The sequence below is a fragment of the Microcoleus sp. PH2017_24_DOB_U_A genome, from assembly GCF_020738205.1.
Taxonomy (GTDB): Bacteria; Cyanobacteriota; Cyanobacteriia; order Cyanobacteriales; family Microcoleaceae; genus Microcoleus.
In genome coordinates this window covers 1-57347 of the sequence record NZ_JAEQCT010000078.1, presented here as the reverse complement: position 1 = coordinate 57347, position 57347 = coordinate 1, and the positions used below count along the sequence as shown (strand labels likewise).

General features: G+C 45.4%; 58 protein-coding genes and 1 pseudogene (1 of these 59 running past the window's edge). 38 read left to right on the top strand and 21 right to left on the bottom strand.

From position 1 onward, the window contains the following. The 5 genes from JGK07_RS21965 to JGK07_RS21945 form a co-directional block, all read left to right on the top strand. On the top strand, nt 1–1325 hold the 3' portion of the coding sequence (locus JGK07_RS21965; protein ID WP_293178133.1) for an NACHT domain-containing protein. 1015 nt of this gene lie to the left of the window's left edge; only the last 1325 of its 2340 coding nucleotides appear in the window; its start codon lies off the left edge, out of view; its stop codon occupies nt 1323–1325. A 168-nt stretch (nt 1326–1493) separates the two neighbouring features. Continuing rightward, nucleotides 1494–1913 carry a XisH family protein gene (locus JGK07_RS21960; protein WP_293178136.1) on the top strand — a complete coding sequence of 140 codons (420 nt, stop codon included), beginning with the start codon at nt 1494–1496 and terminating at the stop codon, nt 1911–1913. Further along, nucleotides 1898–2233, top strand: a complete 336-nt coding sequence (locus tag JGK07_RS21955) for an element excision factor XisI family protein (protein WP_293178139.1) — start codon at nt 1898–1900, stop codon at nt 2231–2233. The genes JGK07_RS21960 and JGK07_RS21955 overlap by 16 nt, the downstream gene beginning before the upstream one ends. 156 nt (nt 2234–2389) lie before the next feature. After that, nucleotides 2390–3268 carry a glycine--tRNA ligase subunit alpha gene (glyQ, locus tag JGK07_RS21950; protein WP_293196692.1) on the top strand — a complete coding sequence of 293 codons (879 nt, stop codon included), beginning with the start codon at nt 2390–2392 and terminating at the stop codon, nt 3266–3268. Nucleotides 3269–3425: 157 nt separating this feature from the next. Then, nucleotides 3426–4193 carry an ATP-binding cassette domain-containing protein gene (locus tag JGK07_RS21945; RefSeq protein WP_293242663.1) on the top strand — a complete coding sequence of 256 codons (768 nt, stop codon included), beginning with the start codon at nt 3426–3428 and terminating at the stop codon, nt 4191–4193. A 90-nt stretch (nt 4194–4283) separates the two neighbouring features. Here JGK07_RS21945 and JGK07_RS21940 read toward each other — a convergent pair whose 3' ends face one another. The 3 genes from JGK07_RS21940 to JGK07_RS21930 all read right to left on the bottom strand — a co-directional run bounded on the left by JGK07_RS21940 (nt 4284) and on the right by JGK07_RS21930 (nt 8124). Then, nucleotides 4284–5864, bottom strand: a complete 1581-nt coding sequence (locus tag JGK07_RS21940; RefSeq protein ID WP_293242660.1) for a DHA2 family efflux MFS transporter permease subunit — start codon at nt 5862–5864, stop codon at nt 4284–4286. A gap of 105 nt (nt 5865–5969) precedes the next feature. Further along, a complete protein-coding gene (locus tag JGK07_RS21935; RefSeq protein ID WP_293178151.1) occupies nt 5970–7238 on the bottom strand; it encodes an MFS transporter in 1269 nt (422 codons plus the stop codon). A 373-nt stretch (nt 7239–7611) separates the two neighbouring features. Continuing rightward, a complete protein-coding gene (locus JGK07_RS21930) occupies nt 7612–8124 on the bottom strand; it encodes a DUF2808 domain-containing protein (protein WP_293178156.1) in 513 nt (170 codons plus the stop codon). Nucleotides 8125–8608: 484 nt separating this feature from the next. On the opposite strand from JGK07_RS21930, the gene JGK07_RS21925 reads away from it, so the two are divergent. The 3 genes from JGK07_RS21925 (at nt 8609) to JGK07_RS21915 (ending at nt 11899) form a co-directional block, all read left to right on the top strand. Continuing rightward, on the top strand, nt 8609–9757 hold the full coding sequence (locus JGK07_RS21925) for a Re/Si-specific NAD(P)(+) transhydrogenase subunit alpha (protein ID WP_293196695.1): 1149 nt from the start codon (nt 8609–8611) through the stop codon (nt 9755–9757). A 442-nt stretch (nt 9758–10199) separates the two neighbouring features. Further along, nucleotides 10200–10493, top strand: a complete 294-nt coding sequence (locus JGK07_RS21920) for an NAD(P) transhydrogenase subunit alpha (protein WP_106150865.1) — start codon at nt 10200–10202, stop codon at nt 10491–10493. Beyond that, nucleotides 10490–11899, top strand: coding sequence for an NAD(P)(+) transhydrogenase (Re/Si-specific) subunit beta (locus tag JGK07_RS21915; protein ID WP_293242657.1), 1410 nt, complete (start codon nt 10490–10492; stop codon nt 11897–11899). Before JGK07_RS21920 ends, JGK07_RS21915 begins: the two co-directional genes overlap by 4 nt. 382 nt (nt 11900–12281) lie before the next feature. Here the strand turns inward: JGK07_RS21915 and JGK07_RS21910 are convergent, their stop codons facing one another. From JGK07_RS21910 to JGK07_RS21900, 3 genes are all read right to left on the bottom strand, one after another. Further along, on the bottom strand, nt 12282–12644 hold the full coding sequence (locus JGK07_RS21910; RefSeq protein WP_293178168.1) for a DUF5615 family PIN-like protein: 363 nt from the start codon (nt 12642–12644) through the stop codon (nt 12282–12284). Then, nucleotides 12644–12838: a hypothetical protein gene (locus tag JGK07_RS21905; protein ID WP_293291043.1), complete on the bottom strand. Its 195-nt coding sequence runs from the start codon at nt 12836–12838 to the stop codon at nt 12644–12646. Before JGK07_RS21905 ends, JGK07_RS21910 begins: the two co-directional genes overlap by 1 nt. Before the next feature lie 146 nt (nt 12839–12984). Then, nucleotides 12985–13371: a tetratricopeptide repeat protein gene (locus JGK07_RS21900; protein WP_293178174.1), complete on the bottom strand. Its 387-nt coding sequence runs from the start codon at nt 13369–13371 to the stop codon at nt 12985–12987. A gap of 295 nt (nt 13372–13666) precedes the next feature. On the opposite strand from JGK07_RS21900, the gene JGK07_RS21895 reads away from it, so the two are divergent. The 11 genes and pseudogenes from JGK07_RS21895 (at nt 13667) to JGK07_RS21850 (ending at nt 26868) form a co-directional block, all read left to right on the top strand. Continuing rightward, nucleotides 13667–14272 carry a COP23 domain-containing protein gene (locus tag JGK07_RS21895; RefSeq protein ID WP_293178177.1) on the top strand — a complete coding sequence of 202 codons (606 nt, stop codon included), beginning with the start codon at nt 13667–13669 and terminating at the stop codon, nt 14270–14272. 30 nt (nt 14273–14302) lie between these two features. Beyond that, nucleotides 14303–14572 (top strand): annotated as a pseudogene (locus JGK07_RS21890) (DUF5615 family PIN-like protein); the annotation flags it as partial. 38 nt (nt 14573–14610) lie between these two features. Continuing rightward, nucleotides 14611–14937, top strand: a complete 327-nt coding sequence (locus JGK07_RS21885) for a DUF433 domain-containing protein (RefSeq protein ID WP_293178179.1) — start codon at nt 14611–14613, stop codon at nt 14935–14937. Between the two features lie 123 nt (nt 14938–15060). After that, complete coding sequence (locus tag JGK07_RS21880; RefSeq protein ID WP_293178182.1) at nt 15061–15756, top strand: hypothetical protein; 696 nt, start codon at nt 15061–15063, stop codon at nt 15754–15756. 62 nt (nt 15757–15818) lie between these two features. After that, on the top strand, nt 15819–16142 hold the full coding sequence (locus JGK07_RS21875) for a DUF433 domain-containing protein (RefSeq protein WP_293178245.1): 324 nt from the start codon (nt 15819–15821) through the stop codon (nt 16140–16142). A 195-nt stretch (nt 16143–16337) separates the two neighbouring features. Beyond that, on the top strand, nt 16338–18884 hold the full coding sequence (locus JGK07_RS21870) for a protein-arginine deiminase family protein (protein ID WP_293225269.1): 2547 nt from the start codon (nt 16338–16340) through the stop codon (nt 18882–18884). A gap of 388 nt (nt 18885–19272) precedes the next feature. Beyond that, nucleotides 19273–19440 (top strand): DUF5615 family PIN-like protein, encoded by a 168-nt coding sequence (locus JGK07_RS33260; RefSeq protein ID WP_363319731.1) that lies wholly within the window; start codon nt 19273–19275, stop codon nt 19438–19440. Nucleotides 19441–19634: 194 nt separating this feature from the next. Beyond that, a complete protein-coding gene (locus JGK07_RS21865; RefSeq protein WP_293196696.1) occupies nt 19635–20726 on the top strand; it encodes a hypothetical protein in 1092 nt (363 codons plus the stop codon). Nucleotides 20727–20941: 215 nt separating this feature from the next. After that, nucleotides 20942–23917, top strand: coding sequence for an L-glutamate gamma-semialdehyde dehydrogenase (pruA, locus tag JGK07_RS21860; RefSeq protein ID WP_293196697.1), 2976 nt, complete (start codon nt 20942–20944; stop codon nt 23915–23917). A gap of 517 nt (nt 23918–24434) precedes the next feature. Next, nucleotides 24435–26108: a glycosyltransferase family 39 protein gene (locus tag JGK07_RS21855; protein WP_293225265.1), complete on the top strand. Its 1674-nt coding sequence runs from the start codon at nt 24435–24437 to the stop codon at nt 26106–26108. A 280-nt stretch (nt 26109–26388) separates the two neighbouring features. Then, nucleotides 26389–26868 carry a hypothetical protein gene (locus JGK07_RS21850; protein ID WP_293178197.1) on the top strand — a complete coding sequence of 160 codons (480 nt, stop codon included), beginning with the start codon at nt 26389–26391 and terminating at the stop codon, nt 26866–26868. 263 nt (nt 26869–27131) lie between these two features. On the opposite strand, the gene JGK07_RS21845 is transcribed toward JGK07_RS21850, so the two are convergent. Further along, a complete protein-coding gene (locus JGK07_RS21845) occupies nt 27132–29168 on the bottom strand; it encodes a S8 family serine peptidase (RefSeq protein WP_293225263.1) in 2037 nt (678 codons plus the stop codon). A gap of 104 nt (nt 29169–29272) precedes the next feature. Here JGK07_RS21845 and JGK07_RS21840 point away from each other — a divergent pair, with 104 nt between their 5' ends. The 5 genes from JGK07_RS21840 (at nt 29273) to JGK07_RS21820 (ending at nt 31997) form a co-directional block, all read left to right on the top strand. Next, nucleotides 29273–30319 carry a UPF0104 family protein gene (locus JGK07_RS21840; RefSeq protein WP_293178203.1) on the top strand — a complete coding sequence of 349 codons (1047 nt, stop codon included), beginning with the start codon at nt 29273–29275 and terminating at the stop codon, nt 30317–30319. A gap of 202 nt (nt 30320–30521) precedes the next feature. Beyond that, entirely contained in the window at nt 30522–30833 is a 312-nt protein-coding gene (locus JGK07_RS21835; RefSeq protein ID WP_293196702.1) for a DUF433 domain-containing protein, read from the top strand. A 70-nt stretch (nt 30834–30903) separates the two neighbouring features. Next, nucleotides 30904–31323: an element excision factor XisH family protein gene (locus JGK07_RS21830; RefSeq protein WP_293196703.1), complete on the top strand. Its 420-nt coding sequence runs from the start codon at nt 30904–30906 to the stop codon at nt 31321–31323. After that, nucleotides 31311–31646: a XisI protein gene (locus tag JGK07_RS21825; protein WP_293147098.1), complete on the top strand. Its 336-nt coding sequence runs from the start codon at nt 31311–31313 to the stop codon at nt 31644–31646. Before JGK07_RS21830 ends, JGK07_RS21825 begins: the two co-directional genes overlap by 13 nt. A gap of 120 nt (nt 31647–31766) precedes the next feature. Beyond that, entirely contained in the window at nt 31767–31997 is a 231-nt protein-coding gene (locus JGK07_RS21820; RefSeq protein ID WP_293192906.1) for an addiction module protein, read from the top strand. Between the two features lie 30 nt (nt 31998–32027). Here the strand turns inward: JGK07_RS21820 and JGK07_RS21815 are convergent, their stop codons facing one another. Continuing rightward, nucleotides 32028–32543 carry a LuxR C-terminal-related transcriptional regulator gene (locus JGK07_RS21815; protein ID WP_293192904.1) on the bottom strand — a complete coding sequence of 172 codons (516 nt, stop codon included), beginning with the start codon at nt 32541–32543 and terminating at the stop codon, nt 32028–32030. Nucleotides 32544–32912: 369 nt separating this feature from the next. Here JGK07_RS21815 and JGK07_RS21810 point away from each other — a divergent pair, with 369 nt between their 5' ends. From JGK07_RS21810 to JGK07_RS21795, 4 genes are all read left to right on the top strand, one after another. Further along, nucleotides 32913–33137, top strand: a complete 225-nt coding sequence (locus JGK07_RS21810; RefSeq protein WP_293192902.1) for a hypothetical protein — start codon at nt 32913–32915, stop codon at nt 33135–33137. A 40-nt stretch (nt 33138–33177) separates the two neighbouring features. Further along, the gene (locus tag JGK07_RS21805) at nt 33178–33603 is read left to right on the top strand and encodes a ubiquitin-conjugating enzyme E2 (RefSeq protein ID WP_293192899.1); all 426 of its coding nucleotides are present in this window, start codon (nt 33178–33180) and stop codon (nt 33601–33603) included. A gap of 178 nt (nt 33604–33781) precedes the next feature. After that, the gene (locus JGK07_RS21800; RefSeq protein WP_293196704.1) at nt 33782–34633 is read left to right on the top strand and encodes a ThiF family adenylyltransferase; all 852 of its coding nucleotides are present in this window, start codon (nt 33782–33784) and stop codon (nt 34631–34633) included. Nucleotide 34634: 1 nt separating this feature from the next. Further along, entirely contained in the window at nt 34635–35615 is a 981-nt protein-coding gene (locus tag JGK07_RS21795) for a hypothetical protein (RefSeq protein WP_293192895.1), read from the top strand. 105 nt (nt 35616–35720) lie between these two features. On the opposite strand, the gene JGK07_RS21790 is transcribed toward JGK07_RS21795, so the two are convergent. From JGK07_RS21790 to purM, 4 genes are all read right to left on the bottom strand, one after another. Further along, on the bottom strand, nt 35721–36056 hold the full coding sequence (locus tag JGK07_RS21790; RefSeq protein WP_293196705.1) for a DUF5615 family PIN-like protein: 336 nt from the start codon (nt 36054–36056) through the stop codon (nt 35721–35723). Continuing rightward, nucleotides 36049–36369, bottom strand: a complete 321-nt coding sequence (locus JGK07_RS21785; protein WP_293196706.1) for a DUF433 domain-containing protein — start codon at nt 36367–36369, stop codon at nt 36049–36051. The genes JGK07_RS21790 and JGK07_RS21785 overlap by 8 nt, the downstream gene beginning before the upstream one ends. A gap of 138 nt (nt 36370–36507) precedes the next feature. Further along, nucleotides 36508–37149, bottom strand: a complete 642-nt coding sequence (locus tag JGK07_RS21780) for a Uma2 family endonuclease (RefSeq protein ID WP_293242654.1) — start codon at nt 37147–37149, stop codon at nt 36508–36510. A 259-nt stretch (nt 37150–37408) separates the two neighbouring features. Further along, nucleotides 37409–38437 carry a phosphoribosylformylglycinamidine cyclo-ligase gene (gene purM, locus JGK07_RS21775; protein ID WP_293225253.1) on the bottom strand — a complete coding sequence of 343 codons (1029 nt, stop codon included), beginning with the start codon at nt 38435–38437 and terminating at the stop codon, nt 37409–37411. Between the two features lie 54 nt (nt 38438–38491). Between purM and JGK07_RS21770 the strand changes: the two genes are divergently transcribed. The 5 genes from JGK07_RS21770 (at nt 38492) to JGK07_RS21750 (ending at nt 43664) form a co-directional block, all read left to right on the top strand. Continuing rightward, nucleotides 38492–38758, top strand: a complete 267-nt coding sequence (locus JGK07_RS21770) for a hypothetical protein (protein ID WP_293185425.1) — start codon at nt 38492–38494, stop codon at nt 38756–38758. A 535-nt stretch (nt 38759–39293) separates the two neighbouring features. Then, on the top strand, nt 39294–40361 hold the full coding sequence (locus tag JGK07_RS21765) for a septal ring lytic transglycosylase RlpA family protein (protein WP_293242652.1): 1068 nt from the start codon (nt 39294–39296) through the stop codon (nt 40359–40361). 493 nt (nt 40362–40854) lie between these two features. Beyond that, nucleotides 40855–42441 carry a bifunctional pantoate--beta-alanine ligase/(d)CMP kinase gene (locus JGK07_RS21760; protein ID WP_293242650.1) on the top strand — a complete coding sequence of 529 codons (1587 nt, stop codon included), beginning with the start codon at nt 40855–40857 and terminating at the stop codon, nt 42439–42441. Nucleotides 42442–42772: 331 nt separating this feature from the next. Continuing rightward, entirely contained in the window at nt 42773–43021 is a 249-nt protein-coding gene (locus JGK07_RS21755) for a hypothetical protein (protein ID WP_293291041.1), read from the top strand. 7 nt (nt 43022–43028) lie between these two features. Continuing rightward, on the top strand, nt 43029–43664 hold the full coding sequence (locus JGK07_RS21750) for a polysaccharide deacetylase family protein (RefSeq protein WP_293291039.1): 636 nt from the start codon (nt 43029–43031) through the stop codon (nt 43662–43664). A gap of 199 nt (nt 43665–43863) precedes the next feature. Here JGK07_RS21750 and JGK07_RS21745 read toward each other — a convergent pair whose 3' ends face one another. Next, on the bottom strand, nt 43864–44049 hold the full coding sequence (locus JGK07_RS21745; protein ID WP_293185421.1) for a hypothetical protein: 186 nt from the start codon (nt 44047–44049) through the stop codon (nt 43864–43866). On the opposite strand from JGK07_RS21745, the gene JGK07_RS21740 reads away from it, so the two are divergent. Further along, the gene (locus tag JGK07_RS21740; RefSeq protein ID WP_293242648.1) at nt 44041–44967 is read left to right on the top strand and encodes a Uma2 family endonuclease; all 927 of its coding nucleotides are present in this window, start codon (nt 44041–44043) and stop codon (nt 44965–44967) included. The two genes, JGK07_RS21745 and JGK07_RS21740, sit on opposite strands and share 9 nt — an antisense overlap. Nucleotides 44968–44988: 21 nt before the next feature. On the opposite strand, the gene JGK07_RS21735 is transcribed toward JGK07_RS21740, so the two are convergent. Next, on the bottom strand, nt 44989–46056 hold the full coding sequence (locus JGK07_RS21735) for an FAD-dependent oxidoreductase (RefSeq protein WP_293242666.1): 1068 nt from the start codon (nt 46054–46056) through the stop codon (nt 44989–44991). A gap of 256 nt (nt 46057–46312) precedes the next feature. Here JGK07_RS21735 and JGK07_RS21730 point away from each other — a divergent pair, with 256 nt between their 5' ends. Then, nucleotides 46313–47158, top strand: a complete 846-nt coding sequence (locus JGK07_RS21730; protein WP_293185418.1) for a YaaW family protein — start codon at nt 46313–46315, stop codon at nt 47156–47158. Between the two features lie 52 nt (nt 47159–47210). Beyond that, nucleotides 47211–48800, top strand: a complete 1590-nt coding sequence (locus JGK07_RS21725; protein WP_293242646.1) for an O-antigen ligase — start codon at nt 47211–47213, stop codon at nt 48798–48800. Nucleotides 48801–48920: 120 nt separating this feature from the next. On the opposite strand, the gene glmS is transcribed toward JGK07_RS21725, so the two are convergent. The 7 genes from glmS to JGK07_RS21690 all read right to left on the bottom strand — a co-directional run bounded on the left by glmS (nt 48921) and on the right by JGK07_RS21690 (nt 55284). Further along, nucleotides 48921–50864 carry a glutamine--fructose-6-phosphate transaminase (isomerizing) gene (gene glmS / locus JGK07_RS21720; RefSeq protein WP_293192880.1) on the bottom strand — a complete coding sequence of 648 codons (1944 nt, stop codon included), beginning with the start codon at nt 50862–50864 and terminating at the stop codon, nt 48921–48923. Between the two features lie 518 nt (nt 50865–51382). Further along, nucleotides 51383–51628 carry a photosystem I iron-sulfur center protein PsaC gene (gene psaC / locus JGK07_RS21715; RefSeq protein WP_015175986.1) on the bottom strand — a complete coding sequence of 82 codons (246 nt, stop codon included), beginning with the start codon at nt 51626–51628 and terminating at the stop codon, nt 51383–51385. A gap of 239 nt (nt 51629–51867) precedes the next feature. Continuing rightward, the gene (locus tag JGK07_RS21710; protein ID WP_293205760.1) at nt 51868–52773 is read right to left on the bottom strand and encodes a CoB--CoM heterodisulfide reductase iron-sulfur subunit B family protein; all 906 of its coding nucleotides are present in this window, start codon (nt 52771–52773) and stop codon (nt 51868–51870) included. A gap of 161 nt (nt 52774–52934) precedes the next feature. Beyond that, on the bottom strand, nt 52935–53846 hold the full coding sequence (locus JGK07_RS21705; RefSeq protein ID WP_293192878.1) for a metallophosphoesterase: 912 nt from the start codon (nt 53844–53846) through the stop codon (nt 52935–52937). A 34-nt stretch (nt 53847–53880) separates the two neighbouring features. Beyond that, nucleotides 53881–54198: a cupredoxin family copper-binding protein gene (locus JGK07_RS21700; protein WP_293192876.1), complete on the bottom strand. Its 318-nt coding sequence runs from the start codon at nt 54196–54198 to the stop codon at nt 53881–53883. A 107-nt stretch (nt 54199–54305) separates the two neighbouring features. Further along, nucleotides 54306–54599: a peptidase gene (locus JGK07_RS21695; RefSeq protein WP_293192874.1), complete on the bottom strand. Its 294-nt coding sequence runs from the start codon at nt 54597–54599 to the stop codon at nt 54306–54308. A 316-nt stretch (nt 54600–54915) separates the two neighbouring features. Then, entirely contained in the window at nt 54916–55284 is a 369-nt protein-coding gene (locus JGK07_RS21690) for a hypothetical protein (RefSeq protein ID WP_293225241.1), read from the bottom strand. 369 nt (nt 55285–55653) lie between these two features. Between JGK07_RS21690 and JGK07_RS21685 the strand changes: the two genes are divergently transcribed. Together JGK07_RS21685 and JGK07_RS21680 are read left to right on the top strand one after the other, a co-directional pair. Continuing rightward, nucleotides 55654–56247 carry a sigma-70 family RNA polymerase sigma factor gene (locus tag JGK07_RS21685; RefSeq protein WP_293192869.1) on the top strand — a complete coding sequence of 198 codons (594 nt, stop codon included), beginning with the start codon at nt 55654–55656 and terminating at the stop codon, nt 56245–56247. A gap of 136 nt (nt 56248–56383) precedes the next feature. Further along, complete coding sequence (locus tag JGK07_RS21680) at nt 56384–57118, top strand: anti-sigma factor (protein WP_293192866.1); 735 nt, start codon at nt 56384–56386, stop codon at nt 57116–57118. The last annotated feature ends 229 nt before the right edge of the window (nt 57119–57347 follow it).

The following is a 57347-nucleotide window of genomic DNA, read 5'->3' as shown; positions in this document are numbered from 1 at the left end:
CGGTGATGGGGGATGAGTCAGGAGGATTGGCGAAAGCGCGAGAGTTTTTAGAACAACTATTTTTAGAGGCAAATAAGCCGATTCGGGAGTTAGCGATTACGCCGATTTTGCTAAGTTTGACTTGTGCGGTGTTTCACCAGACGGGGAAGTTTTACTCAAAGCGTTCTAAGCTGTATGAAGAAGGGTTGGAGTTGCTGCTGGAACAGTGGGACAAGTCGCGGGAGATTGAGCGAGATGAGATTTATCGAGATTTGTCGGTGGAGCGAAAGCTAGAATTATTGAGCTTTCTGGCAGTGAAGAAGTTTGAGCAAGAGCAATATGTGTTGTTTGAGCAGGCGGAGATTGAGGGTTATATTGCTGAGTTTTTGGGGATTGGGCAGCGGGATAGTCGGACAGTATTGAGGGCAATGGAAGCACAGCATGGGTTGTTAATTGAGCGAAGTCAGAAGGTTTGGTCATTTTCACATCTGACGTTTCAAGAGTATTTGGTGGCGAAGTGGTTTTGCAGGTATACCCCTTGGGATAAATTAGTCAAATATCTTCCAGACAAACCTTGGCAGCAAGTTTTTCTGTTAATAGCAGATATAACTCAAGATGCTGACAGTTTACTGCTACAAATGAAGCAAGCTATTGACAAAAATTTAATTGATATGGAAGGTGAATTGTATGAATTATTTAAGTGGCTTAATACAATTGCTTATTCTCATAAATATTTTATTCATATGGATGATAAAATTACAAGTCCCGTTATCCCGAAAGTAAGTGCAATCCGGATATTTTACTTCGAGCTTTTCTTTTCCATACCAGGCGATAAATATCAGTTTTTACCCAGAAATTCTTATCCTATTGCGATTTGTATAGATCGACATTTGATGTCATTTTCTACATTTGCAATTAATGATTTATTAGCAACTTGTATCTATATAGCACGTGGACTCATGGAAAAATACCACAGGACAAATGCGATGGCTCTCCTTTCAAATTTATCAAGATTTAGGGGTGGCAATATTGAAAGATTAAGAGACTTAATACCTGAATCTGAAAAAGGAAGAATTCTTTGTGACCTGCCGCCCAATCCTTGGTGGAAAAAGAACGGAGATGAATGGATTAGACAGTTAAAATCTGTTATGAATATTAGTGACTTATGGGAATTCAATAAAGAACAAAAAGATTTCTTACAAAGTTACTATTACTGTAATACTGTTTTGATAAAATGTTTGATAGAAAGTGTAGTGGTCAGTAATGATGTAAAGAAAGAAATAGAAGATATACTTTTGTTACCGATCGCCGAAATCGAAAAACGCAAACGTGAAAAAGCCGAGTAGGGCGATTCTACTCAAGATATGGAGCGCTCGGATATTTTTTATTGAGTTATTCAATCCGCGACAGCCAAAGGAGTGAAATGATTCTCTAAATTTTTGTCCCTTATCAAGCTATGGCAAATTCTGTCAAATTGTGCTAAAATATAACGAGATATCAAGCTTTGATAACTAATGTCTAGACGCGATAATTTACATCTATCCCTGCGCCACACTCTCGAAAAAGATGGGTGGACAATTACGGATGACCCCTTAATCTTAGTGTTAGAACAAACGCTCTTGAAACCTGATTTAGGAGCAGAAAAGATTTTCGCAGCAGAAAAAGAAGAACGGAAAATAGCTGTGGAAATCAAAGACTTCGACTCTCCTTCCGTAATTAATGAATTGGAAAAAACGATGGGACAGCTTCAGCTTTACCAATGGGCCTTGGAGGAGCAAGAGCAGAAACGGCAGTTGTTCCTAGCTATCAGTCAAACCATCTATATTCGACATTTCCAAAAACCAATTTTTCAGCTAGCCGTTCAACGGAATAGAATTAACTTATTAGTTTACGAACCAGACCAGGAGGCTATTGTTCAATGGATCGCTCACTAAATTATGCAGATATCCTGAAACAAACGCTACAAGAAGCAACTCGATCGCAACCTCGCTTACAAGCGATTCAGCTTTATCCTGTCTGCGATACCGATTCAGGTCATTTCCTGATTCTCGCTACAGGTTGGGATAAGCAACGCTGGATGGACACGATTCTGTTTCACGCTCGCTTGGTCGATCGCCATGTCATCATTGAAGAAGATAACTTTGAGGAAGGGTTAACCCCTGCACTGATTGTCGCAGGTATCCAACCAGAGCATATTATGACTGGTCTTGATTATCAAAATAGTGCTAGCCCAGTGGTGTTTCAGGCGGTTTAGCGATCGCCTCCCAGAAGCCATCGATCGCAATAACTCGATCGATACAATATACCTGAAAAAGAACTTAAATAGCCAGCGATACAGGGTTTATTTCAATAAACCCTGCCTTGAGTATGCTTAAATAAGTTTAGACACTCCCTAACCCTATTTAAACCAGTGAACTTTCAATCAGTCATTGCCACCTTAAACAAATTCTGGAGCGATCGAGGCTGCCTGATCGCCCAATCCTACGACACAGAAAAAGGTGCAGGAACCATGAATCCCCACACCTTTCTCAGAGCGATCGGCCCCGAACCTTGGTCTGTCGCCTACGTCGAACCCTGTCGCCGCCCCACCGACGGACGCTACGGCGAAAATCCCAATCGCTTCCAACATTACTATCAATATCAAGTTTTAATTAAGCCATCTCCTCCTAATATCCAAGAAATCTATTTAGACTCACTGAGAGCATTAGGAATTAAACCAGAAGACCACGATATTCGCTTCGTAGAAGATAACTGGGAATCTCCGACTTTGGGAGCTTGGGGTGTTGGTTGGGAAGTCTGGCTTGATGGGATGGAAATTACCCAATTTACCTATTTTCAACAGTGCGGCAGCATTGATTGTCGCCCGGTTTCGATTGAGATTACCTACGGGCTAGAACGCCTCGCGATGTATCTCCAAGAAGTTGATGCGATGACTAAAATTCAGTGGAAAGATGGCATTACTTACGGCGATGTTCACTTGCAAGGGGAAATAGAACAGTGTACTTATAATTTTGAAGCTTCTAATCCTGAATTGCTGTTTACTTTGTTTGGGCTGTACGAACAAGAAGCAGAACAATTGACTAAGAAAGGATTGGTTTTGCCTAGTCTTGATTATGTGTTAAAATGTTCGCATACTTTCAATTTGCTCGATGCTAGAGGTGTGATTTCGGTAACGGAGAGAACTCGGTACATTACCAAAATTCGCAACTTGGCGCGGCGGGTGGCTCAGCTTTATTTGGAACAGCGGGAACAGTTGGGTTTCCCATTGGAGAAAGCTGTGAAGGTTTGAGAAGTAAGTAATGTGAAATTCGGGTGCATCTGGGTTTTGAAGAGGGCGAAGCATTACCGCATATAAGTTATTAGTTATAATCTTATGCTGATTGCGGTAATGCTTCGCCCCTACACACATATTTGCTTGCAGAAATATCATATTTTAAATTAATTTAATGCCTAATTATTCTGAAAATTATCCAGAAACTACTCCTCAATTGCGGGTTGATGGTGTAAGTTTTAAAACACCGATCGCCTCTAGCTACTTATTGGACAATATTTCGTTTCAGGTACAAAAGGGATCTCGCGTGGCAATTGTCGGCCCTTCGGGGGCTGGGAAAACCACGCTGTTGCGGTTGCTGAACCGACTCAGCAGCCCCACGACTGGCTCGATTTATCTGGAAAATACAGATTATCGGCAAATTCCGCCGATCGAACTTCGGCGCCAAATTACCCTGATTCTACAGGAATCGAAGCTGTTGGGGATGTCGGTGCGGGAAGCTTTGGCTTATCCTTTGAAGCTGCGGGGCGTGGCTGCATCAAACATTGCTGAGAGAATTAGCGGGGCGATCGCACAACTGCGGATACCCCAAGAATTACTCGATCGCACGGAATTGCAGCTTTCCACGGGCCAAAAGCAGTTAGTGGCGATCGCCCGCGGCATCATTCTACAACCAAAAATCTTGCTTTTAGACGAACCAACATCCGCCCTCGATGTAGGAAAAGCCGCCAACCTTTTGGAAGTATTGACACAGCTAACTAACAATCAAACCACAATTTTAATGGTCAATCACCAATTAGAATTATCCGAACAATTTAGCACCAGAATTCTGCATTTACAGCGCGGAAAACTCATCGAAGATTTGCCATCCGATCGAATAGATTGGGTGCAACTACGACAAAATTTAATCCAAGCAGAAGCAGAAGCCCAACAAGAATGGTGAATAAACTAAAAAACATTTCTTGAGGTACGTTGTTGCGCTTCAGCGCTTTCTTCTATATAAAAAAGCGCTGAAGCGCAACAACGTACCTTCTCAATGAGCACCCCCACCACCAGCACCCGGTTTCACCTTTTGAAAACCCAAAATAGCAATCCCGCTTAACAACAAAGCAATTCCCACAAAGTAAAAACAATCATTAAAAGCCATCACATAAGCTTCCCGACGAACCAAACCATCAATCGCCTTAATTGCCTGTTCTTTCGCCACACTCAAATCAGCACCGCGACTCACAAAATACTGAGTCATTTGATTGAGTCTTTCCTGCGTTGCTGGATTGTACAAAGAAACAGATTCTCCCAAGCGATTCGAGTGAAATTGCTCGCGCTGCGTCACCAAAGTTGCTAGCGCCGCAATCCCCATCGAACCTCCCATATTTCGCATCATATTAAACAAACCCGAAGCAGAACCAGCCTCGTGTTTCTCCATACCAGCAGTGGCAATAGTTGACAGTGGCACCATAATTAATGGTTGTCCTAATGCTCGCACTAATTGCGACCAACGCAACTGATCGATACCCGTTTCGTGAGTCATGCTGGCATTCATAAAACAACTCACCGCAAACAAACTCACACCTATACCGATTAGCAACCGCATATCGATGCGCTGCATCAATTTCGGCACCACCGGCACGATGAATAACTGCGGTACGCCAGCCCACATAATTACCTCGCCAATTTGCATGGCATTGTACTGCTGGATCTGACCTAAATACAGGGGCAGAATGAACACCGAACCGTACAATCCTACACCTAACGAAACATTGACAATAGTTGCTAAGGCGAAATTGCGGCGAGTTAGCAGTCGTAGATTAATAAACGGTTTTTTTCGAGTTAGTTCAATCCAGAAAAAAGCGCCGAGAAATATAGCAGCAACTATGCTTAAACGCACAATAAAATCAGAACTAAACCAGTCTTTCCGGCTGCCTTCTTCTAACACAACTTGCAGGGAACCCAAGCCGATCGCCATTGAGATAATTCCCCACCAGTCGCCACCTTTTAGCAATGATAATTGCATCGGCTTAGGGTCAACTGCATACCACACAGCAGCTAGCAGCAACATCCCCGGAATCAAGTTCAAATAAAAGACATATTCCCACCCGTAATTCTCCGTCAGCCAACCTCCCAATGTCGGGCCAATCGATGGTGCAAAAGTCGCTGTCAGTGCAAACATCGCCATGCCAATCGGCTGCTTTTTGGGCGGCAAATTGGTCAGCAAAAACGTAAAAGCCATCGGAATTAAAATTCCGCCACTCAATCCCTGCAAAGCCCTAAATACAATCATTGAAGTCAAATTCCACGCCCAAGCGCAGCACATGGAAAAGAAGACAAAGAAAGCGGCATTTACCAAGATGTAGCGGCGCACTGAGAACACCTGCGACAGCCAACCCGTAATCGGAATGACGACTATTTCTGCGACTAGATAGGCGGTGGAAATCCAAGAACCTTCTTCTAATGTTGCGCCTAAAGCTGCTTGAATATCTCGGAGAGAAGCGTTGGTGATTTGGATGTCCAAAACTGCCATGAATGCGCCGAGGATTGTTCCCATGACGCCGATCCAGGTTTTTAATGGTACGCGATCGCTCTGTTGTTGTAGAATTGCACTGGGGTTTGCCATTGGTTTTGCATCTTGTGTAATTAATTTGGATGTTTTAACCGCAGAGGGCGCAGAGGGCGCAGAGTAAGAGAGGGGAATCAAGAAGGAGAGAAGTTTACCAATTTTTTAGGAAATTAAACCCATTTTTTGATAAAGTGGTCTGACTAAGTTTTTTAAAGCTGGCAACTGTCTGGTAAAAATTATTGAACCTAAAATACAAATTATACCACCAAGTATGACTGTATTGGGAGAGCCGATATAATTTGCCATTCCACCTGCTACTAAATTACCAAACGGTGTCACTCCAAAAAATGCCATCGTGTAGATGCTCATTACTCTGCCACGTTTGTCGTCTTCTACTATTGTTTGCAAAAATGTGTTTCCTCCGGCAAATTGGATGATGAAACCAAATCCTACAAACAACATCATGATTAATGACAGCCACAAAATGCGGGACAAGCCAAAACCAATCAATCCAAATCCCATGATTGCTGGCGAAATTGCAATCAGTTTGCCGATGCCTACGATACTTTTTCGTCCGATTAAATAAATCGCGCCTGCAAATGCTCCGACTCCGGAAGCTGCCATCAAAAATCCGAGGGTTTGCGGGCCGCCGTTGAGAATTTTGGTGGCAAAAATTGGGACTAATACTGTGTGGGACATTCCGGCGAAGCTGACTAATGCTAATAGCAGTAAGATGGCTCGAATCGGGGGAAATCCGAAGGCGTAATCGAATCCTTCTTTTAATCTTTGTAAGGGTTTGGTATTGCTTGCTGCTATTTTACGGGGTTTGATCTTCATTGCTAATAAGCCTGCAATGACGGCGATGTAGCTGATTCCGTCCAGCAGAAAACAATAACTCGGGCCGACTGTACCTATCACTAATCCGGCAATTGCTGGGCCGATGAGTCGCGCTCCGTTGAACATGGAAGCGTTGAGGGCGATCGCATTTGCTAAGTCTTCTTTTTTTTCTACGAGCTCGGACACAAAAGCTTGCCGTGCGGGCGCGTCAAAGGCGTTGATTGCTCCTTGACAGAAACTCAGTATCAGGATTTGCCAAATGTTGATGACTCCTGTTAGCGCTAAAAATGCTAGGGCTAAGGATTGAACCATCGCTAAGATTTGAGTGGCAATTATCACTCGGTGCCGATTCGTGCGATCGATTAAAACTCCTGCAAAAGGCAGTAAAATTAATGTGGGGATTTGACTGGTAAATCCTACTACGCCGAGCATCCAAGGTGAATCGCTCAAGTTGTAGACAAGCCACACTGTAGCGACTTGCGTCATCCAACTGCCAATCAGCGAGATGCCTTGTCCTGCAAAAAATAGGCGGTAGTTTTGCGATCGCAGTGCTGGCGGAAGTTTGATTTTTTTGATTTTTGCTAGAAGATTCATGTATCAGTTTCGTCAATATTTTGTATGGTAGCGCCCCGGAGCATACGTCTAATTAGTTAGGGCAACCATCGGGGAATTACCATAGACTTATTTTACGAATCAAATACAATTGCGGTATGAGCCTCTGGTTCTATTTTAGGATTTCGGAAAATTAGGATTTGAGTATTCAGGGTTTATGCACTCCTTGCAAAGAAACCGGGTTTTTTGCGTATCTGCGGGCTGCAATCTAGTATTTTTGAGAAAAAACCCGGTTTCTGGCCATCGGTGCGATCGCGAATTATCTTGTTAATTTCTTCCCTACAGCAAAACGATCGCCACAGTTGAGTTTTTCTGTCGCGATCGCCTGTTTAGCTAAAATTTGCTTCCGGGAACCTCAATCAATGCTCAACAGCCAAGTCCCTAAATAACGCATCAATGGAACGTCCCCAGGAGTGCGAATGCGGACGTTGAAATGGTACATTCCGCCCGGACTTGGGTTTCTGACGTTGGAGAGGACAACTTCAACGTTGTTACCGGCAGGAATTGGCTCTGCGGGATAAATTTCTATGAATCGATTTTCTTTGTCCCAGATTACTTCTTGCAATGCTATTGTTTTGTCTTTGACGCGCACTTTAATGTCTTTTTGGTCGAATTCGCCTTTGTAATAGTCTGGATAAGTAATGTTGAGTTGGGCGATCGCCAAACTTACTTTTTTGGAAGGAATTCGCAGCCGGTATCTGTCGCCAACCATTCCGGCTTTGCCGTAATCCAAGCGATAGTTTAACTGGTTGGCGCGTTCTGGGCCGCCGAAAATCGTGAATCCGGGCATCGACTGGGCTAAACTGATGGCCGGTAAGCCTGTCAGCAAGCAACCTGTAACTGCTAGTGCTGAAAATAATCGTTTCATAATCACTCCTCTAATCAAACTGCTGGTGAAGCTTAAATATCGATCGCCCGAAATTTGCGATCGAGCCTACAATATACCGAATTTCTCAATAATTCTCTCAGCCGAAACGCCCGCGCTCGCTCAATTTTTTTTTGCGTAATAATACTGACAACAGACATTCAAACTACCGAATTAGGCAGCATTGTATCATATCACCCTGGGCTGCAAGGTTAACAGTTTAGTGAATTTGAATCTATAAGACAAGTTAAAGAAGCGAGTGTAATTTTGGGGATCGGCTTTAGTATCAACGTGAGAAGCCAGCGATTGAAGTCGCACGCCAAACAAACGAAGACAGCCAGCGATTGAAATCGCGCCTACACAAACGATGTCCGCCGGACGCCGACTGGGAAATTTGAATTTCAACCTGCTCCCGTCAGGTTTTGTCTGTGTAGACGCGGTTTCAACCGCCCTGTCTATGTCTGTGTCTAGAGTATAAGGAGAGTCCATGAAATTAGCGATCGCCAAAGAAGTCGAAGCAGAGGAACGCCGGGTAGCCTTAGTACCCGACGTTGTAGCCCGATTAGTCAAACAAGGCGTCGAAGTTTGGGTTGAGGCGGGTGCGGGTGCAAAATCCTTTTTCTCGGATCTTGCTTACGAAGAAGCCGGAGCTCGTGTTGTCGCCGATACCGCTACGCTGTGGGGCGAAGCCGATGTCGTCGTCAAAATCGGGGAGCTCAAAGAATCAGAAGTTCACCAACTTCGCGAAGGAGGAGTTTTCATCGGATTTTTGAATCCCTTGGGAAATCCGGCGTTAGTACAGCGGTTGGCCGATCGCAAAATAACTGCATTCAGCATGGAAATGATTCCGCGCACCAGCCGCGCCCAAAGCATGGATGCACTATCATCCCAGGCCAACGTCGCCGGCTACAAAGCCGTACTGATTGCAGCCTGTGCATTACCGAAATATTTCCCGATGTTGACAACAGCGGCGGGTACAATTCGCCCCGCGAAAATATTGGTGATGGGTGTGGGCGTTGCGGGCTTACAGGCGATCGCCACAGCACGTCGTTTGGGCGCAGTCGTCGAAGCATTTGACATCCGCCCGGAAACAAAAGAACAAGTGCAAAGTTTGGGCGCTAAATTTATTGATGTCGAACTCAAAGAAGAAACTGTAGCAGCAGGCGGCTATGCTAAAGAATTATCAGAAGCAGCTAAAGAACACACCCGCCAAGTGCTCACCCAGCACGTCGGCGCTTCTGATGCAGTAATTACAACCGCTCAAGTTCCTGGTAGAAAAGCCCCGATTTTAGTTACCAGAGAAATGGTTTCTCAAATGAAACCGGGAGCAATAATTGTTGACTTGGCAGCAGAACAAGGTGGGAATTGCGAGTGCACGGAAGCAGGCAAAGATGTTGAATGGAACGGAGTTAATGTCATCGGTCCGATTAATTTACCGTCGTCGATGCCAGTACACGCTAGTGAAACTTACTCGAAGAATGTCTCGGCTTTGCTTCAGTTGATGCTGAAAGATAAGGAACTCAATTTAAATTTTGAAGATGATATCATTGCTGGTTCCTGTGTGGCTCGTGATGGCGAAATTAGCAACCAGCGAGTGCGGGATGCTTTGGCGGCTCAGGCTTCAGTCGTTAGTTAGATGATTGTTTGCAAGAATACCCGGCGATTGAAATCGCGGCTACACAAACAATGTCCGCCTCCGCGGACTAATGAAGCCCCGGCGATTGAAATCGCGGCTACAGCGGCTACACAAACAATGTCCGCCTCCGCGGACTAATGAAGCCCCGGCGATTGAAATCGCGGCTACACAAACAATGTCCGCCTCCGCGGACTAATGAAGTTCTATAGTTACAGGGCTCTGCCTATCAGTGATACCAAATCTGGCTAGAATACCCCTTTTATTTCTTAGTCTGCGGAGGCAGACTTCGTTTGTGTAGTAGCGGTTTCAACCGCCGAATCATCTTTTATTTCTTAGTCTGCGGAGGCAGACTTCGTTTGTGTAGTAGCGGTTTCAACCGCCGAATGTTAATGCAAAACGCAACCGAGAACGAGTTATTTCCAATTACCAATTACCAATTGTCATGGCAGAAGGATTGATTGCAGGTTTAGTGGTGTTTACCCTAGCATCGTTTGTGGGATTTGAAGTTATTAACAAAGTCCCACCGACGCTACATACACCTTTGATGTCGGGTTCCAATGCGATTTCAGGAATTGCTGTTTTAGGCGCAATTCTAATTTCAGGGCAAGGTAATGTAACTGTTACTTCGATTTTGGGGACGATCGCGATCGCCCTTGCCACAATTAACGTTGTTGCGGGTTTCTTAGTCACCGATCGAATGCTACAAATGTTCAAGAAAAAAGAGGTTAAAGCGTGAGTGATTTTCTGCCAAGTGCCATTCAACTAGGTTATTTAGTTGCCGCATCTTTGTTTATTGTCGGTTTGAAACAGTTGGGATCGCCCGCAACTGCGCGTCAAGGAAATGTGTTAGCTGCGATCGGGATGTTCATCGCGATCGTTGGTACATTGCTAGAAAAGCAAGTCATCAGCTACGAATTGATTGCTGTCGGCATCATCATCGGTTCCATTTTGGGAACAATCATGGCGAAAACCGTGGCGATGACGGATATGCCGCAGATGGTAGGTTTGCTTAACGGCTTTGGGGGCGCGGCTTCTGCCCTCGTTGCTGTGGGGGAATTCTGGCGCTATCTCAGCATCCCGGAATCGCCGGCACCTGACGCGACAATCACGATCCTTTTGGGCGTGTTGATTGGCGGAATCACTTTCACTGGTAGCCTTGTAGCGTTTGCGAAGCTGCAAGAATTGCTGCCGGGTGCGCCGATGACGTTTCCGCTACAACAGCCGTTTAATGCCATGCTGGCGATCGCGCTTTTAGCCGGCAGTGGCTATATGCTGACGAATCCCGAAAATGTGCCGGTATTCCTCGGTTTGGTGGCGATTTCCAATATTCTGGGAATCATGTTTGTGCTACCCATTGGGGGCGGCGATATGCCCGTGGTGGTGTCGCTGCTAAACTCTTATTCGGGGATTGCGGCGAGTGTGGCTGGGTTCATTTTGATGAACAATATGCTGATTATCGCTGGTGCATTGGTGGGCGCGTCGGGGATTATTTTGACGCAAATCATGTGTAAGGCGATGAATCGATCGTTGGGTAGCGTGCTGTTTAGCGCCTTTGGTAGCGGTGGCGGAAGTGCTGCGGCTGCTGGGGTTGCTGGTGGTGCGATCGACAAAACTGTTCGCAGTATCAATCTCGAAGAAAGTGCGATGATGTTAGGCTATGCGCGATCGGTTGTGATCATTCCGGGCTACGGGATGGCTGTAGCGCAAGCACAGCACGCCGTGCGCGAGTTAGCCGACGGTTTGGAAAAAATGGGAGTTGACGTGAAATACGCGATTCACCCGGTGGCTGGGCGGATGCCTGGGCACATGAATGTGTTGCTGGCGGAAGCAAATGTGCCCTATCCGCAGTTGTACGACATGGATGATATCAATCCGCAGTTTGAAGAGACGGATGTGGCGTTGGTGATTGGTGCGAATGATGTGGTGAATCCGGCGGCGCGTCACGATACGGCGAGCCCGATTTATGGGATGCCGATTTTGGAGGTTGATAAGGCTAAACATACGATCGTAATTAAGCGCGGGATGAGTGCTGGTTTTTCGGGTGTTGATAACGAGTTGTTTTACAAGGATAAGACGATGATGTTGTTTGGTAGCGCGAAGGATGTGGTTGCGAAGTTGGTTGCTGAGGTGAAGCAGTTGTAGGATTGCGAGGCCTAGAAACCGGGTTTTTTACGAAAAGACGCGCTGTAGTCGATATATTTGATGAAAAACCCGGTTTCTTTGGAGTTAGCAACCATCTTGATTACTCGGCGGTTGAAACCGCGTCTACACAAACAAAGTCCGCCTGCGCGGACTAAGAAAATAAGCGGGTATTTAAGTCTAGTTTGATATCAATATTCTTCAGTCGGCGGAGGCCGACTTCGTTTATGTAGAAGCGATTTCAATCGCCGAATCTTATCTCAGAAAATAAGCGGGTATTTAAGTCTAGTTTGATATCAATATTCTTCAGTCGGCGGAGGCCGACTTCGTTTATGTAGAAGCGATTTCAATCGCCGATTCTTATCTATATTGTCCGCCAGATAAATTAATTTAACGGGATAAATTCAATCCGATCTTGATATTCATTTTCAAAAGATGCTCCCGCAATTTCTATTAATTCGTCAATCACTTTGCCCATATCTGCATTCAAGCGAATTGTGAGAATTCCTAGAACGTGACGACCTTCGGCTGTATGATCTGACAAATGAACTGGCATTGAGCGTCGGTTATTAGTAACAAGGATAAAATTATTATCCTCGCACCAACACAAGATTTCTGGGTCTTTCGTTCCTTTCGGCGGAACACCTTCATCACCAACCATCAAAACAACCAGATCGGATTGATGATACAAAAGCTGCACCCGATATTCAGGATCGATATTTTCGTCTAACAGATATTTGACACTCATTAATAAACTCGATCTAGTTGTTGAGATTTCTGATTTTGCTCTTTAATCTGACGCATTTTCAAGACAAAAGGTGATGGATTGCGATCGTATTCAGCTTCAGCTTTGAGGCAATATTCTAACCAATCTCCTACATATTTACCGACAGTCTTTGTATTTTCCAGATAGTAGAGAATCGTAGCATAAACTTGAGCCATAGTCACTGTCCGAAATTTTTGAGCTATGGCTTCTGGAGTTTGGCAGCGGTGGATGTATTCGTACGGATATCTTCTGGTGTTAAAAATTCAAAGTAATCTTCTAATTGCATGATTGTTGATTATTTATATTTTTACTTGAGATTATATCACATCTTTCGCTGTTCGGTGGAGACGGGCGATCGGGTTTGGTTCCAATAGTCACTGGAAATAGGTATATGCAAAAATCCTTGTTCTCTGGCTGTTTGAAACCATTTTTCTGCTTCAGTGCGATCGGCTGCTACACCATCAGCACCGCACAGATAAATTCCTGCTAAGTTGTTTGAGGCAACACCATAGCCTTGCTCGGCGGATTTGATGTACCATTTAATTGCTTCTAATATTATCCTTTCTCGACCTAATCCTAAATGGTACATACTGGCAATAATGCACTGGGATTCGGCATTTCCTTGTTCTGCTAGTGGTTTTAACAAGCTAAATGCTTGGGTATAATCTTGGTTATTAAAGGCGGCTAGACCTTTTTCTAAGTCAGACATTAACGACGATTAATAAATTTTAAGTAAGTGAACATAAACATCATCATGCCATTGCGAGGAACGAAGCAATCGCCTAGTCTCTGCGATTGCTTCGTTCCTCGCAATGACAGACAATATATTATATGTTTACCTACTTATATACTATAATAGCATTAAACCAATTCAGGAAACATTTTCATGAACAGGGAATTAATTCCCCGGCGGTTTTCGGGAATTCGTTACTTGGCTGATGTAGAAATTCTCAACTTATTATCGCTGTTGTTGTCTATCAAAATTTTATCGAGGATTCAGTACCGTGAGTAATAATGGAAATTTCTTTAACGTCGCAAACCTGACTGTCGGTGTACTAGGTTTGTTTGCGGCTGTTGGCGGTGTCGCCATTGCTTATGCTCAAGGTTGGTCGCCCCTGGTGTTTGGAAAAGATGCTCGTTTTTCCTGCCAAAATCAGCCAGATACTCAGCGGGGAGGTGAAGTTTGGACTGTCATGTACCGTCAGGATAAAGGTCAACAACCTTGGCTAAAAATGGTGACAACTTTAGGCGGTGATTATACGCCTCTAAGACGCTGCGAAATAATTGCTGAACGATTGAACGGTTATCGCAAAGATGGTTTGACTAAGTTAAGTTATCGAGGCGATCCTAATACGCCAAAGCAATACGTGATTTGTGCTAAAACTAAGTTGAGTGGCGATAGTTGTCCGCTGTTGGTGACGTTGAAACCGGGTAGCGATACAGAGGCTTATAACGCAATGCGAGATATGACTGAAAGTTTGCAGAAAGGTACTCCGGTTTATCGGAGCGGGGGCGGGGTTCGCCTATCTTCTCGGTCTTCGCCAGAAATTGATTTAACTCCTTTTTTGGCAGAGGAGGATCGCCTTGCTGGAGCTAATTCTGCTAAGTGATATCATACTTGATAGCCAGCGAATGTCATTGTTTTAACAGTTCAAGAAGCCGGAAACGCAGGATTAGGAATTCCTGATGAGGATGTATTGGCTTTTGCAGTGAGTAATGAACGAGAAGTTTTGACTCTCAATCGAGGTGATTTTATTCGACTGCATCGCTCACAACCAGACCATGCTGGTATTATCATTTGTACTCAAGATAGCAACTGGGAAAGACAGGCGACCCGAATTAATGACGCTATTTCTGCTGAAGAAACATTGAGTGGCAAATTGATTCGAGTTAATCGTCCTTCAATGTAAAGAAAGCCAACCATATAAAATGATTGAGATTGTAAAAAATGGCACTGAAAGAATTAAAAAAACAACTCCTTGCCTTAACTCCCATTGAAAAAACTCAAGCAATACAGCTATTAGTTCAAAGTTTAAGCAATACTTGGCAAGGAATTGAAAAAACTCCGGGCGTATGTGGTGGCGATGCTAGAATTACCAAGACTCGCATACCTATTTGGTCGATCGCAAATTATCGCCTTCTGGGTGCAAATGATGTGCGGATTTTGCAAGACTTTCCTCATTTGAGTGCAGCGGATTTGGCGAATGCTAGGGCTTACACTGAGGCACACCCAGAAGAGATTGAAGCTGCGATCAGAGAAAATGAGGAAGCCTAAAACATGGCACAAATTTCTGCGATCGAAGATTTTAAATATAATAAAATCCTAAAGAATTAATCGAACTGCCAAAGTTGTACTAACCTTAGATCTAAAGTCAATTAAATTCAAAAAAAATCAACTATGTCAGATAAACCTTTTAACATCCGCCAACTAGACGGCCTAGACTATGACGAAGCAGAACCCCTCCTGGAAGATTATCAGGAAACTCTAATCGAGTTATTTGTCAATTCTCCCGAAGGAGAAGAATACGGTAAAACTTATCCAGACGTTGGATCTTGGATATCGCAGTTCATTTATTACGCTTTCAGCTATGAAGGTTTTACACTACCTTGCATGAAAGTGGCAGATGTGGAAACTGTAATCGAAGACTTATTTCCCAGGAAAGTGACTTTGCTTTCGCCGGAAGACGGTGAAAATGCTATCCCGGAATTATTGGCGTTATGGCAATTTTTGAAACGAGAATTTAAACTGCAAAATGCCACTTCAATTATCAAATACCTGCGGGATATTGAGCCGGAATTTCAGGAGATTATGGAAGATTCTTCTAAATTCGGATTTGCCAAATCCTTTGTAACGCTCGGTCATCAAGCAGGGTTTGATATGAGTACGGAGGAAGGTCTAAAACAATTTCAGCAGATATATAATGCTAAAATTGCCCCTACGCTTGCATCTGAAAACTCCGATCTATTTGGATGGTCAAGCAAACCGATCGGTGGTAGTCCTGTCAATGGCTCTAAGGCAAGTAAAGCAAAGCAAAAAAAAGCAAAAAATATGGCGGCTGAATCGAGAAAACGCAACCGCACTAAGAAAAAATAAGGGTTTAGCAAGTATCTATCCTCACTTCACTCTTCTTCTGATTCTTCTCGCCATCTTGCTCGCTGCTTCCCGCCCGCGAAACTTCCAAACTAACAAAAAATCCGGTTGATAAAGCTAAACTCATCAGCATCCTAACTCAAACTTTAACCAACGGTTCTCTAGGCGTTAAAAAAACTCCCGGCGTGTGTGGCGGCGATGCCTGTGTTGGCAATACTCGCATACAAGTTTGGGTACTTGTCGGGTATCGCCGTCTCGGATGCAGCGATGCTGAACTTTTGAAGTGCTATCCCCATTTGACTGCGGCTGATTTAGTCAATGCTTGGGCTTATGCTGATGCTTACCCAGACGAAATTGAAGCAGCAATAGTTAGAAATGAAGCAGCATAAAACATGGCGCAATTACCCATAACAGAAATTACCGACTCCGACAAAGAAACCGGGTTTTTTACAACAATACTTCGTTACTACCGACAGATTAGGTAAAAAACCCGGTTTCTGAACCCCATCCAAAAATCTTACAACTAAATCCCCCATTGAACCCAATATTAGGTAAAATCATCTGGGTGTCTGAGGATTAACTATATGCGCTGGGTTCGATATGTGGCGATCGCGATCGTCAATGCTTTCGGTGTCGTCATCGGTATAATTTGGGTTGCCATCCCTACGACAGTGGCTCAACCTACTCTAAACTACAAACTCGCACTCTCGGCGCGACAACCCGACGGCGACACTCCGCAATCCCTCCCGGAACTCTACAAATTGCGCGATCGCCTCAAGGTACGATTAGATAAACTTGCCCAAACTCCCGACAGCAGTCTGTTTTCTCCCGAATATTGGCAACCAGAAAGCCCCCGCCACCAATCCCAAACTCTTACGCAGCAACTCCAAAACCTTCAAAATCAGATTGAAATAGAAAAACAAGCCAAAAATAACTGGGACGAAGCTGCTAGAATAGCTTCCCAAGCCGTCGTCATTGGACGCACTTCTAAAGCCGATCCCGCTACTTGGGAACAGTCGCAACGCTTTTGGCAATTGGCTATCAATACCCTCCGACTCATTCCCCACGGTTCTTTGTTGGCTGAACGCGCGATCGACAAAACCATCGAATATCAAGGAAACCTCACTCTCGCTACCTACGAATGGCAAGTAGCACGTTCTGCACAGAAAATTAGAGCCGAGGAAGAACAGGTAAGAGAAATTGCCAGAAAAGAACAAGAGAAGATAGAATTTGCTCGCCGCGAAATAGAGAGACAAGAACAAGAGAAAAAAGAACTCGCCCGCAGAGAACTAGAACAACAAGAATTTGCAAGGCAAGAATTAGTCCGCAAAGAACAAGAAAAACAAGAACTTGCCCGCCAAGCAAAAGAAAGGGAAGAATTAGCACTAAAAGAACTCACAAGACAAGAATTAGAAAAGCAAGAACTCGCCCTAAAAGAACAACAAAGACAACAATTAGAACTCAATCAACAACCAACTCCTCAACCAACTCCCGAGTCAACCGCAACACCAACTCCCGAATCAACCGCAACCGCAACTCCCACCCCAGTTACGCCCGCAACCTCAGCGACCAACTTCTTCTTTGCCGGAGATACTAACAGAGACGGCAAAATTAATCAGGTAGACGAAGCCGGAAAAGAACAATGGTCATTGTCCAGCGGCGCGCTGATTGTGTATAACGATCGCAATAACGATCGCCGCAGCAAAATACCGACTTGGCAAGAAACCAAGGTTAGCGTTCCTCGCCGCGCAGCAATGCTTTCTCAAGTTAATTTAATCCTGTCGGAAAACTTCAAAGATTCTCAATTATTTATCACCGCTGACAGCATTGGCAGCTCTCACATCAGCGTTTTTCAGAAAACTGCCGACGGCTGGCTACCTGTAGATATATCCGGTACTAAACCCCTAATTTTCAACACGAATATTGTTTTAGGAGTGGAAGCAAAACAATTTGCCGATCGCAATTGGAACGGCCAGGTTAATCTCAAAGCAACTGCCGAAAACAACGGTCAACAAATCGCCACCACCACAATCCAAATGGGCGTTAGTCCTTGGATGATAGCACCAAATACAGCACCCGTAACAGAACTTCAGGTCAGCGACCGAGGCTCGGCTAACAGTGAATTTATCTCCCAACTCAAACAAGCTGTAGAACCCACGGGCGCTCAAGTAAAAATCATCCAGGGCGATAATGCTTGGATGCAAGACAGTCAGAAAAATGGCTACGTTCAAGTTCCAGAAAAATCCGATATGCGTCAAGTTAATGTCGCGATTAAAAGCCCTAGCAATCCAGCACTCGACAAGCCGGCTAAGTCAAATCAAGAGCGGGATTTGAGAGTATTTAAAATTGGCAAACCTCGCTCTTTAGACCCTGTGAATCAGTGGTCTGATGGCTACGGCAATTTGCAAGTGACGCCACCGATTCCCGGACATCCAATGGGTCGAGTTTATTACGGAAATTCGGGGAATGCTGGTTTTAATCCTGAGGTACTTGATTTTATTCAAGCTCAAAGAATTCAAGGCCCAGCGGTGGATATTGATACTTCTTGGCTTTTGACTCGTCAAGTCGATGAAATTATCAATTTTATTCCCAGTCAAACTCCCGGAAAATATATAATGGCGATCGCCAGTCCAGAAGCCGGAGTTAGGCTGTTGGAAGAATTGGCGGGAAAAGGTTATGGTGATGTTACAATCAATCGCGGCTTGAGCACCGAAACTACAGTCAGGGCTGCATTGAATAATCCTGCTTTAATTCAACACAATCTCAATCTGCAAAAGCAGAAAATCTATCCGATTTTAGAGAAGTTGAAAAGAGAGTTTTCCCTCGCAGACGACCAAATCGTTCAGGTTCCAGCGATGTTTGGCTACAGCGGTTATGCTTGGTGGCCGAATATGGTCAATTCGGTGCCTGTTAACGGTAAGTTGTTAGTCTCAAATCCGCGCGGCCCGATAATTGATGGTCTAGATTACACTCAAGAAAGATTGCGCCAATTGCTGCTTCCTGCTGGTGTTAGCATGAGTTTTCTGGACGATAGATATTATCAAGAATTGAAAGGAAATGTACAGTCGGCGACGAATACTGTGAGGAAGCCTGAACCCCGGCCTTTTTGGCAATCTTTGCCTAATAATTGAGTATCTTGTAGGGGCGGGTTCGCCAAAAATTCCCGCCAAAAACCCACAATCTCAAAAACCCGCCCCCACCCAACGATAAATTCAAATGTACCAATTTTGTAGTCAAAGTAGGGTACGTCGCTGCGATAATCTAGGTAATTTACGACAATATATGAGCGACGCACCCGCGCCGCGAGTGATATCGTTTCCGGTTGTATGGAAATGATTTAACCGCAGAGGGCGCAGAGGACACAGAGAGAGAATAGAGAGATTAATAATTCCTATGCAACGGGATTTGATATGAAAGTAGGGTGTGTCGCTGCGATAATCTCGGTAATTGACGACAATATATGAGCGACGCACCCGCGCCGCTGTTACAAATGAACGGGTAGTTTTAACACTCAATTGAATCGATTTTATCCGACTGCACGCTTCACAGCCTAACCATGCTGGTATCATTGTCTGTAAAGACGACCAACAGGACAGACAGAGGATGGCTGCACGAATTTCGGAGGCTATTTCTAATGTGGAAACATTGACAGGGAGGCTTTTTAGAGTCAATCATCCATCTCGATAAATATCAGAGGTTTTAAAAGTTGCTAAATTTGCGATCGCCCCAACCGACAAATTTCTCATAAAATTGGCTTGTAGTGAGGACTTCAGTCCTAAGTGCGATCGTCCCGCCCGCGCCCTCAGCATCATTGGGCTATCACCAGATTTAATATAACGTAAAATGTCTAAAAGCAGTATTTGTACAAAAAATTTAGTCCCATGAGTAACGAACAGGAAAAAAATCAAATTTTGACTCAGCAACCGGAAACAATTGCTACTGACAGCGATGAGTTCGCGAATACTGTCATTACCAATCCCCATACAACCTCCGAACCCGCAGAAACTCTCGCTGAAATCCCCCCAATTGAAGATGCTTTAGCAGCAACTTCCGAACCCCCAGAAACTCCTACAGAAAATCTCCCCAGTGAAAATGTTTTAGCAGCAACTTCCGAACCCCCAGAAACTCCTACAGAAAATCTCCCCAGTGAAAATGTTTTAACAGCAACTTCCCAACCCCCAGAAACTTCCGATGAAATTGCCGCACCCGAAAATATTTTAACGGCAATAGACGAAACAGAAACAATTCCAATTTCCGCCGAAAATGCCCCGGAAACCAGTCAAAATATCGGTGATTTACCTGTTACAAATTACACCGCAAATCCCGATCGCAAACCAAGTCGAATCTGGCAAATATTGGCAATTTTTCTGAGCGGAATGTTAGTCGGTTCCACGATAAGTCTCGGCAGTTTGCTCGCGTGGAGAATGTATCAAGAAAGAGCGAACCTTCAAATCAGATTGCCTTCCGACGTACCCCTGCCTGAAAGCCCTCCCCCTGTTCCAACAGCGCGCGCCTACCGCCAGCCCGGAGTGCCCCCAGCACCCCAGCAGACACTGCCCGCCAACAGCGCACCATCGCCGAATCCGACTCAAGTACCATCGCTCTCAGGCGTTCCGCAACTTGCTTCCCCGTCACCGTTACCTTCTCCGGCGGCGTCTCCCGCTGCGGTGGAAACCCCTGTAACTGAGCGAGTTAGCTTTCCAGCAGGTGCTACCGGAACTACTCTCAGCAATAGTTTGCCAGCCAACAAATCGAAGCGCTACTTGCTAGAATGCAATAGCGGCCAAAGCATGACAGTAAAGGTTCAAGAAGGTCAAGTTAGTGCAGATATTATTGCTCCTAACGGTGAAAAAGTAGGTACTGTTGATAGCACAGGTCAGTGGCAAGGTCAACTAGCCAGCAGCGGCGATTATACTATTGAAATTTCGGGCGATCGCCAAGCAAACTACGGAGTGAAAATTGAAGTCAAATAGCCAGTATAATTGTATCAGGGGGTAGTTGCACAATAGATCGACCCGCCCTGGTTGCCAATGGGAGCATCTCAGTTTTGTAAAAAGCATTTTTTTTATTGTAGTGCGAGCGTCCCCGCTCGCGTATTGTACAATACGCGAGCGGGGACGCTCGCACTGTAAATGCAAAAGTGAGATGCTCCCGTTGCCAATTACCCATTACCAATTACTAATTACCAATGGTCGCACAAGTATCTCCAAGCATCTACGAAGCAAAGACTCAGGAAATTGCTAAAGAAATCCTTAAGGCAACTCAAGACAAAAAGCGATCGTTTTTCGGTCAATTGCAAGACCAAATGCGCTGGGACGACAAACTGATGGATTGGGCAATGGCCAGCCCCGGACTGCGGGTGCAATTGTTTCGATTTATTGACTGTTTGCCCGCCCTCCGCAGCAAGCCGGAAATTGCCCGCCACTTGCAAGAATACCTGACTGTGGAAGAGGTAGAATTGCCGGAAGCTTTGAAAAAATTGCTAAGTTTTACTAACGCTGATTCGATTCCTGGACAATTGGCGGCGACGACGGTTGCACCTGCTGTAGAAACTTTGGCGCACAAGTATATTTCTGGGGAAAATATCAAGCAGGTAATTAAAACCTTAGAACGACTTCGCAAAGATAAAATGGGTTTTACAGTTGACCTTTTGGGCGAAGCTGTGATTACTGAAACTGAGGCGGAAGTTTATCTGAATCGCTATTTGGAATTGATGACCGAATTGAGCAGTGCAGCTAAGAATTGGTCGCAGGTAGATGCGATTGATAAGGCTGACGGCGAAACTCTGCCGCGAGTGCAAGTATCTGTCAAGTTAACGGCTTTTTATTCTCAGTTCGATCCGCTGGATGCGAAAGGCAGCGAGGAAAAAGTTAGCGAGAGAATTCGCCTGTTATTGCGGCGCGCTAAAGAGTTGGGTGCGGCTGTTCACTTCGACATGGAACAGTACGAATATAAGAGTTTAACTCTCAGCATTCTCAAAGACTTATTGTTAGAGGAAGAGTTCCGCAGTCGCACAGATGTCGGAATTACAATGCAGGCATATTTACGCGATAGCAAACAAGATTTGCAAGGCATTATTGCTTGGGCGAAAAAACGCGGCAATCCGGTAACGGTGCGTGTGGTGAAAGGCGCTTACTGGGATCAGGAAACTATCAAGGCGATGCAGAAGGATTGGCCGCAGCCTGTCTATAATGACAAGGTTGCTACGGATGCAAATTTTGAGCAGATGACTCAGTTACTGCTGGAAAATCACGAATATTTGTATGCTGCGATCGCAAGTCACAACGTCCGATCGCAAGCCAGGGCGATCGCGATTGCCGAGACTCTCAATATACCGCGCCGCCGCTTTGAGATGCAAGTGCTGTACGGCATGGGCGACAAACTGGCCAAGCTTTTGGTCGATCGCGGTTATCGCGTCCGAGTATACTGTCCCTACGGCGATTTGCTCCCAGGAATGGCTTATTTGATCCGCCGATTGCTGGAAAATACCGCCAACAGTTCGTTTATTCGGCAAAGTTCCGAAGAAATGCCGATCGAACAATTATTAGCCGCACCAGTCGCTAATGGCAACGACCAGATAGCTTACAGCAAAGTATTTCCCAACGTCGCCGATACCGACTACGCCAATACCAAATTGCGGCAACAAGCAGAAGCAGCCATCAAATCAGTGCGCGCCAACCTAGGTAAAACATATTTGCCACTAATCGATGGCGAGTACCAAAACACCGAAACAACAGTTAATTCCCTCAACCCTTCCAATCCCGCAGAAGTAGTCGGAAAAATCGGATTACTGTCTGAAGAACAAGCCAAACAAGCCCTAGAAGCAGCCAAAGCAGCCTCCACAAGTTGGCGCAAAACCCCCGTTCGCCAGCGCGCCGGAGTCCTCCGCAAAGCAGCCGAATTGATGGAACAGCGGCGCCACGAACTGTCAGCTTGGATGGTGTTTGAAGTCGGCAAACCAGTCAGAGAATGCGATGCCGAAGTTTCCGAAGCCATTGATTTTTGTCGCTACTACGCCGACGAAATGGAACGGTTGGAACAAGGACAAAATTACGACATTCCCGGAGAAAACAACCGCTATACCTATCAACCGCGCGGCATTTCTCTGATTATTTCACCTTGGAATTTTCCCCTGGCAATTCCCGTCGGGATGACAGTTGCATCGCTAGTTGCAGGTAACTGTACCTTACTCAAGCCTGCGGAATTTTCCACAGTAATTGCTGCAAAGATAGCTGAAATTTTGCTAGAAGCTGGCATCCCCAAAGGCGTATTTCAATACGTACCTTGCAAAGGTTCAACCGTCGGCGCTTACATGGTGAAACATCCCGACGTTCACATGATTACCTTCACAGGTTCTCAGGAAGTTGGCTGTCAGATTTATGCCCAAGCTGCGATTTTGCAACCGGGACAAAAACACCTGAAGCGAGTAATTGCGGAAATGGGTGGCAAGAATGGAATTATTGTCGATGAAAGTGCGGATTTAGACCAAGCAGTTGCTGGCGTAGTTTATTCTGCCTTTGGATATAGCGGTCAAAAATGTTCCGCTTGTTCGCGAGTAATTGTGGTCGAGTCGGTGTACGATGCTTTTGTGGAAAGATTGGTAGAAGCAGCGCGATCGCTCAATGTCGGCCCTGCTGAAAATCCCGGCACTCAAGTCGGGCCTGTCATCGATGCTACGGCGCAGTCGCGCATCCGCGAATACATCGAAAAAGGTCGCGCTGAAGCTAAGATAGCCTTAGAAATGGCCGCGCCCCAAACCGGTTATTTTGTCGGCCCAGTGATTGTGACGGAAGTCGCGCCGACTGCAACTCTCGCCCAAGAAGAAATTTTCGGCCCAGTTTTGTCGGTGATTCGGGCTCATAATTTCGATGAGGCGATCGCAATTGCTAACGATACAAATTTTGCTTTAACTGGCGGATTGTATTCTCGCACACCTTCGCATATCGATCGCGCCAAAGCCGATTTTGAAGTCGGAAATCTGTACATCAATCGCGGAACCACTGGCGCCGTGGTATCGCGCCAACCCTTCGGAGGATTCAAACTTTCGGGAGTTGGTTCCAAAGCGGGCGGCCCGGATTATTTGCTGCAATTCCTCGAACCTCGTACTATAACTGAAAATATTCAGCGCCAAGGTTTTGCACCGATTGAAGGAGTAGACGATTAATCAGTTGACAGTTGACAGTTGACAGTTGACAGTTGACGATTTGTAGGGGCGAAGCATTTCGGCAGTAAATCTCTGATTCTCACTCATAAGTTATGTGCCGAAATGCTTCGCCCTCTGCAAAAACCAGATGCACCTGTCCTCACTACAAACCATGTTGTCTGTAAGGACTTCAGTCCTCTCTCTGGCTATTAAGAAAGAAAGAAGCACTAATACCATTTTTTTAAAGTTATGACAGACTTTAGAAAACAGGGAAAGGGGATCATCCCGATTGTACAAACATATCCGCAAGGGCGAAGCATTCGCGCCTGTATCCTATCGACTATAGGAGAGATTGTCAGCGCGAATGCTTCGCCCCTACAAAAACGGGATGCTCTGAGCGTGAAAGTGGATTAATTACAATGTCTTGTCGTCCTCGATCTCTATCGGATCTTTAGACAGAAGGACTAAAGTCCTCACTACGAACCGTGTTGTCTGTGGGTGACATCAAAAAAGTTCTGCGAGATTAGCTAGTTAAAAAATGGAATATACTAAAAATCGCGATCGACTAAATTCTCACAACCCTCCACTTGAGAAGTGGTTGCGATTTTTAATTATAGCCGTATTGGCGATCGGCATTTTATTTCGATTTGTCAATCTCGATCGCAAATTCTACTGGATCGACGAAAACTATACTTCCTTAAGAGTTTCCGGCTACACCGAAGCCGAAATTATCAAACAAATTTCATACCAGAAAATAACTTCGCCCTCGGATTTACAAAAATACCAGCAGATCAACTCCCAAAAAACTTTAAGCAATACCCTCAATTCCTTAACAACCGAAGACCCCCAACACCCGCCACTCTATTACATACTAGCGCGATTTTGGGCGCAATGGTTCGGCAGTTCCGTGGCAACAATGAGAAGTTTGGCCGCCGTCATTAGCTTGCTAGTATTTCCCGCCATTTATTGGCTGGCTTGGGAGTTATTTGAATCCTCTGCTGTGGCTTGGATGGCGATCGCAATTCTCGCCATTTCTCCCTACCACATCCTGTTTGCCCAAGAAGCCAGACAGTACAGTTTGTGGACATTAACTACCATTTTATCCAGTGCAGCCTTATTGCGAGCAATGCGCCCGGATGTCAATCAAAATCCAATGTTGCTGATTTATCACTGGACACTATACGCAGTCACAGCAGCAATGGGATTGTACACCCACTTATTATTTATCTGCGTAGCCGCAGCCCACGCAATCTACGTCGCAGTTATTGCCAACTGGCGCGATGTTAAAACATTTATTGCCTATTATGCAGCAGCAATGGTCGCCTTAATTGGCTTCATGCCTTCCCTCGTAAATATTGTCGAAAACTTCAATCAAGTTAGAAGTACCACAGTATGGGCAGAACAAACAAATCTCTTCAGATTAGTCAGCAGGTGGGTGGGCGCAGTCAGCATAGGATTTTTTGATATTGGCACTGATGGGACTGCCAACGCCGCACAACTAGCCTTGGTAATTCCCGTTGGCATCCTGATTCTAGCTTTAGTCGGCTATTCCCTTTATTTTCTATGCCGGCAAACACCAAAACGGGTTTGGTTATTGATATTATTGTTAATTGCCACAACTGCCTTATTTTTGGCAGTGCCCGATATACTTAAAGGCGGGAGGCGATCGGCAAATCCGCGATATTTAGTTCCTTGTTATGTGGGAATTCAGCTAGCAGTTGCTTACCTGCTGTCTGTGAAAATTAGCAACAATTTTGATAACTCAAAACTGCAAAGACTGTGGAAAATAGTTATAGTTGCACTGTTTTGTGCAGGCATCATCTCCGGTGGAGTTAGTTCTCAAGCCGATAGTTGGTGGAATAAAGGCAGCGGTTGGTTGCGTGCGGAATTAGAAGTCGCAGCGACTGTCAATTCTGCAAGCAATCCCTTAATTATCAGCGATGCGAATATCGCATACATCATGCCTTTAAGTTATCGCCTGCAACCAAAAGTCAAACTGCTAATCCAACCCCGCTGTTACACTTCTTGTTACACAAATCGAGAGTTGGCACGAAAAAAACCAGAACCTCCGAAAATTCCCAGCGGTTTGGGCGAGTTGTTTTTATACAGGCCTTCCTCAGATTTGCGATCGGCAATTGAACAGCAAAACTATCAAATAGATCCGGTTGGTGGTAATGTCGAACTCAATCTGTGGAAACTCACCAAAAAATAATTTATAGCGGTTCTCAAAAAAGTGAGGTACGTTGTTGGGATGGGAGCCCTCTTATATTTATTATATAGTAAGCGAGGTCGCATAAAAAACTCCATTTATAGTCACACCTCATCTTTCTGAGAAAGGCTATAAAAACATTAACTAATCAAAATCTGGTTTGCCGGGAAATACTGCCCAGAAACCTGGTTTTTGGAACTATGTCGCAAGTATAATAGAACATAATTACTTTTTGCGGTAAGCTATGATTTAAGAATCACAAACATAACATCAAAAATCTAAAATGACAGTAACTGAAACCTCCAATATTCGCAGACTGCTGTGCGATCCAGATTTAGGGCTAATCCCTCATCTAGAAAAGTGCCTGCAAGATTTGCACTCTTCCTCGATCGCCAATGGAGAGAAATTTAAGCTAGAACCTTACGATATCGAACTCAACAACTGCCACACTCAGAAGCATCCCAACGACCAAAAACCCCTTGTCACTCAGTCAGTGTTAATGAAAATTCCCCTGACTGGGAAAGTTCAAGACAAGATGCACCTGTATCTGATCGCAAGTGAGTTGCAGAACCAAATCGATATCAAAATTATCGACTGGAGTGCCTTAGAACGCCGCCAATACGACATTCACGGCATCCCCTTAAAGCAGCCGATTACCAAAATAGATGGCGAGATGAATTACGAGTTAGTATTCGATCGACCAGGCTACTGCTGCATCACCCTGTGCCGTCAATTTGACTTGACTTACGCCGCCAATTATTAAGTTTTTAGGTACGTTGTTGCGCTTGAGCGCTCTTATAGCGGTTATCAGAAAGATGAGGTATGTTGTTGGGCTTCAGCCCTCTTGGTTTAAGGGTTATATAAGCTGTCAGTTATACCTCATCTTTTTGAGAAAGGGTATATATATTTAGGCGCTCTGATATATATATTGAAAGAGCGCTGAAGCGCAACTACGTACCTTTGAAAGAGCGCTTAAGCGCAACTACGTACCTTTGAAAGAGCGCTTAAGCGCAACAACGTACCTTTTTAAACCGATCGACTCGCCGTTTCCGCCAGAATCTGCTTAATTTGAGCAGGAGTCAGACTGGGATTGGCTTGCAACATCAAAGCTATCACCCCGGATACGTGCGGCACTCCCATGGAAGTACCCGCAAAATATCGATAGGGAACCCCCGGTTGAGAAAGCGACACCGTTGAATAAACGTCCCCAGCATCAGCCCTGCCGCCGTCGCCACCCGGAGCGACAAAATAACTAATTGTGTTAGATCCCGCCCGGTTAGAATAATCGGTAAACAAGCCATTCCGGTTAACTCCACCGACAGTAATGCCTACCTCAGTTGCAAACCTACCCGGATAATCTACATCCGGGCGAGCATCATTTCCTGCCGCCGAAATCACCACCACGCCCTTAGCTTCCGCCGCTTGAATCGCGCTCAATTCTTGATCGTTGAACTGTTGACCGCCAAAACTTACATTAATTATCTTTGCCCCATTTGCCACCGCATAATTAATCGCATTAATTTCATCCCTAATTTTGCCTACTCCTGTGCTGTTGAGTATTTTCAAAGGCATAATCTTGGCAGTCGGAGCCGTTCCAGTTATTCCCACCCCATCCTTTTTCGCCGCAACTAAACCCGAGATATGAGTGCCATGATTGTTATCATCCATTGGATCGTTATCGTTGTTGGCAAAATCCCATCCCCGGAAATCATCTACAAAGCCATTGCCATCATCATCTACGCCGTTGCTAGCTTTATTTCTACCTGTGGCATCAACGCCATTTTCCCCCCCATTGCTCCAAACATTCCCTGTTAAATCCGGGTGATTGTAGTCAATGCCGCTGTCGATAACTGCTACGATAATGCCATCTCCAGTCAAACCCTTCGCCCAAACTTCTGGAGCTTTAATTAAGTCTCTGCCCCACTCATCGCCGCCCAAGTCGGGAACATCAGGAAAAGTTGGCACACCTTGAGCTTTAGCAACTGCCGCCGCTGCATTCACCAAACCGAACCCAAAACGAGAGTCAAAACCCGGTGAGTTGCTGGGATTGTCAGGAACAATAGTTGCAGGAGTTGCAGATAAATTTAGGGTAAAATTTGTATTACCTTGGTTTTGATAAACTCGGACAAAGTATGTTCCGGCTGCCAAATTTTTGAGATCGATAGACTCTGGCGATAAACCGGGTTCTTTAGCAGAAGCAATAATATCGGTAAAGTCAATAGAATTGTCGCCGTTAATATCTTTAATCACAGCCACGTCAACATCGGCACTAAAACCGCTGACAGTTAATTTAAAGTCGTTATTTGCAGGCAAAGTAAAGCGATAAAGGTTGTCTGGGCGGGCGTTGCTAACCGAGTCAGCGATGGTTTGAGTGCTGCTCAAAACACCTAAATCTCGGGCTTGGCTGAGTTGGTTGCCCAATACGGTATTTGCAGAGATGAACTTACCGCTGAGGTTTTGTGGTGATGTGTTGGCGACTAAGCCTAAAATGGCACCGGATTGGCGAATTTTAATTACTGTATTGGGAGTGCCGGAAACTGTTTCTAAAGTGAGGTCTGCTTCGGTAAGATTGTCAGTTAGTCCGATCGCATCCTCAAAACTGTTAAAGTCAGCGATCGCGTCTGCAACAGCCGGATCTGAGACTGGGGAGTTGCTGCGAAGGACAAAGGTATCTGCGCCCAAACCCCCTGTCAGCGTATCTTTGCCTCCATCGCCCATTAAAACGTCGCTACCGTTGCCGCCGTTGAGGCTATCATCTCCCCTACCTCCTTGCAAGGTATCGCTGCCCTTACCGCCAAATAGGAAGTCATTGCCGGCACCGCCGTTAAGCAAGTCATTCCCGACACCACCGAAGAGAGTATCGGAATTGCCACCGCCGAGGAGTCTGTCGTTACCATTATCACCGCTGAGGCGATCGGCATCCGAGGCACCGACAATAAAATCATTACCTCCGAGGGCAAAAAGTCCGTTACGATAAGGAGTCAAAAAGCCCGGAGTTAATGCGAAACTATTGGCGCTATCATCTAAAAGATAGGAAAATCCGTCGGGGCTCGGGCCGGCCATAAAAATTTACTCCTTAAATTGCGATCGATCTAAATTTTAGATTTCAAACATGAAATTGTCCTTAATAAATCTACCATCCCAAATTCATTAATCAGGATCGGAAAATGGGAAAACAACACTTGCATCGAATTCAGAATTTTTTCAACCTCGCCAAATCACGTTTAAAGCCTTATTTGCGCTATGTGATTTTGGGCGGCACGTTTTTATTTATTGCCAAAGCTTTTGTAAGTCATTGGCAAGAAGTCGCTAATATCCGAATTCGAGCCGAAAGTTTTCCGTTATTGGCGATCGCGGTTGGTATCACGTTACTGTCTCTAATTTTTGTCGGCTGGGTGTGGATGTTGATTTTGCGCGAATTCCGCCAACCTGTCAATGCCGCCTGGGCGATTCAAGTTTTTCTCAAGACTAATATTGCCAAGTATTTACCGGGGAATATTTGGCATTTTTGGGGTCGCATCTTGGAGGCCAAAAAGGCAGGCATTGCGCCCAAAGCTGCTACTCTCAGCGTCTTGCTGGAACCGTTGCTGATGGCTTCTGCGGGCGTGCTGATTGGGTTGATTTGTTTTGAGGGCGCCGATGGCTATTTGCGAATTGTCGGCTGTGCTGCTATTTTAATAGCCATTCATCCCCGAATTTTAAATCCGATCGTCCTATTTGTAGAGCGGTTGAAGTTATCCAAGAACAAGGGGGAAAATTCAGAGGTTGGGGATGCTGGGGGCGATCGACTAATTTCGCCTTTAGAGTCTAGCTCCAATCTAGCTAAAAAAATATCTAATGTCAAGTCCGAGCGCCAAAATAATTTGCCAATTAAACGCTATCCTTTAGTGCCGTTAATCGGACAAATCTGTTTTATCGGATTGCGGGGCAGCGGTTTTTTGCTAACGGTAATGGCTTTAAATCCGGTAAATTTTATCGATATTCCCAACTTGTTCGGTGCTTTTGCTTTGGCGTTTGTTGTGGGTTTGGTTGTACCGGGTGCGCCTGGAGGGATGGGAGTATTTGAAGCAACGGCGATCGCCCTTTTGGACGATCGCTTTTCTACGGGTATAATTTTGAGTGCGGTGGCTTTGTATCGGATTATCAGTATTCTGGCGGATGTTTCCGGTGCTGTTTTGGCGAAAATTGATCGGAGGCGCGATCGGTTTATGTAGGGCGGTGGATGGTGAATGATATCAGTTCAGGTTGCACCGTCAGGATACAGGACACGGCAATGCCGTCTCCTGTATCCAAAATAATATTGTAGGGACACGGCAATGCCGTCTCCTAATTTCTTAGGCTATAATCAAACAAGATTGTACAATGTGGTTTCTGTTTCAACTTAACTATTGAGCGATTTTAGTTTGGGATATCATTATGCTATCAATAATTTATCCTCATATCGAGAAAGTAGCGGGTCAACCCGCACGGTTGCAGCGGATACCCCGCGTGCGGGTTGTTCATATTGTGATGGATTATCTAGCTTATGGTTGGTCAGTGGAAGAAATGTGCCGCCAGCATCCTTATTTGATGCAGTCGGAGGCTCATGCAGCGATGGCTTATTACTTCGACTTTCAAGCTGAAATTGAGCAGGAGATTCGTGCAGAATGGGAGCAGGTACAACAGGAAAAATCTCTGCTTTCGCCTTTACCATTTTTCGTGAAAATGCGAGCTAAGGGGTTGCTGTAAGTGGCATCGCATTTTGGTATCAGAAGATTGGGTTGGGATAGAATAGAAATAAGGTCTTTGAGTAAAGTCTATGTCGGCTAGGGATGTTTTCCATGAGTCTGTCAAATCCGCTCTTCTGAAGGATAATTGGGTGATTACCCACGATCCGCTGAAGCTAAAGTTTAGCAAAGACGATCGACTCAGGATTGACTTGGGGGCGGAAAAGCTTCTAGTTGCAGAGCGAGGTTTACAGAAGATTGCAGTCGAGGTTAAAAGCTTTCTGAGTGAATCAGCCATGTTTGATTTCCACTTAGCCCTCGGTCAATTTCTGAATTATCGACTAGCACTCAGGAGTCTGGAGCCAGATCGATCGCTCTATTTGGCAGTTCCGATCGCAGCCTATAATTCATTTTTCTGTCGTGCTTTGCCACAAGCGGCTATCGCTGAGTACGATCTGAAGTTGTTGGTATACGACCCTACTAATGAGGTGATTTTGGAATGGATCGATTAGCTAAATATCGGCAGATTGTTCGCACTTTCCTGATGGAATATAGTAAGACTAAACCCATCAATGGCGACATTGAAGTTCAGGTATTATTTGACACCGAACATGACCATTATCAGATATTAGATTTAGGTTGGGACGGTCATAATCGGATTTATAGTTGCCCGATTCACTTAGACATCCGCAATGAAAAAGTCTGGATTCAACGCAATCAAACTGATGAACTGATTGCTGAGGAGTTAGTGCTGATGGGTGTGGCGCGGGAGGATATTGTTTTGGGGCTTCAGCCTCCCTATGCAAGACCATTTACGAGCTATGGAGTTGCTTAGGCTGTTTGGAAAATGCTGTTTTACTCTCGATCGCGCGATCGGCTATAATCAAACAAGATTGCACAATGTGCTTCCTTTTTTCAACTTAACTATTTAGGGATTTTAGTTTGGGATGTAATTATGCTATCGATCGAGCAACTGATGAAAGAAGCTTTATCTTTGCCAAATGCGTTGAGAGCGCAGTTAGCAGAGAGGCTAGTTGAGAGTCTTGAATTTGATATAGACGGAACAGTTCAAAAGTTGTGGACTGCGGAAGCTAAGCAGCGTCGCGATGAAATCCGAAGCGGTATGGTTGAGCCAATTCCAGGAGAAGAAGCGTTAGCTCAGATTAGGCAGATTATAGCACAATGATAGAATTAATCAGATCGCCCTTCAATTAGATTAGTTTGTATAGGGGCGATCGTCTGAATCTATATCTTCTGTTCTTTGGTATTCTGAAAATGATGGAAGTGATACCCGAATGTTGATATCAATTGTTCCTGTATTAGTATCAAAACATATATTTCCGATCTTTACTAATAGCTCATTCGGCAAATAATTCCTTGAGTCAGATTGAACAGATGACTTAGTTTTATATCCTTCTTCCTCTAGCCAGTTAGGAATATTTCTCCAGTTGCCTACTGTTTCATTAGGCACATCTTTAATTTTTTTAAAGTATTGATATAAAGTTTTAGAGACATAGACCTCAACACCCTTGCGACTTTGATGTACTTGGTTAGCTATTTCAGCCGGACTGTAGCCACACAGCAAACCGCGCAAAAAAAGCTTTTCCCGTTCTGTGAGTCCCTTTCTGGCACGAGGAGATACTTGCCACTTGGCTTCTGCCATAGCTTTGTAGAGCCTTTCCAAGTCCCAGTTATTCGCGGCATCGGCAAAAATATCGTCGTTAGATGTCATCGCAGGGCATTGTGGTAAGTTGATAGCTAGAGCCTAACCAAAATTTATAGCTATGGCTAGTTGCTAGCTGGGTATAGCTAGTTTATCATCGTATTAGCTACTCAGATTTAGCTTATTTGGACTAACAAGGCATTATACCCACCCAAAGCTTTGCTAAATCATGCTTTCAGGCTATGTACGGTTAAAAAAATTCAGGGTAAAAGAGGAATTGAGAAATCGTTAGCTTGACAGAGTAAGCTTTTAGAGTTCTTGCTAATTTGCAATAACTTCAGAATTTGTTACTTAAGTAAGTAAGTCAAGATTAATTGCTCCCTTTGCCCGAATGACTAAGTTAGGAGTAGCTAAAGCTGTTTTTCACGGGTTAATCAAATGCCAAATGATTTTGACGATATAGTCGATGGAATTACGGAAGGAGTAATTAGTGCTGCTGCTAGAGGCGTTGGCAGATCAATTGCAAATATGGCAGAAAGAGCCTTTAACGCTCAAGAAGAAGATGAGTTTGTAGAAATCGATTCAGATGGTGTAGTTCGTCCACTCGAACCCAATCAATCTCCAAAAGGAGTGGCACTGCGCGATCCAAAAGGTGAGTATTAGTTGCCTAACCTCAAAAGTAGTTATTAAACAATAATAAATAATGACAAATATTGCGATTAATCGTGGACTTATATTTCTCGAAAATGATTTATCTAGAGATAGGATGGCTGTTGAGAGTGAGAAAATTAAGCGCTACTATCCACAGTTTAATTTTAAAGCATCTAAAGGCTCTATCAAGGCTGTAGAGGGGTATTTAAAGACAGCGGACGAAAACTATTACCGAGTTAGAATAGAAATTCCTTCAAACTATCCTTACAATATGCCATTGATTAAGTTGCTTGAAAGAACCATTGAACCTGATTGTCCTCACAGGTATTCGAGTGGCAATTTATGTGTGATGAAGCCAGAGCAATGGACTTCAAACTATTCATTGGCATATATGGTATCTAAGGCTGCAATCTGGGTTAACAAATATGATGTTTGGCAACGTACTAAAAATTGGCCAGGAAAAGAGCAAGCACATTAATCAATACTTCGGACAGTTTTTCTATGGCCCAATGACTTATCCTCTATGACTTTGAGCCACTGTGGATAATTAAATCAAAGTCATGTCCACCCCTGACTTGCATTTAATTCGACTTTTTCATGATCCTTAGCCTGTAAAGCTTGTAGTATCGTTCCAAGAACTGTCCGGAGTATTGTTAATGAAAGATCAAAATTATTCACTTGAGTTTGATAGAATTAGCTATCTACTTAATCCAGAGATTTTTTCAGATAAGCGGATCACTGTTGTTGGTTTAGGTAGCGGTGGTACACCAGCTTGCGATCACCTTGTAATGAATGGTATTCGGATTTGGGAACTTTACGATCCAGATACTCTAGAACCTGAAAATCTTGTCAAGCATCGTAGAATGCGTAAAGATTTAGGACGACTCAAAGTAGACATACAAAAGGAGTGGATAGAAGACAGAAATCCTGATGTAGAAGTTAAAAATTTTGCAGAGGATGTGATGCAATCTCCGAACTTTATTGAGTCGGTTCGTCGCTCCGATCTGGTTCTTTCTTGTTCAGATAAAAAGAGTGTCAGAGAGTTTGTCAGTGACCAATGTGTGGCAGCAAAAGTTCCTTTTGTAACAGCATCCGTGTTTCGGACAGGCATAGGAGGTGAAGTTTTTGGCTACATTCCAACTCTGACTGGTTGTTACAAGTGTTTACAACTTTTCTCCGAACTCAATCAACTTGACTTATCAGACGAGGTTTTGGGACTTACGGAAGATGAAGAAAGTAGAATTTATGGTCTTGATGAAAAAGAATTTCGTGCATCAGGACTCTCAATTGATATCCAAATGATTGCATTGATTCAAGTTAGGATGGCTCTCTCTATTTTGCTTAGAGAGTCAACTCAGTCCATGCCTACATTAAAAAGTAACTGGATTGTGTATGGAAATAGACCAGCCCCAGGAATATTCCGCAGTCATTTTGAAGCAAAGCAAATGCTTTTAAAACCTCAAAAAGTATGCTACTGCACTAATGTCAATCATCAAATGGAGGATTAATATGTCGGGAGTTTTATCTTGGTTTGGAATAGGTAGATCAGATTATAGGCCTTCTAATCTAGACGTATCAGTTGAAATTTTTGAGACTGTCATTGCCAGAATAAGTCATGCAGTATCAGTTTCTAACCGTGAGGAAGGTGGAAAGTTTATTGGAAAAATTAGTCAAAATGGCAATCATATAAAAATCCGAGTAGAAACTTATATAGACTCTGGGCCTCGTGTCAATAACTCAGTAGGTCACTTGATGCCAGATGGTGAGTATCAAGAAGCAATGTTTCGCGTGTTGGAGACATTTGACCAAGATATTAATTACCTGGGTTCTTGGCATACTCATCACTGCAATGGACTAGCAGAATTGAGTCAAGGTGACATTAGGGGTTATACAGAAACTGTGAATAGCCGTCAATATGATTTGGACTATTTCTTTGCTCTATTGATTACAGATTTGTGTGGCTCGGAACTTCGGAAGCGTTACTACTTATTTGTCAGAAGTCAAGGCTCTGCGGAAATCCCTGATTCTGCCGTACATATTATTAAAGGATCATCACCTTTAGAGCAAATTTTGAAAAGTGCCGAAGAAGCTGCATTTGCTCATCGTAGAAGTCAAGCAAATTTCTATAGAGGTGCTTCTGAACATAGACCTCAGATGGAGGTAGCCACAGATTTTATGCAAAAAATACGGAGTGAAGATAGAGGATGGATTTTGAATAACTTTCCTGCGGCACAGACACTCGAAGCCAAAAGGGATGGAGCTATATATTGGAGGTGGTTAATACCTTTAGATAATGGTGAACTTAACGTTCGTTATCAATATCCTATCTATTCTTCTTCTAAGCCAGCACATTTAGAAATTATCTATGACAGCGAGGAAGTTATCTCAGAAAATATACTATTAAATTCTTCTCGGTTTGAGCAAATTGATAAATATTTAGCTCTGGCAATGAAGAATGCGAAGTCAATAGCATCAAGAAACACAAAATGAAAAAAATAGGGTAGAAGATGAGTTATCTGTTATGTCCCAAATTGTCAAAAGTGCGATCGCCCTTTTCCCCCAAATAACCCAAAGGGCGATCGCCTTACAATCATGTCAAATATATTCAATCCTCCCGATCATTTCTTCAGGCGCATACACTTCATAAATTAAAATCAAACTACGGATAATCTCGCCCACAGAACGAGAATTAGGAGGACAATAGACAATCCCCGGATAATCTGTGGTATCGCTTGCCATAATTAAAAAATCGTCATCGTGAGTTACTATCACGCGCCGCTGTTCGCGAATAAATTCCAGGTGTGACTCGTCGCTTTTAGTCCGCAATCCTGCATCAACTGTTGTTGTAACATCTATGCCGTAACGACGCAAACCGCGCGCAATATTAGAGTCAATATGTTCGTCTAAATGAAAACGAATTTGCTCACTCACCTCTAATTGCCCTCAATTTTTCTTGTAACGGAGATGGTGGACTATTGCGCTTTAATTCTTCCACAATAGCTCGACTTTCAGCAGTGCGACGATCGATTTCTTCTCTCCGATCGTAATAATAGGTCATTGCTGCATGAACCGAGGCAAGTTGCAAATCATACTTGCCCGCGATTTCTTCTATAGACATCCCCATTTTCAGATACATTTCGGCGATGTGTGCTACAGCAATTCGATGGCCCGCAATGCGTGGCTTACCACCAAGTACCCCAGGCGTAATTTCGATATGTTCTGTGATGACTGATTCCTTAGACATCTTAGTTAAAGGCTCTTAATCAGTAATGTTTAAGCTCTTTAATCTTAGCACAAAAGGTTTTTGCAGTAATTTGAGTATGCCGTCAAGCTTATGCTGATCGAGAGTCATAGCTACCTTCGATCGGCATCTATTCTGGTTTTAACCAGAAATCACTCGTTGTCGAAATTCCTTAACTGCTGCGAGGGAATTCGGATATCGGACATATTCCGCCAATAATTCTATATCTAAATTAGGAAGAATTTCGCTGCGATCGATTTGCTCATAACCGCAGGTTTGGACAAATTGAACTGGAATTTCTTCTCTCAGGTAGTAGAGGCTAAAACGTTCATTTTGCCAAAACCAAACCTCTTTAACATTTAACCTTCTGTAAACTTCCAGTTTATTCAGACCACCACTGGTAACAACAACCTCAATTGCCAAATCGGGAAATTCTTTGTCTGTACCAATGCAGTAAGCTTCATCGGGTTCCGTCCCACCTCTTTTTTCCTCTTGCCGCAGGGTTGTAGAACCAAAGGGAAAATAGTCGATATCTGCTTCTAAAAAGTAGATTTCTAAAAGATCTCCAATCCGCGTTTTTCTGTTTTCATGGCGACGGGAAGGTGAGATAATTTCTAAGACTCCATCTAAATATGTGACTCGATATGCCAAACTATCCCCATTTCTGGTGAGTAAGGTTTCGTATTGTTCCCAGTTAATGCGATCGGTAATATAGCGGCATTCGGAATCTTGGCGTTGGAGTGCTTGTTGGTCAAGTAGAGCATTGAGATCGCTTGTCAACATAGTATTACCTCCTTTAGGTTGTCTTGATTATAATGAGAGTTAATGCGATAAATCTTGTTAAAAAAATTTGCCTTAAAAAAGAAGTATTACCTATTGACTAGGCTAGAATTACTGTGGTATATTTTAAATAATGGGAGTGGTAACTTTAATTTTAAAATTGCCACTATTTCCATTATTCAATTGTACTTTCTTTGCGGCCAGAAGTCAAGCATTTAACCCGAAAAAAAAGGGCGATTTTTTTTAATTCACGCAACTAAAATTAATCGACGCCCATTACCAATTCCCCGTTACCGTCAATAACTTCGCCGATCGCAAACGCACCAATTCCCTGAGACTCAAACCACTTCACAGCCTGCTCAACTTCCCGGCGATCGAGCAACAGCACAAAGCCAATACCCATATTAAAAGTATTGAACATATCGGCAGTCGCCACAGAGCCAGCCTCAGCAATCCAGTCAAAAATTGGCAAACTCGGCCAGCTATTGCAGTCAATTTTCACAGATTGATTGGCTCCCAAACAGCGGGGCAAATTTTCCGGCAAACCGCCGCCTGTAATGTGAGCCATACCGTGAATTTCTAAACCGCTCTTAAGGGCTTCGAGGACTGGTTTCACATAAATTGTAGTCGGAGTCAGCAGCACTTCTCCTAAACTTTGGCCGCCCAATTTTTCCGGTTGGGAATTCCAATCAAAACCTAGATCGCCCGCAATTTTTCTCACCAAACTAAAACCGTTGCTGTGCACGCCGGAACTAGCCAGCCCGACAGCCACATCTCCCACCCGTACCTGGGAAGCGTCGAGCAATTTGCTCTTTTCGACAATTCCCACGCAAAAACCAGCCAAATCGTACTCGCCGGCTTGGTAAAAACCAGGCATTTCTGCGGTTTCCCCTCCGAGCAAAGCACAGCCCGCTTGTTTGCAACCGTCAGCAATTCCTGTCACCACCCCAGCTAATTGTTCGGAGTTTAACTTTCCTGTCGCTAAATAATCTAGAAAAAAGAGGGGCTCGGCGCCGGATGTCAGCACGTCGTTGACGCACATCGCCACCAAGTCGATACCTACCGTGTCGTGCCGATCGAGATCGTGGGCCAATTTCAACTTAGTTCCCACGCCGTCAGTGCCCGAAACCATCACTGGCTCTTTTAAACCCTCCGGAACGCTGAAAAACCCGCTAAATCCGCCGAATCCGCCCAAAACTCCCGATCGGTGGGTGCTTTTGACTGTATTTTTGATGCGATCGACAAAAGCTCTGCCCGCCTCAACATCCACACCTGCTGCTCGATAATCCATAAGTCCCCCAAATCCATTTGTAAGTTTTAGTTTATTCCCAAGAGTCAGCCGATTTTGGATTTTGGATTTTGGATTTTGGATTGGGGATTGGGGATTGAGAATTGGGCATTGGGCATTGGGCATTGGGCATTGGGCATTGGGCATTGGGCATTGGGCATTGCGGATTTTGGATTGAGGATTGGGGATTTTGGATTGAGGATTGGGGATTTTGGATTGAGGATTGGGGATTGCCGATTGCGGATTGAGGATTGCCGATTGCGGATTGGGGATTGGGGATTGCCGATTGCGGATTTTAGGCTTCCAGGTAAGCGCCAAGGTTGAACGAGCTCTGGAGCTGGGATCTCGAACAGAAGTATAAAATTTTGCGATCGCAGCAAGTATCCATTTGGGGGCGAACTCAACATTTAATACTTGACAAACAGATTTTTTCAGGCTAATCCTTCGGCAGCCATAAAATACACGAATTTTTTGTAAATTTTTGTAAAAATTTCTGGAATTCTGAAAATGGCTGTAACCACTGCAATTAAAGGACTTTATTAGACAGAGTTCTGAGAAAATTTGAGCAATATTGCTCAAATGTATCGAAACAGCGATCCCCAAGCGCAAAAGTTTGTGGTAGTCTGTTGCAGTTCGTTACCAAAACACAAATTGCAGATCGAGTATTGAGTTGTCAAAGATCGGGGAAGTTTCAGCCAAAATTTTTTTTCGCTGAAGCATTACAGCAAAAACGCACCCGGATACTTTGCTTTGACTCACGGGGGAATAGCGAAGGGATCGAGAAAAATCCTTGACGCCTGCCGCCAAATGGCCAATCCTCCAATCTCGGTTGGCAATGGCTCTTCACAAAAATGGACGTATGAAGGAAAAATTTGTTGGTGGTTTACTCGCTGTCCTGTTAGTTCCTGTGGTAGGAACGGCCTCTTCTTGTCACGCACAAGCGACAGACGCTCTGAAGCCAGACTCTCAGGGCTCCAAGCAGCAAGTAATTGCCACCCAACCGTCCCCGCAGTTAAACGCAACTCGGGCCGAAGCACAAAAAGTTGGACAGTATCAGTACCAAGCAAGAGCTGACATTGACCAAGACTCGATCGTCAAAATTCAGCCCCACGACTTGGAGGGGCGACAAGCAGTGACAGTCTACGTGCGAAACATTCCAGTCATCACCTTTCTGAACCCAAGCCAGGAAACCAACACCAAAATTGGAGAAACTGGCGATCGCAAAGCCAGTGGTAGCAGTCAGTCAAAAGTAGCCGGCACAAAAGAAAATCCCAAAGCCGGAAACACTGCCAGCAATTCCACCAATCAAGAACCAGATCCAATGTGGCGGGCATCTAGCTTAGCAGCAAGACTCAACCAGCTAAACCGCAACAACATCGATCCCAACAGCATTACCGTTAAGTGGGAAAAAGGCGATCGCTACATAATCCAGGCAAACGGCGAGGATTTGGTAAGCATCAACGCTCAAAACATCCTCCCCGACACCACGAGCAACTTCAGCCGAGATGCTCTGCAAGTAACCAATCGCCTCCGCCGACTCCTGGGCAACGCCCCACCCTTGGAAGCAGTCGCAGGCCAACCCCAACCCGAACCAGAAGCCCCCGTGCTATCTTTGGGCCCACTTCAAGTGCGACTCAACGGCTTGGCTTCCTGGTACGGCCCCGGATTTGATGGCAACCTCAGCGCCAGCGGCGAGCGTTTTAACCAAAATGCCTTGACTGCTGCACACCGCCACTTGCCCTTCGGCACTCTAGTCATGGTGCGAAATCTTGACAACGGCCGCTCCGTCGTCGTTCGGATTAACGATCGCGGCCCCTACGTGGGCGATCGGCTGATTGACTTGTCGGCCGGCGCAGCCAACGTGCTCGGAATGATGAGCAGCGGCGTTGCGAGAGTGGAAATCCAAGTAATCGAACCGAAAAAGTAAACAACAGTTGACAGTTGACAGTTGACAGTTGACAGTTGACAGTTGACAGTTGACAGTTGACAGTTGACAGTTGACAGTTGACGACCTCTTGCAAAAATCGGAAAACACCCTGAAATCATCTGCGTTTATCTGTGTTTATCTGTCTGACATCTGCGGTTGAAGGATCGCTCAAAGACTTATGCAAGAAGTCTAATGAATAGTCTGCTTTTAATTTCTCCCTACAAGGGTTGCGGCTTTAAACCAATTCTTTCTGGTAAGGCAGAATACAAAAGTTATCCGAACTGTAGAAAGCAGAAACTAGAATAAAACTTGTCCGGGCTTGAAGTATCTGACATCTTGCACTCGTCGCCATAGTCTCGCGCCCCACCATAGTTTATTTGTTGTGGAACTCGCACGCGAGGCAAGTTGCTAACATTGGTGCCAGATGTCCGATCGAACAAATTCAGACAAATAAATTCTGCATTCTGCCGAATGCCTTCAGGAGATTGTATCGGTGCAACTGTTTACTAGCATTGCAGCACTTCGCTGCTACTTAAATTCACAAAAGTCTGCTGCACCTCACGTGACAGTCGGTTTGGTGCCGACGATGGGAGCTTTGCACGCCGGACATCTCAGCTTGATCCAGCGGGCAAGACAAGACAATGCGATCGTCCTAGTCAGCATTTTTGTCAACCCGCTGCAATTTGGCCCGACAGAAGATTTTCAAGATTATCCCCGAAATTTGGATCGAGACCGGCTGCTGTGCGAACAAGCTGGTGTTGATGCCATTTTTGCTCCCCCAGCAACAGAAATGTTTGGGAACCCAGGGGGCGATCGCACAGCAACCGACAAAACCGCCCAAACACAAAATCAACTTTCATCCTTAACTCAAGTAGTGCCGCCACCCGCGATGACATCGGTGTTGTGCGGCAAGTCTCGGCCCGGTCATTTTCAGGGCGTCGCGACAATTGTGACCAAACTTTTGAGTTTGGTGCAGCCGACAAAAGCTTATTTTGGTCAGAAAGACGCCCAGCAGCTAGCAATTATCCGCAAGCTCGCCTGGGATTTTAACTTGCCTGTAGAGATTGTTGCTTGCCCGATCGTCCGCGAAGAGTCTGGACTAGCAATGAGTTCTCGAAATCAGTATTTAACAACAGAGCAAAAACAGCAAGCCTGCGCCCTCTACCGCGCGCTGGAACAAGCCTCAAAAACTTTTGCTTCAGGCGACCGCACCTGGGCCGCCACACTCGCTGCCGCGCGCGCCGAAGTCGCTGGAGAACCCGAAGTTAAGCTCGAATACGCCGAACTCGTCGATCCCGACACTCTGATGCCGTTGGAGGTGGTGGAAACAGCGGGACTTTTAGCGGTAGCAGCCAGAGTTGGCTCTACTCGCTTGATTGATAATATAATTCTCAGGAACCGCAGGCCAATTGTGGCGATCGATGGCCCGGCGGGGGCTGGCAAATCTACGGTAACTCGCCAAGCAGCAAAAGCTTTGGGCTTGTTTTATCTCGATACCGGCGCGATGTACCGGGCGCTGACTTGGCTGGCTTTGAAAACAAACACGCCGATGTCCGACGAATGTGCGATCGCCGAATTAATTAGTTACAGCTATTTGGAATACAATCTCGATCCCGCATCTTTCATGCTGAAGATTAACGGCGAAGACATAACCGAGGCAATTCGCAGTTTGGAAGTGACATCTCGCGTCTCGGAAATGGCGGCAATTCCCGCTGTGCGCCAGTTTCTAGTAGATGAACAGCGGCGCTGCGGTACAAAAGGTGGGATTGTGGCAGAAGGCCGCGATATAGGAACTAATGTTTTTCCCGATGCGGAATTGAAGATTTATTTGACGGCTTCGGTACAAGAGCGATCGCGCCGGCGGATGTTAGAACTTAAAGACGCCGATCGGGCTAATATTAGTTTGGCCCAGTTAGAACAAGACATCGCTCTGCGGGACTCCAAGGACAGCACTCGCCTGATAGCACCTTTACGGAAAGCTGCTGATGCTGTGGAAATTCAAACAGATAATCTGACTGTTGACGAAGTTATCGATCGGATTGTCGGCTTGTATCAAGAAAGAATCGGCCCTAAAAGTTAATTTGAAGACGCTGGGGCGGGCGATCGGCCCGTAGTGTCAGTTAGCGGCCCGGCTTTTTGGGTCTGAGCCCCTAACTATATAGAATAGAACGTGCAATTAACGGGATTTAACTACCTTCCGGAAGATTGCCACTATTCCCCGTTTTGATCGGTTAGGGGAACTCTCGGTGAAAATTCTTAAACTTGTTAATCCTGCCGGACTTCCCCGCGATCGGTCATTTGCAGTAACATTTCTATGACAATCGCATTTAATACGATCGTCCTGAGTGGATTAACTTGATATCAAAATAAAATCTAGAATTAATTTTCCAAGGTGTGAAGGAGATAATGACGTGACAAATATGAAACGGCTTTTGAGGCGGCAAAAAAAATTAATCGTTGCTTTTCTGGCCGCCGCAGGCAGTTTTTTGCTGGGTGTGACGTTACCAATGAACTTGCGGGCCAATCAACCAGCGCCACCGATGCAGCCACAAGTCTTGGCAGTATCCTCGCCAGAACCAAAACTGATATCTAATGTTAGTGGGATCGCAGGAGCGATCGCCCATCGAGTAGAATCAATCATCCCTACCATCCCAGTTTAAAGGTACCATGCTGCGTCAGGCAAAACTGGACCAGCAGCACAAGGCGATCGCCCTAACATTTGACGACGGGCCCTGGCCGACAACTACTAGACAAATCCTAGAGATTCTCAAGAAAAACAATATTAAGGCTACATTTTTTTGGGTAGGAAGATACCTGCAAACATATCCCGAACTTGGCAAACAAGTTGCGTCAGCCGGTCACGCGATCGGCAACCACACTTGGAACCACCAATACATTAAATATAACGAAGACGGTGCGGCTCGCGAGATCGATCGCACGTCATCATTAATTGAGGAAGTGACGGGGGTAAAAACATCACTGTTTCGGCCGCCAGGAGGCATTTTAAACAATGGCTTGGCAGCCTACGCACAGAAGAAAAATTATGCAGTTATCATGTGGTCTGCTGATTCTTTAGATTGGCGGACTGCGACGCAATCGTTGATGGACAACGTGATGCGGCAGGCAAATTCTGGCGGCATTGTGTTGATGCACGACGGCGGTGGCAATCGATCGAGGACTGTACAAGCTTTGCCGGATATTATTGCTAAACTGAGAAAAGAAGGGTACAAATTTGTAACAGTTCCAGAGTTATTGCAGATGCAAGAACAAGCTTTGAAAAAGCAGGAGACAGCACAAAAATAAAAAATGGGGAAAGTGGCAATTTACACCATTTCCCAGGTTTTTGTAAGTCATATCAATTCCGGCTGCGCCGGAATGATATAGAGGACACTCAAGATGCCGTTTCCCTACCGCGATCAATTGTAAGGACTAAGGCACTCGCGGTGTCCTCCGTTTATATGATTCCGATGAAGAGCGGATTTGATATCATTCGATCTATTTTTTAGAGCAATAGCTGAATGAATAACGAAGAAGTAGCAACCACGCCCGGTTCCACCGGATGTTCTTTTGCTAAAATCATTGCTTTAATTGCCTTCTTCCTCTGCACAAATCGATCGACAATCGCTATGCTGTGGTAATAGAGCATCAGTCCGATCGCTAGGTCGATCGCGTACCAGTCATGACCCAAAGTCTCAGTGAAACAGGCTTGCCTCCCGCATTCCCAGATCACACGCAACTCCCCGAATCTGATGGCACTTTTGTGAAAAATTTCCAAGAGCATCCCCAAAGCATCTTGCTCACAGACTCCCTAGAAATCACACTGCAAAGGCTTCACCCCGACGGACAATATGCGATCGGGCAAGATTGTGGCATCTACTGGCGCGAAACCGACCCACCAGAAAAGGGTGCCGAAGCGCCTGACTGGTTCTACGTCCCCAACGTTGGGCCCCTCGTGGACGGCGAAATTCGTCGCTCTTACGTGATTTGGCGCGAGTATATGGTGCCAATAATTGCGATCGAGTTTGCCAGTGGGAATGGTTCCGAAGAGCGAGACAACACGCCTTTATCCCGTTTACCAGAAGGTACTACTCAGAAACCAGGGAAGTTTTGGGTATACGAACAGATTATCCGCATTCCCTACTACGCCATTTATGTAATTAAAACCAGCCAACTGGAAGTCTACAACTGGGTGAATGGTTGCTATTGCCGATTGGAACCGAACGATCGCGGACATTACCCGATCGACCGTATGGGCATAGAATTAGGCCTATGGGAAGGCAGCTATCAAAATCAGACACAGCGGTGGTTGCGCTGGTGGGATAACCAGGGAAATTTGTTGCTCACCGGAAGCGAGCAAGCTCGACTCGAACGCCTCCATACCGAACAGGAACGCCAGCGGGCGGAAGCTGAGAGTCAGCGGGCGGAAGCTGAAAGCCAGCGGGCGGAAGCTGAAAGCCAGCGGGCCGAAGCTGAGAGTCAACGGGCCGATCGCGCACAGCAAACACAACAAGATGCGATTCCGCAACTGCTGGCAATGGGTTTGACTGTCGAACAAGTCGCTCAGGCGCTTTCGCTGTCGGTGGAGGAGGTGCAGCGTTTGGGATAAAGGGCGATCGGGCTGAGGATATTACCAATTTAGACTGGAATCTAACGGCAAATTTTGCAACTGAGAATTCACCCAATTAGCCGCCGCTAAGCCCGATCGCAAAGCAGCTTCTATTTGACCTTCCCCGCACAAATCTCCCGCACAAACCAAGGGCAAAGTCCCCGCAGCAGGCAAACAAGAAACAGGCAAAGGATTGCGACAAAAAGCATAGCGCCAGCGGTGAACCTGGAGCCATTCCGGCTCTTTCAGCCAAGGGATTAAATGTTCAGAAGCGCGATCGAGCAATTCTTGACCGATAATATTCAAATCAGTAGCTTCTAAAAAGCGATCGGCAAAATTGGCGCTGCTGTGAACCACAAACACAGGCTGCTGGGACTCGCTGCGCTTGCTGCTGTCGAGCCCAATCCAACTTAAATCAGAATCATCGGGAAAAGAAACCGATTTCCACTGCGGATTTAGATTGCTCAAATCAGAATTTCGTTCCGCAGAATAGCCAGCCATAACTGTAATGCAAGCGTCGTATTCTACAGAGCGCAATTTGTCAATAAAATCAGAGGAAAAACCAAGTTCTGCATTCAAAAATATTAAAGCTTGAGGAGCAGGAATTCCCACCACCACAGCCCTAGCAATTAATTCTTGAGGTAGATCTAAATTGTCGTCGGTAACTTCCAGAGAAAGATGCCACATTTCACTCTCAGTACGAGAAATCGCTTTGACTCGGCGGCCGTACCAAATGTCTAAACCCTCTGCGATATACTTACCGACAGCATTCATCCCAGCAGGTGCCACATAACAAGAACTGGGAATCGAAGATATTTCTCCTTCTCGAAATTCTCCCACGCTATCCGTCCAAAGTTTCAGGATCTGGCGATCGACCAAAACATCAATTAACGCCTGCACCGCATCCCCCTGCGGCTCCAAATAGCGGGCCCCGTGATCGGCCCTCGTGCCATGTACGCGGCGAGTAGCGACTCGTCCGCCGGGGCCGCGAGATTTCTCAACAACCGCCACAGAATAGCCAGCCAGACGCAACTGTCGAGCACAAATCAGCCCCGCCATCCCCGCACCGATCGCCACAACATCGAACATAGTTAAACTGTCAGGTATTTTTGATTTACCAATCAGCATAAAGGCTGCGGGGCAAAAGATGCTCTGCACCACGAACATAAAAGGCCAAAGCCGTAGCGGGGCGTAAGCCATCGCCCTCCGCCAGGTAGTAAAATAATCGACAGGTAAGATTAGTTAAAAAAATGTAGCGATCGGCAAGTTCCAAAAGCGCGCTACTCAGCGACAATCTAAAATCTAAAATCTAAAATCTAAAATAGTATGACGGGAGGGCAAAATCTTGGACGAACTCAGAGCAGCACTAGAATTGACAACAGAAGAAGAATTGCAGCAACTAACCGAACTTCTGTTCAGTCGCAAGTTTAACCCTTTAGATTACGTGCAAACCCCCGCACCCCTAGACGTACAAAGCCGCGATCGCGAAGCATGGCTAGACGCCGTAGAACAAAGGTTTCGGTATCTTGCCGCCGACGGGTTGACGGTACTGAGAGGGCGAACCGAACAAGTAACCTACAGACAAGCACTAATTCAAGTTTGCCGCTATCTCAAAATCCCTTATCCCAAACAGTTGTCAACCACCGACTTAGAGGCAGAAGTATTTCTGCATTTAATGGGCCGCACCTGGAAGCGTTTACCGAAAGACGAACAGCAAGCCCTGACAGTCCGCGTACAGCGAGCAATTGTCGATGCTAAACTTTCTGAACCGTTGCCAATTTCTGCTGAAAAAGACCCGCTCGGTTTGCTGTTCAAAGGTGGCAGCGCTTTAGCCGTTAGTTCAATTTTAAAACCCATGTTGCTGAAATTGATGGCCAATCAATTTGCGCTGCACTTTGCTACCTATCAAATGGCCACACAAGTAGCGATCGCAGGGACTGCAACCGCAGCAACCCAGTTTCAAAATTATGTCGCAATTCAGACGGCGCGGCGGGGGATGGCCGTGACTGCGGCTCGTTACGGTGCGACACGGAGCGTGTTTTCATTGCTCGGCCCGGTGATGTGGACTTGGTTTTTAGCAGATTTGGGTTGGCGATCGATTTCTACGAACTACGGGCGCATTATCCCGACCATTTTTGCCTTGGCTCAAATTCGCTTAACGCGATCGGAATGCGTTTGGGAACTAGCATAGCGATTTTGGATTTTGGATTTTGGAGTGAAGAATTGAAGAATTGGGAGTTTGGGTGAATATCAAAAAAACGTGGAAATTAGCTGTAAAACAGACAGCAAAAAATCTTAATTCTCACCTGCAAAAACATCCCGATCGCCGCCTGCAAATCCCTTGGAATTTCGCTCAAATCGGGATGCTAATTTTTCCGACAATTCCAATCTTGGGAGCTTTAGGAATATTCCTGGGATTGGCCGGCACTTGTCAGCAAAAGTTCCGGCAAATCTGCCGCAGCCCGCTGAATCGAGGATTCGCAATTTTGAGTGTGCTGCTAGTCATCACAACGATTTTTGCCAACAACCGTATCGAGGCTGTTTTAGGCTTGTGCAATTTTTGGCCATTCTTTATATTGTTTGCTGCTTTTAGCAGTTTAATTCAAACTCCAGCTCAGTTACGACAATTGTCTTGGATAATAGCAATTAGTGCAATTCCCGTCATAATTTTAGGTTTGGGACAGCAATTTTTAGGTTGGAGCGGCATCGATCAATTGCAGCCTATTTTTGGCTGGGTACTCGAACCGAAAGGCAATCCCCCCGGCCGCATGGCTTCTGTATTTATGTACGCTAATATTTTAGCCGGCTATTTAACAATCGCTTTTATTTTAACACTCGGATTGTGGATGGAAGAACGAGGAAGGAAGAAGGAAGAAGGAAGAGGGAAGAAGGGAGAGGGGGAAAGGGGGAGAGGGGGAGAGGGGGAGACGGGGAGAGGGGGAGAATTGCCCAATTACCAATTACCAATGCCCAATGCCCAATCCCCAATGCCCAATGCCCAATGCCCAATGCCCAATGCCCAATGCCCAATGCCCAATACCCAATTCATATTTTTAAGTTTTGCAGTAGTAGGAAATGCTGTTGCTTTGATTTTTACTAATTCTCGGAATGCTTGGGGATTGGCAGTTTTGGCAGTTTTGGCTTTTGCATTTTATGCGGGTTATAAAAAAATATTAGCTGCGGTTTTTAGTGCAGTGGGTGCAGTGTTTTTGTCGGCGTTTGGCCCGGAACCTTTACGGCAATATTTGCGAATAATTATCCCGGCTTTTTTCTGGGCGAGACTTACGGATGAAATGTTTCCAAATCGCCCGACTGCTACTTTGAGAACTACTCAATGGGAATTTGCTTGGTCGATGGCTCAGCAGCGTCCTTGGACTGGTTGGGGATTGCGAAATTTTACGCCTCTCTATCAAGATAGAATGCACGAATGGCTGGGTCATCCTCACAGTTTGATGCTGATGTTGGCTGCGGAAACGGGATTCCCAACAACGCTTTTGTTATTTGGTTTAGTTGGCTGGGTTTTGGCTAGAGGTGTTTTGCTGTTGGCGAATTGGCAGGTTTCTGCTGTGGATATTAAACAAGAGCAAATAGCAACTCTCGAAGTACCAGAAAATAATTTAGTTCTCAATCAAAATTCAATATCTAGTAGCACAAATCAGGTGGTTTGTCAAGATGTCGAAAATGCCGATCGCCTAATTTTCTTCAGTTATTTATTAGCCTTCGCCGCCTGTACGCTGTTTAACACTGTAGATGTAACTCTGTTTGATTTGCGGGTTAATACGATAAGTTGGGTGTTGTTGGCGGCGATTTGCGGAATCGGGAATAGGGAATAGGGAATCGGGCATCGGGAATCGGGCATCGGGAATCGGGCATCGGGAATCGGGCATCGGGAATCGGGCATCGGGTAATTGACAACAGTCAACAGTCAACAGTCAACTGTCAACTGTCAACAATTATTCCACCGTCACCGACTTCGCCAAATTGCGCGGCTGATCCACATCCAAACCTCGGCGCGCGGCAATGTGATAAGCCAACAATTGCAGCGGAATCACTGTCACAATCGGCGACAACAATTCATCCACCAAAGGCACCGGCAAAACGTGGTCAAAAATATCAGCTTCCGCCGCGCCATGCTTCGGCGTAACGCCAATTAAACGGGCGTCGCGGGCTTTGGCTTCCTGAGCGTTGGAAAGGACTTTTTCGTAGACGCTTCCGGGCATCGCGATCGCCACTACAGGCACTTTAGCATCCAAAAGGGCGATCGGGCCGTGTTTCATCTCTCCCGCCGGATATCCTTCGGCATGAATGTAACTAATTTCCTTAAGTTTCAGCGCCCCTTCCAAAGCAATCGGAAAGTTAATTCCCCGCCCCAAAAAGATAAAATCTTGGGTTTCTGTAAACTGGTGCGACAATTCCTCGACATACTGTTCTTGAATCTCCAAAAACTTCTCGATTTGGGCTGGTAACTGGCGCAAACCCGCAAGAATTTCTGCCAATCTCTCGGTGCTGATGGTTTGCCGCTGGTGCGCCAAATCCAAAGCTAAGAAATAGAAAGCCATCAACTGAGTGACAAAAGTTTTAGTTGCCGCCACCCCGATTTCTATACCAGCGTGGGTGTTGATGATGTGTGGCATCATGTGGGCGATCGAGCTTTCAGTCCTGTTAGTAATGCCCAACATTCGCGATCGAAATTTATCGGTAAAAGCCGCGCGACGCTGCTGTTCCATCCCCAAAGCAGCCAGCGTGTCTGCCGTTTCTCCCGACTGAGTTACCCCAATAATTAAAGTATTTGCTGTCAGTGGTGCGGGCGCGTAACGGTACTCAGAAGCGTACTGCACAGCCGTGGGAATATTAGCTAACTGTTCCAACAAATATTTGCCAATTAGCGAGGCGTGCCAGCTCGTTCCGCAGGCGAGAATGGAAATTTGCTCGACATCGGCACAAAGTTCTGGTGGCAAGTTGAGATTGATGGGAGAGCCTGGATTTCCGGGCTGCCAATCGCTGTCTAAATAAGTCTCCAAACAAGCTCGCACTACGGCCGGCTGTTCGTAAATTTCCTTGTGCATGAAGTGCTTGAAGCCCTGTTTCTCGACAGAAACCGGATTCCAGCCGAGGATGCGCGGAGTTTTTTTCAGCCTTTGTCCTGCAAAGCTATAAACTTCTACTCCCATCGGAGTTAGTCTTGCTAATTCGCCATTTTCGAGGGACAAAACAGCACGGGTGTGAGATATTAACGCTGGCGTGTCGGAAGCACAGAAAAATTCACCTGCACCAAAGCCAATCACCAAAGGAGCTTGCTGTCTGGCGACAATTATTTCGTCTGGAAAATCTGCACAAATCGTGGCGATCGCAAAAGCTCCTTCTAGCCGATTCACCGCCTTTGAAACCACATCCAAAAACGACAACTCAGTAATTTCCTCTGCTGTTGGATCTTGTCCTTCTTCCTTCTTCCTTCTTCCTTCTTCCTTCTTCCTTCTTCCTTCTTGGAAAATTTCAGCTATTAAATGAGGGATAACTTCTGTATCCGTATCCGAGACAAATTTATGTCCCTTGGCTTTCAATTCTTCGCGCAACTCGCGATAATTTTCGACAATTCCATTTTGAACTACGGCAATTCGCCCGCTATTATCTAGGTGAGGGTGAGCGTTATATTCTTCTGGTTTGCCGTGAGTTGCCCAGCGGGTGTGCCCGATGCCGATGGGAGCGGGAGAGTCTATCTCTGCTAGCTTTTCCCGGAGGTTGTGCAATTTGCCTTTTGCTCGGATGCAGGTAATTTTTCCTTCGGAGATGGTAGCGAGGCCTGATGAATCGTAACCCCGGTATTCCAGTTTCTCCAATCCTGATAGCAAAATCTCGCTTGCTGCTTGCGTGCCGATATAACCAACGATTCCGCACATTTAAGGTAATTCTCCTGCTTAGCGATCGCGATAAAACCCAATTTTTATCATTTTTACACCAGTTGCAAAAAAGAATGCAACTGTAGGGAAGATCCCAACCATGATACTCAGTCGATTTTAGATTGTAGATTTTAGATTTGACTTGCAACTTTGAATTTGGAAGCTGGAACTAGGATCTAACTGAGATCTTGCACGCCTTGTCAATAAGAGGATTTTTCGTGGGGTCGGGCGGGTTTATAGAACCTGTTTGCTACCTTTAAGGCTACTGGCGAACCCGCCCCTACGGCTAATTGAGAATGGTGCAAGATCTCAGATCTAATATTTTGCTTTTGATCCTGACACTCGCGTCGGGGGCTTGTGTCCGTTTGTTGCCGATCGTCGAAAATCCCAAATCCCAAATCCCAAATTGTATTACCTTCTTCCTGTCGCAGAATGCAGATTCCGCGACAAAAAGAGAGGGGGCAATTTAATCGCCCCCTCTCCTGTGCCCGTAACTCGATCGACAGTTCGATCGATATTTAGTAAGCTAGACCCATACTGCGAGTGGTTTCTGCTCCCAGGTAAACCCGGATGCTCAGAAAATCGGTAGGACAAGCTGTTTCGCAACGTTTGCAACCGACACAGTCTTCTGTGCGGGGAGACGAGGCAATCTGAGCCGCTTTGCAGCCATCCCAGGGTACCATCTCCAAAACGTCAGTCGGACAAGCGCGGACGCATTGAGTGCAGCCGATGCAGGTATCGTAGATTTTGACTGAATGAGACATTGAATAAAGGCTCCCAACGAGTCACTAAAAATTTGCGGGCTCTGCGAGTTAAAAGATTTGACGGCGAGGTACCACCGCTTATGCCTGCACAGAGAATTAAAGGTTAGTCTACCGCAGTGCTTGGAAGCACTTCGCGAAAAAGCGACAAAACTTCACAGTCGATCGTAGGTTCGTAGTGAGGACTTTAGTCCTATCCGAGTTAGAAAGGACTAAAGTCCTCACTACGAACTTTAGAAAAACTAAAACCCTAATTTTTCTAACACGGGCTTAGTTGAAACAATATGCCGATCGAGTCCCAGTTTTTTGGGCTCCACACCCAAAGCCAAAGCCATCAATTGTGGCAGATGCAGCACAGGCAAACCCAATTTTCGCCCGATTACTTTTTCCACCTCCGGCTGCCGCGAATCCAAATTTAAATGACAAAGCGGACAAGGAGTCACCATGCAATCAGCACCATTGTCAAGCGCATCTACAATATGTTTGCCGGCCATCTGAAAAGATTGGTTAGTGGCATAACTCGCCAGAGGCCACCCGCAACACTGCGTCCTTCCGCGATAATAAACCGGAGTTGCCCCGATCGCCCGAAACACATTTTCCATCGATTCCGGTTGGTGCGGGTCGTCGTAAAGCAGCTTATCCTGGGCTCGCAGCAGATAACAGCCGTAAAAAGCCGCGCACTTCAAACCCGAAAGCTTGTGAGTGACTCGCTTTTGGACTTCCTCCAAACCGTAATCAGCAACGATCGCCCACAGGAGATGTTTCACCTCGGTACTGCCTTGATAAGGCGAACAGCCTTGTTTTTCGAGTAAACCGTTGACTTTTTCGAGGTAAGGTCGATCGGTCTTTTGGGATTCCTTGAGGCGATCGTCCACATGACCGATTACGCCTTGACAAGTGCTGCAATGTGTGAGTAAAGGCAGATTTAGTTGCTCAGCCAAGGCAATATTGCGGGCATTGACAGTATCTTCCAGCAACTGCGAATCTTCCTTGAAAGTGCCAGAACCGCAGCAGGAAGCCTTTTTAAGTTCCACGAGTTCAATGCCCAAGGCTTGAGTCAGCGCTTGAGTAGACAGGTAAAGTTCGCGGGCGGCCCCTTGGGCGACGCAACCGGGAAAGTAAGCATATTTGAGATTTGGGGATGGCATAATTGTTTCTGCTGGGAACACAAGGCAAGGGACAAGACAGAAGAGCGATCCTCTTCGAGGGCTGCGCTAACGAAGTTGGGATGCTTCCTCTCCATATCCTTACCCAGTTTTAAACGATTATGAGTCAATCGTTGAGGCGGGTAGCTATTAACCAACACGATCTAGCCCAGAGTATGTTGGTCAACTTTAGTCTCCTTCCCTGCAATCACCTCAACCGTGCGGAATCCCAACACCGCCAATAGATTTTTCTCAGGGAGTTTGATGGGAGTAGGTTGCTCGCCATTACCAGGGGCGGGTAGAGGAAAAGCCGTCGCCGCAGCGGTGTGGAAGCGAATATTGCCTTCGGTATGCTCAATTACTTGATGGATGTGACCCGTCAATACTGTGACCGACGCAAAGCGAGATAGCAGCGAAAGCAACTTGGCAGAATCAGCAGTTGCCCATCCCCATTTAGGATAAAGGTCATATAGGGGAAGATGGCTGAAAACAACGAGAGGCGTATCCTGTTTCTGTGCTGCCAAATCTTTCGCCAGCAAGTCCAGTTGCGCCTGACCTAGTTTACCTGTTCCAGTCTCCCCAAATTCCAGCACATTGGTCAAAGAGACAAAGTGTATTCCCGCCTGATCCCAAACCTGTAAACCTTCCCTGACATCCTTTCGGGGAAAGGCTTCCTCGTAGGCTTTGCCCCGATCGCCGATCGTATCGTGTTCTCCTGGTAGAGTAAACAACGGGACTTTTAATTGAGAAAGCAGTTGTTTCGCGCGATCGAATTCTTCTGGTTTAGATAAATGGGAAATATCACCCGTGTGCATCACAAATGCTGGCGGAGTGGGTAAAGCATTAATCGCATCGATCGTTTTCTGAAGCGTGTCGGTAACATGGTCATTTGCCGGTTTGTTGAAACCGATGTGCGTATCGCTAATTTGAACGAAGGAAAACGGTGCAGCCGTGGATGATTTTTGAGCATTTGATTCTCCTACCTGACAAGCAGTCAATAAGCCATTAGAATTGACTGCCCACACGATTCCTAATCCTGTCCAGCTAACGTGTTCGATAAATTTTCTGCGTTGCATGAGTGTTCCTCTGGTTAGTTTTCGATCGGTTTTTCTAAGGTGTGACTGTCAGCGTTCCTTTCATAAAAGGGTGAACTGCACAAATGTAGGGATAGGTTCCTGGTTTTGTGGCGGTGTAGTTCCAGGTTTGATCGGTATCCAGTCCTTTAGAGTTGAAAGCACCATCCATAGATGTTGCTGTGTGGGGATCTTCATCAAGATTGATAAATTGAACAGTTTTACCAACTGCGATCGTCAAATTCGCTGGCTCAAATTTGAAATTACTAATTTTGACCGTGACATCGGCAATTTGTTGGCTAGCCGGGGATTTTGCCGGAGTCTGACTGGGAGTTGCTTTGGGTTGATCTTTCATCACCATTGGTTGATTCGTTGCCTGATGGTTCGGACTACAGGATGACAACGACAACATAATAACCAGGAATCCACTGGCAATTGCCATGAAAAAATAAGCAATATATTTCACGATCGATCTCCTATCTGCCTCGGTTGATGGCGTTTGGTAAATAATCCGGTCATACTGATTCCAGTAGCCACTAAGCAAATCAAACCCAACCCATTCAAAATTGGCATGATTGCATCAAGTTTGAAGATTTGAAATGTATGAACAGAGATTAAAAAAGCAGCGAGTCTTGCTTGATGTAGCCATGTATCCGCGATCGCAATGCTAATGCCAGTTAGAGCAGTGAAAAGTAGTGGCAAACAAAAGAATGTGGCAATCATCCGATGGTACTTGCGAAAATCTTTTTTCATCATTTTAGTTTCGTGTAATGGTATGGAAACGCCTTATAATTTGAGTAGGAGAGGCAAATTCCTTGAGAGCATTCCGTATTTGCAAATATATCGGTAGGGGCGAAGCACCTGACGGCCGTAAATCTCTGGTTTTTACCAATAAATTGTCTGTCGGTATGCTTCGCCCTTACACTTAAATTTGGGATGTTCCATTATTTTGTCTGCTGGCAGTCTATTTGCAAAATTGGGATGATCCTTCTTCCTTCTTCCTGCTTCCTGCGGTTATAAATCCGGCGGCTTGTCACCAAATTGCTTGCGGTCAAAAAGAAGAAGGACTTTGTTAATTGCCATACTGGCAACGATTTAAACCCTCAGAATACTCAAACAAACTCACCGTACCTGATGATGGGAACAGATAGCGACAGTATTCTGGGCTAATATCCTTAACGTTGATTTCGTTATCTTTTTGAGTCTTTGTCGAGGCTTGAGACTGCTGCATTTGCGGAGAGATGGCTTGAGGGGTTTCTGGTTGAGATTGCTGCGTCTCTGGAGAGATGTCTTGAGGGTTTTCTGGTTGAGAAGCTTCTACTTGAACGCTATTCTTTTGGTTGAGAGCGTCAAAGCGATGATTGGCAAAAGCTGTGCTTTGTAATCCTGCGACTGTAGAGATAGTTAATAAAGTCGCAAACGTGATTTTGTGGAAGTTCATAGTTTTTCAGGGATTTAGTTGCAAACGCTCCCTGGGAAGAATGCTAACCAGGCTATTTGCTTGTCTGTACTATGAAGACGACTGCGGATCAATTTTGGATTTGAATTCTGTAAAATTTCTTACTAAACTGCTGTGCGCGGTTTGTTCGGCTTGAGACATTAGCTAATGTCAACGGATCGGATCGAAATCACCACTTCGACAAAAAATCGATGCTAGACTCATCCAATTAGCTCGATCAATCGTTTTATAAATGACAGGAAGTTTGCTCTATGCTCAAAAAAAGTTGTTACATCAGGGTTGGCACTCATACTGCAAGAGGCATCGGGCATTTTTGCAGAGAAATTAACCTCGGTCTACTTACCTGAATCTATGCCGTCGAGTTCTCCCGATCGCAATTTCTCAGAGCCTTTAACTCCCAGTGATGCCACACTATTGGATAGCCTGAAGGCAAAGCAACCAGAGGCATTAGGGTGTCTCTACGATCGCTATGGCAGCGTGGTGTATGGAGTAGCGCTAAAAGTGTTACAAAGCCAGCAGGAAGCCGAAGACTTGACACAGGAAATTTTTCTGTCGCTGTGGCAGCGTCCGATCGATCCTGCTAAACACGGTCATTTGGTGCGCTATCTAATTGCCATGACTCGATCGCGGGCGATCGACAAATTGCGATCGCGCAGTCGTATCCTTAATTTGGTGCAACGTTGGGGGCAGAACGTCACCGCTGCAACCCCCGCGCCTACTCCGTTTGAGGAGGCTGTTTTCAATGAGCGATCGCAGCAAGTGCGACAGGCATTGACCCAGCTTTCAGAACAGCAACGGCAGGCGATCGAACTAGCCTATGATGCTGGACTCAGCCAATCAGAAATTGCCCAACAACTGGATAAACCCCTGGGAACCGTGAAAAGCTGGACTCGCCAGGGACTCGTCAAACTGAAGCAACTTTTACAGGATTCAATTGACTTATGACCAATAATTTCTTGATAGTGCAAGCCCCCGGATTTATCCGTGGAATCAATCGAAAATCCTTGCATCCTCAAGCCCCCGAATTTATCCCTGGGGTAAATCCAAAATCCAAAATCTAAAATCTAAAATCTAAAATCGAATGACTGAATCTCTGACTCCCGAAGCAATCGAAATCTTGGCAGCAGGCTATGTCATCGGCGATCTCGATCGCGCCGAAGTAGAGGTATTCGAGCAAATGTTGGCAGAAAATCCAGCATTAGTGACAGAAGTGAAGCAGCTTCAGGCAACCTTAGACCAAGTTGTTTACAGCTTAAACAGCGTTGAACCGCCTCCTCATCTCCAATCTGTCATCCTGGCTGCCGCTACCACGACTTTCCAACCCTCCCAACAAAAACAGTCTCGACTCCCCTGGCGCACCGTCATGGGTGGTGTCGCGGCACTTCTGATTCTGTATTTAGGAGTAGATAACTATCGCTTGCGACAGGATTTCCGCATGGCTCAAGATATCAATACCCTACTGCAACAGTCCCAGACGCAACTTTTCTCTCTCAAGGCTGTGAATGCGTCGGATACTGCTGCGGGTAGCTTTGTGGTGAATCTAGGAAAACGGCAGGGGATTCTAGCCGTGCAAAATCTGGTGACTCCACCCAAAGGTAAAGTCTATCGACTTTGGGCGATCGCGGATGGCGAAAAAATTCCCTGTGGCACTCTAAAAATTAATTCCCAGGGAAAGGTGCTAGATAAATTCTGGATGCCTGCCGACTTTTATGACGCAGGTATTTCCGGGTTATTCGTGACGTTGGAATCGTCTGAAACTAGCCGTTATCCCACCGGAGCGATCGTGATGCAGAGTAACTCAACTAACAAGATCTAACCTCAGGAACTCATGATCTGTTCAAAACCTTGCCTAGTAAGTCTTTCAACTTGTTTTTCACCAGGTCAAAGAGTTTATGCGCCCAGGACTAAGGAATGAAAATTTAATAACTTTAGCGTTTGTTAAATAATCGGCACTGCACGATAATTCCATTTTGGCAGATATTCATCAAAAATAATTTTCATTGTTTCTTTAAATCCATTAGCTACTTTTCGACCAGTTTCATAGA

Bases quoted from the DNA above. Each gene is read 5' to 3' on its own strand.
- JGK07_RS21960 (WP_293178136.1), top strand. From the start codon at position 1,494: ATGTCTAGACGCGATAATTTACATCTATCCCTGCGCCACACTCTCGAA.
- JGK07_RS21955 (WP_293178139.1), top strand. From the start codon at position 1,898: ATGGATCGCTCACTAAATTATGCAGATATCCTGAAACAAACGCTACAA.
- JGK07_RS21945 (WP_293242663.1), top strand. From the start codon at position 3,426: ATGCCTAATTATTCTGAAAATTATCCAGAAACTACTCCTCAATTGCGG.
- JGK07_RS21940 (WP_293242660.1), bottom strand. From the start codon at position 5,864: ATGGCAAACCCCAGTGCAATTCTACAACAACAGAGCGATCGCGTACCA.
- JGK07_RS21935 (WP_293178151.1), bottom strand. From the start codon at position 7,238: ATGAATCTTCTAGCAAAAATCAAAAAAATCAAACTTCCGCCAGCACTG.
- JGK07_RS21930 (WP_293178156.1), bottom strand. From the start codon at position 8,124: ATGAAACGATTATTTTCAGCACTAGCAGTTACAGGTTGCTTGCTGACA.
- JGK07_RS21925 (WP_293196695.1), top strand. From the start codon at position 8,609: ATGAAATTAGCGATCGCCAAAGAAGTCGAAGCAGAGGAACGCCGGGTA.
- JGK07_RS21920 (WP_106150865.1), top strand. From the start codon at position 10,200: ATGGCAGAAGGATTGATTGCAGGTTTAGTGGTGTTTACCCTAGCATCG.
- JGK07_RS21910 (WP_293178168.1), bottom strand. From the start codon at position 12,644: ATGAGTGTCAAATATCTGTTAGACGAAAATATCGATCCTGAATATCGG.
- JGK07_RS21905 (WP_293291043.1), bottom strand. From the start codon at position 12,838: ATGGCTCAAGTTTATGCTACGATTCTCTACTATCTGGAAAATACAAAG.
- JGK07_RS21900 (WP_293178174.1), bottom strand. From the start codon at position 13,371: ATGTCTGACTTAGAAAAAGGTCTAGCCGCCTTTAATAACCAAGATTAT.
- JGK07_RS21885 (WP_293178179.1), top strand. From the start codon at position 14,611: ATGGCACTGAAAGAATTAAAAAAACAACTCCTTGCCTTAACTCCCATT.
- JGK07_RS21880 (WP_293178182.1), top strand. From the start codon at position 15,061: ATGTCAGATAAACCTTTTAACATCCGCCAACTAGACGGCCTAGACTAT.
- JGK07_RS21870 (WP_293225269.1), top strand. From the start codon at position 16,338: ATGCGCTGGGTTCGATATGTGGCGATCGCGATCGTCAATGCTTTCGGT.
- JGK07_RS21865 (WP_293196696.1), top strand. From the start codon at position 19,635: ATGAGTAACGAACAGGAAAAAAATCAAATTTTGACTCAGCAACCGGAA.
- pruA (WP_293196697.1), top strand. From the start codon at position 20,942: ATGGTCGCACAAGTATCTCCAAGCATCTACGAAGCAAAGACTCAGGAA.
- JGK07_RS21855 (WP_293225265.1), top strand. From the start codon at position 24,435: ATGGAATATACTAAAAATCGCGATCGACTAAATTCTCACAACCCTCCA.
- JGK07_RS21850 (WP_293178197.1), top strand. From the start codon at position 26,389: ATGACAGTAACTGAAACCTCCAATATTCGCAGACTGCTGTGCGATCCA.
- JGK07_RS21845 (WP_293225263.1), bottom strand. From the start codon at position 29,168: ATGGCCGGCCCGAGCCCCGACGGATTTTCCTATCTTTTAGATGATAGC.
- JGK07_RS21840 (WP_293178203.1), top strand. From the start codon at position 29,273: ATGGGAAAACAACACTTGCATCGAATTCAGAATTTTTTCAACCTCGCC.
- JGK07_RS21835 (WP_293196702.1), top strand. From the start codon at position 30,522: ATGCTATCAATAATTTATCCTCATATCGAGAAAGTAGCGGGTCAACCC.
- JGK07_RS21830 (WP_293196703.1), top strand. From the start codon at position 30,904: ATGTCGGCTAGGGATGTTTTCCATGAGTCTGTCAAATCCGCTCTTCTG.
- JGK07_RS21825 (WP_293147098.1), top strand. From the start codon at position 31,311: ATGGATCGATTAGCTAAATATCGGCAGATTGTTCGCACTTTCCTGATG.
- JGK07_RS21820 (WP_293192906.1), top strand. From the start codon at position 31,767: ATGCTATCGATCGAGCAACTGATGAAAGAAGCTTTATCTTTGCCAAAT.
- JGK07_RS21815 (WP_293192904.1), bottom strand. From the start codon at position 32,543: ATGACATCTAACGACGATATTTTTGCCGATGCCGCGAATAACTGGGAC.
- JGK07_RS21810 (WP_293192902.1), top strand. From the start codon at position 32,913: ATGCCAAATGATTTTGACGATATAGTCGATGGAATTACGGAAGGAGTA.
- JGK07_RS21805 (WP_293192899.1), top strand. From the start codon at position 33,178: ATGACAAATATTGCGATTAATCGTGGACTTATATTTCTCGAAAATGAT.
- JGK07_RS21800 (WP_293196704.1), top strand. From the start codon at position 33,782: ATGAAAGATCAAAATTATTCACTTGAGTTTGATAGAATTAGCTATCTA.
- JGK07_RS21795 (WP_293192895.1), top strand. From the start codon at position 34,635: ATGTCGGGAGTTTTATCTTGGTTTGGAATAGGTAGATCAGATTATAGG.
- JGK07_RS21785 (WP_293196706.1), bottom strand. From the start codon at position 36,369: ATGTCTAAGGAATCAGTCATCACAGAACATATCGAAATTACGCCTGGG.
- JGK07_RS21780 (WP_293242654.1), bottom strand. From the start codon at position 37,149: ATGTTGACAAGCGATCTCAATGCTCTACTTGACCAACAAGCACTCCAA.
- purM (WP_293225253.1), bottom strand. From the start codon at position 38,437: ATGGATTATCGAGCAGCAGGTGTGGATGTTGAGGCGGGCAGAGCTTTT.
- JGK07_RS21765 (WP_293242652.1), top strand. From the start codon at position 39,294: ATGAAGGAAAAATTTGTTGGTGGTTTACTCGCTGTCCTGTTAGTTCCT.
- JGK07_RS21750 (WP_293291039.1), top strand. From the start codon at position 43,029: ATGCTGCGTCAGGCAAAACTGGACCAGCAGCACAAGGCGATCGCCCTA.
- JGK07_RS21740 (WP_293242648.1), top strand. From the start codon at position 44,041: ATGACCCAAAGTCTCAGTGAAACAGGCTTGCCTCCCGCATTCCCAGAT.
- JGK07_RS21735 (WP_293242666.1), bottom strand. From the start codon at position 46,056: ATGTTCGATGTTGTGGCGATCGGTGCGGGGATGGCGGGGCTGATTTGT.
- glmS (WP_293192880.1), bottom strand. From the start codon at position 50,864: ATGTGCGGAATCGTTGGTTATATCGGCACGCAAGCAGCAAGCGAGATT.
- psaC (WP_015175986.1), bottom strand. From the start codon at position 51,628: ATGTCTCATTCAGTCAAAATCTACGATACCTGCATCGGCTGCACTCAA.
- JGK07_RS21710 (WP_293205760.1), bottom strand. From the start codon at position 52,773: ATGCCATCCCCAAATCTCAAATATGCTTACTTTCCCGGTTGCGTCGCC.
- JGK07_RS21705 (WP_293192878.1), bottom strand. From the start codon at position 53,846: ATGCAACGCAGAAAATTTATCGAACACGTTAGCTGGACAGGATTAGGA.
- JGK07_RS21700 (WP_293192876.1), bottom strand. From the start codon at position 54,198: ATGAAAGATCAACCCAAAGCAACTCCCAGTCAGACTCCGGCAAAATCC.
- JGK07_RS21695 (WP_293192874.1), bottom strand. From the start codon at position 54,599: ATGATGAAAAAAGATTTTCGCAAGTACCATCGGATGATTGCCACATTC.
- JGK07_RS21690 (WP_293225241.1), bottom strand. From the start codon at position 55,284: ATGAACTTCCACAAAATCACGTTTGCGACTTTATTAACTATCTCTACA.
- JGK07_RS21685 (WP_293192869.1), top strand. From the start codon at position 55,654: ATGCCGTCGAGTTCTCCCGATCGCAATTTCTCAGAGCCTTTAACTCCC.
- JGK07_RS21680 (WP_293192866.1), top strand. From the start codon at position 56,384: ATGACTGAATCTCTGACTCCCGAAGCAATCGAAATCTTGGCAGCAGGC.